The sequence below is a fragment of the Streptomyces ficellus genome, assembly GCF_009739905.1.
Classification (GTDB): domain Bacteria; phylum Actinomycetota; class Actinomycetes; order Streptomycetales; family Streptomycetaceae; genus Streptomyces; species Streptomyces ficellus_A.
This window is the reverse complement of sequence record NZ_CP034279.1, coordinates 166856-222645: the sequence shown is the minus strand read 5'-3', so window position 1 is coordinate 222645 and position 55790 is coordinate 166856. Positions and strand designations below refer to the sequence as shown.

General features: G+C 72.1%; 51 protein-coding genes, 1 pseudogene and 1 riboswitch (2 of these 53 running past the window's edge). Of the genes and pseudogenes, 34 read left to right on the top strand and 18 right to left on the bottom strand.

What is annotated here, in order from left to right:
* The 7 genes from EIZ62_RS01065 to EIZ62_RS01035 form a co-directional block, all read left to right on the top strand.
* Window positions 1-176, top strand: partial view of a sensor histidine kinase gene (locus EIZ62_RS01065; RefSeq protein ID WP_156690824.1) — the 3' portion only. 1087 nt of this gene lie to the left of the window's left edge; 176 of the gene's 1263 nt are visible here — the last part of the coding sequence; its start codon lies beyond the left edge, outside the window; it ends in the stop codon at window positions 174-176.
* A 308-nt stretch (window positions 177-484) separates the two neighbouring features.
* A complete protein-coding gene (locus EIZ62_RS01060; RefSeq protein WP_167536310.1) occupies window positions 485-1633 on the top strand; it encodes a glycosyltransferase family 2 protein in 1149 nt (382 codons plus the stop codon).
* A complete protein-coding gene (locus EIZ62_RS01055) occupies window positions 1630-2865 on the top strand; it encodes an aminotransferase class III-fold pyridoxal phosphate-dependent enzyme (RefSeq protein WP_156690822.1) in 1236 nt (411 codons plus the stop codon). Before EIZ62_RS01060 ends, EIZ62_RS01055 begins: the two co-directional genes overlap by 4 nt.
* Before the next feature lie 25 nt (window positions 2866-2890).
* A complete protein-coding gene (locus tag EIZ62_RS01050; protein ID WP_244375337.1) occupies window positions 2891-3925 on the top strand; it encodes a zinc-dependent alcohol dehydrogenase in 1035 nt (344 codons plus the stop codon).
* On the top strand, window positions 3922-5199 hold the full coding sequence (locus tag EIZ62_RS01045; RefSeq protein WP_156690821.1) for an MFS transporter: 1278 nt from the start codon (window positions 3922-3924) through the stop codon (window positions 5197-5199). Before EIZ62_RS01050 ends, EIZ62_RS01045 begins: the two co-directional genes overlap by 4 nt.
* Window positions 5196-5873 carry an HAD family hydrolase gene (locus tag EIZ62_RS01040; RefSeq protein ID WP_156690820.1) on the top strand — a complete coding sequence of 226 codons (678 nt, stop codon included), beginning with the start codon at window positions 5196-5198 and terminating at the stop codon, window positions 5871-5873. The genes EIZ62_RS01045 and EIZ62_RS01040 overlap by 4 nt, the downstream gene beginning before the upstream one ends.
* 5 nt (window positions 5874-5878) lie before the next feature.
* Window positions 5879-6493 (top strand): DUF1349 domain-containing protein, encoded by a 615-nt coding sequence (locus tag EIZ62_RS01035; protein ID WP_244375335.1) that lies wholly within the window; start codon window positions 5879-5881, stop codon window positions 6491-6493.
* A gap of 453 nt (window positions 6494-6946) precedes the next feature.
* Here EIZ62_RS01035 and EIZ62_RS01030 read toward each other — a convergent pair whose 3' ends face one another.
* Both EIZ62_RS01030 and EIZ62_RS01025 read right to left on the bottom strand, forming a co-directional pair.
* On the bottom strand, window positions 6947-8395 hold the full coding sequence (locus EIZ62_RS01030; RefSeq protein ID WP_156690819.1) for an RICIN domain-containing protein: 1449 nt from the start codon (window positions 8393-8395) through the stop codon (window positions 6947-6949).
* Window positions 8396-9147: 752 nt separating this feature from the next.
* Window positions 9148-9846 carry a tectonin domain-containing protein gene (locus EIZ62_RS01025; protein ID WP_156690818.1) on the bottom strand — a complete coding sequence of 233 codons (699 nt, stop codon included), beginning with the start codon at window positions 9844-9846 and terminating at the stop codon, window positions 9148-9150.
* Window positions 9847-10428: 582 nt separating this feature from the next.
* On the opposite strand from EIZ62_RS01025, the gene EIZ62_RS01020 reads away from it, so the two are divergent.
* A complete protein-coding gene (locus EIZ62_RS01020) occupies window positions 10429-11103 on the top strand; it encodes a polysaccharide deacetylase family protein (protein ID WP_244375333.1) in 675 nt (224 codons plus the stop codon).
* Between the two features lie 266 nt (window positions 11104-11369).
* Here EIZ62_RS01020 and EIZ62_RS32890 read toward each other — a convergent pair whose 3' ends face one another.
* The gene (locus EIZ62_RS32890; protein ID WP_167536309.1) at window positions 11370-12140 is read right to left on the bottom strand and encodes an ATP-binding protein; all 771 of its coding nucleotides are present in this window, start codon (window positions 12138-12140) and stop codon (window positions 11370-11372) included.
* A gap of 693 nt (window positions 12141-12833) precedes the next feature.
* Between EIZ62_RS32890 and EIZ62_RS01010 the strand changes: the two genes are divergently transcribed.
* From EIZ62_RS01010 to EIZ62_RS32675, 4 genes are all read left to right on the top strand, one after another.
* The gene (locus EIZ62_RS01010; protein WP_156690815.1) at window positions 12834-13055 is read left to right on the top strand and encodes a LuxR C-terminal-related transcriptional regulator; all 222 of its coding nucleotides are present in this window, start codon (window positions 12834-12836) and stop codon (window positions 13053-13055) included.
* Window positions 13056-13279: 224 nt separating this feature from the next.
* Entirely contained in the window at window positions 13280-14041 is a 762-nt protein-coding gene (locus EIZ62_RS01005; RefSeq protein WP_156690814.1) for a hypothetical protein, read from the top strand.
* A gap of 171 nt (window positions 14042-14212) precedes the next feature.
* A complete protein-coding gene (locus EIZ62_RS01000) occupies window positions 14213-16231 on the top strand; it encodes a glycoside hydrolase family 84 protein (protein WP_244375331.1) in 2019 nt (672 codons plus the stop codon).
* A 263-nt stretch (window positions 16232-16494) separates the two neighbouring features.
* Window positions 16495-19437 carry an ATP-binding protein gene (locus EIZ62_RS32675; RefSeq protein WP_167536308.1) on the top strand — a complete coding sequence of 981 codons (2943 nt, stop codon included), beginning with the start codon at window positions 16495-16497 and terminating at the stop codon, window positions 19435-19437.
* A gap of 510 nt (window positions 19438-19947) precedes the next feature.
* Here EIZ62_RS32675 and EIZ62_RS00990 read toward each other — a convergent pair.
* Together EIZ62_RS00990 and EIZ62_RS31830 are read right to left on the bottom strand one after the other, a co-directional pair.
* Complete coding sequence (locus tag EIZ62_RS00990; RefSeq protein WP_167536307.1) at window positions 19948-20754, bottom strand: HEAT repeat domain-containing protein; 807 nt, start codon at window positions 20752-20754, stop codon at window positions 19948-19950.
* Window positions 20755-20783: 29 nt separating this feature from the next.
* Window positions 20784-21665 (bottom strand): hypothetical protein, encoded by an 882-nt coding sequence (locus EIZ62_RS31830; protein WP_167536306.1) that lies wholly within the window; start codon window positions 21663-21665, stop codon window positions 20784-20786.
* A 280-nt stretch (window positions 21666-21945) separates the two neighbouring features.
* Here EIZ62_RS31830 and EIZ62_RS00985 point away from each other — a divergent pair, with 280 nt between their 5' ends.
* Both EIZ62_RS00985 and EIZ62_RS00980 read left to right on the top strand, forming a co-directional pair.
* Window positions 21946-22197, top strand: a complete 252-nt coding sequence (locus tag EIZ62_RS00985; RefSeq protein ID WP_425281784.1) for a DUF6228 family protein — start codon at window positions 21946-21948, stop codon at window positions 22195-22197.
* Window positions 22198-22235: 38 nt separating this feature from the next.
* Window positions 22236-22610: a site-specific integrase gene (locus tag EIZ62_RS00980; protein WP_244375329.1), complete on the top strand. Its 375-nt coding sequence runs from the start codon at window positions 22236-22238 to the stop codon at window positions 22608-22610.
* 162 nt (window positions 22611-22772) lie between these two features.
* Here EIZ62_RS00980 and exaC read toward each other — a convergent pair whose 3' ends face one another.
* Both exaC and EIZ62_RS00970 read right to left on the bottom strand, forming a co-directional pair.
* On the bottom strand, window positions 22773-24296 hold the full coding sequence (exaC, locus tag EIZ62_RS00975; RefSeq protein WP_156690811.1) for an acetaldehyde dehydrogenase ExaC: 1524 nt from the start codon (window positions 24294-24296) through the stop codon (window positions 22773-22775).
* Between the two features lie 190 nt (window positions 24297-24486).
* Window positions 24487-25848, bottom strand: coding sequence for a GAF domain-containing protein (locus EIZ62_RS00970; protein WP_156690810.1), 1362 nt, complete (start codon window positions 25846-25848; stop codon window positions 24487-24489).
* Between the two features lie 131 nt (window positions 25849-25979).
* Window positions 25980-26068, top strand: a riboswitch (ZMP/ZTP riboswitch).
* A 22-nt stretch (window positions 26069-26090) separates the two neighbouring features.
* On the opposite strand from EIZ62_RS00970, the gene EIZ62_RS00965 reads away from it, so the two are divergent.
* Entirely contained in the window at window positions 26091-26948 is an 858-nt protein-coding gene (locus tag EIZ62_RS00965) for a bifunctional 5,10-methylenetetrahydrofolate dehydrogenase/5,10-methenyltetrahydrofolate cyclohydrolase (RefSeq protein ID WP_156690809.1), read from the top strand.
* Between the two features lie 361 nt (window positions 26949-27309).
* Here EIZ62_RS00965 and EIZ62_RS00960 read toward each other — a convergent pair whose 3' ends face one another.
* Window positions 27310-28596, bottom strand: coding sequence for an SWIM zinc finger family protein (locus tag EIZ62_RS00960; protein WP_156690808.1), 1287 nt, complete (start codon window positions 28594-28596; stop codon window positions 27310-27312).
* Window positions 28593-31604 (bottom strand): DEAD/DEAH box helicase, encoded by a 3012-nt coding sequence (locus EIZ62_RS00955; RefSeq protein ID WP_425281783.1) that lies wholly within the window; start codon window positions 31602-31604, stop codon window positions 28593-28595. The genes EIZ62_RS00960 and EIZ62_RS00955 overlap by 4 nt, the downstream gene beginning before the upstream one ends.
* A 259-nt stretch (window positions 31605-31863) precedes the next feature.
* On the opposite strand from EIZ62_RS00955, the gene EIZ62_RS00950 reads away from it, so the two are divergent.
* The 3 genes from EIZ62_RS00950 (at window position 31864) to EIZ62_RS00940 (ending at window position 33586) form a co-directional block, all read left to right on the top strand.
* Complete coding sequence (locus EIZ62_RS00950; protein ID WP_156690806.1) at window positions 31864-32988, top strand: fatty acid desaturase family protein; 1125 nt, start codon at window positions 31864-31866, stop codon at window positions 32986-32988.
* An 87-nt stretch (window positions 32989-33075) separates the two neighbouring features.
* Complete coding sequence (locus EIZ62_RS00945; RefSeq protein ID WP_156690805.1) at window positions 33076-33258, top strand: hypothetical protein; 183 nt, start codon at window positions 33076-33078, stop codon at window positions 33256-33258.
* Between the two features lie 133 nt (window positions 33259-33391).
* Window positions 33392-33586 carry a hypothetical protein gene (locus EIZ62_RS00940; RefSeq protein WP_156690804.1) on the top strand — a complete coding sequence of 65 codons (195 nt, stop codon included), beginning with the start codon at window positions 33392-33394 and terminating at the stop codon, window positions 33584-33586.
* A gap of 108 nt (window positions 33587-33694) precedes the next feature.
* On the opposite strand, the gene EIZ62_RS00935 is transcribed toward EIZ62_RS00940, so the two are convergent.
* Complete coding sequence (locus tag EIZ62_RS00935; RefSeq protein WP_156690803.1) at window positions 33695-34708, bottom strand: hypothetical protein; 1014 nt, start codon at window positions 34706-34708, stop codon at window positions 33695-33697.
* Between the two features lie 157 nt (window positions 34709-34865).
* The gene (locus tag EIZ62_RS31825; RefSeq protein WP_425281868.1) at window positions 34866-35156 is read right to left on the bottom strand and encodes a hypothetical protein; all 291 of its coding nucleotides are present in this window, start codon (window positions 35154-35156) and stop codon (window positions 34866-34868) included.
* Window positions 35157-35324: 168 nt separating this feature from the next.
* Between EIZ62_RS31825 and EIZ62_RS00925 the strand changes: the two genes are divergently transcribed.
* Window positions 35325-36134, top strand: coding sequence for an alpha/beta fold hydrolase (locus EIZ62_RS00925; protein ID WP_156690802.1), 810 nt, complete (start codon window positions 35325-35327; stop codon window positions 36132-36134).
* A 152-nt stretch (window positions 36135-36286) separates the two neighbouring features.
* Here the strand turns inward: EIZ62_RS00925 and EIZ62_RS00920 are convergent, their stop codons facing one another.
* Window positions 36287-36886: a class I SAM-dependent methyltransferase gene (locus EIZ62_RS00920; RefSeq protein ID WP_156690801.1), complete on the bottom strand. Its 600-nt coding sequence runs from the start codon at window positions 36884-36886 to the stop codon at window positions 36287-36289.
* 150 nt (window positions 36887-37036) lie between these two features.
* Here EIZ62_RS00920 and EIZ62_RS00915 point away from each other — a divergent pair, with 150 nt between their 5' ends.
* From EIZ62_RS00915 to EIZ62_RS00900, 4 genes are all read left to right on the top strand, one after another.
* Window positions 37037-37813, top strand: coding sequence for an MHYT domain-containing protein (locus EIZ62_RS00915; RefSeq protein ID WP_156690800.1), 777 nt, complete (start codon window positions 37037-37039; stop codon window positions 37811-37813).
* Window positions 37814-37875: 62 nt separating this feature from the next.
* Entirely contained in the window at window positions 37876-40527 is a 2652-nt protein-coding gene (locus EIZ62_RS00910; RefSeq protein ID WP_156690799.1) for a sensor histidine kinase, read from the top strand.
* Window positions 40524-40961 carry a roadblock/LC7 domain-containing protein gene (locus EIZ62_RS00905; protein WP_156690798.1) on the top strand — a complete coding sequence of 146 codons (438 nt, stop codon included), beginning with the start codon at window positions 40524-40526 and terminating at the stop codon, window positions 40959-40961. Before EIZ62_RS00910 ends, EIZ62_RS00905 begins: the two co-directional genes overlap by 4 nt.
* A gap of 14 nt (window positions 40962-40975) precedes the next feature.
* The gene (locus tag EIZ62_RS00900; RefSeq protein WP_156690797.1) at window positions 40976-41386 is read left to right on the top strand and encodes a DUF742 domain-containing protein; all 411 of its coding nucleotides are present in this window, start codon (window positions 40976-40978) and stop codon (window positions 41384-41386) included.
* A gap of 99 nt (window positions 41387-41485) precedes the next feature.
* Here the strand turns inward: EIZ62_RS00900 and EIZ62_RS00895 are convergent, their stop codons facing one another.
* The gene (locus EIZ62_RS00895; protein WP_156690796.1) at window positions 41486-42145 is read right to left on the bottom strand and encodes a dienelactone hydrolase family protein; all 660 of its coding nucleotides are present in this window, start codon (window positions 42143-42145) and stop codon (window positions 41486-41488) included.
* A 263-nt stretch (window positions 42146-42408) separates the two neighbouring features.
* On the opposite strand from EIZ62_RS00895, the gene EIZ62_RS00890 reads away from it, so the two are divergent.
* The 3 genes from EIZ62_RS00890 to EIZ62_RS00880 all read left to right on the top strand — a co-directional run bounded on the left by EIZ62_RS00890 (window position 42409) and on the right by EIZ62_RS00880 (window position 44824).
* Complete coding sequence (locus EIZ62_RS00890) at window positions 42409-42999, top strand: GTP-binding protein (RefSeq protein ID WP_156690795.1); 591 nt, start codon at window positions 42409-42411, stop codon at window positions 42997-42999.
* A gap of 332 nt (window positions 43000-43331) precedes the next feature.
* A complete protein-coding gene (locus EIZ62_RS00885) occupies window positions 43332-43745 on the top strand; it encodes a roadblock/LC7 domain-containing protein (RefSeq protein WP_156690794.1) in 414 nt (137 codons plus the stop codon).
* Window positions 43746-43876: 131 nt separating this feature from the next.
* The gene (locus EIZ62_RS00880) at window positions 43877-44824 is read left to right on the top strand and encodes a DUF6397 family protein (RefSeq protein WP_244375327.1); all 948 of its coding nucleotides are present in this window, start codon (window positions 43877-43879) and stop codon (window positions 44822-44824) included.
* Between the two features lie 70 nt (window positions 44825-44894).
* Here the strand turns inward: EIZ62_RS00880 and EIZ62_RS00875 are convergent, their stop codons facing one another.
* Window positions 44895-45965 carry a phosphatidylinositol-specific phospholipase C domain-containing protein gene (locus EIZ62_RS00875; RefSeq protein ID WP_156696128.1) on the bottom strand — a complete coding sequence of 357 codons (1071 nt, stop codon included), beginning with the start codon at window positions 45963-45965 and terminating at the stop codon, window positions 44895-44897.
* A gap of 284 nt (window positions 45966-46249) precedes the next feature.
* Here EIZ62_RS00875 and EIZ62_RS00870 point away from each other — a divergent pair, with 284 nt between their 5' ends.
* Window positions 46250-47815 (top strand): ATP-dependent DNA ligase, encoded by a 1566-nt coding sequence (locus EIZ62_RS00870; RefSeq protein ID WP_156690793.1) that lies wholly within the window; start codon window positions 46250-46252, stop codon window positions 47813-47815.
* On the opposite strand, the pseudogene EIZ62_RS00865 reads toward EIZ62_RS00870, so the two are convergent.
* Window positions 47791-48270 (bottom strand): annotated as a pseudogene (locus tag EIZ62_RS00865) (DUF6328 family protein); the annotation flags it as partial. The gene EIZ62_RS00870 and the pseudogene EIZ62_RS00865 overlap by 25 nt on opposite strands.
* Before the next feature lie 493 nt (window positions 48271-48763).
* Between EIZ62_RS00865 and EIZ62_RS00860 the strand changes: the two are divergent.
* The 3 genes from EIZ62_RS00860 (at window position 48764) to EIZ62_RS00850 (ending at window position 50760) form a co-directional block, all read left to right on the top strand.
* Entirely contained in the window at window positions 48764-49168 is a 405-nt protein-coding gene (locus tag EIZ62_RS00860; RefSeq protein WP_156690792.1) for a hypothetical protein, read from the top strand.
* Window positions 49169-49256: 88 nt separating this feature from the next.
* A complete protein-coding gene (locus tag EIZ62_RS00855) occupies window positions 49257-49940 on the top strand; it encodes a DUF6766 family protein (RefSeq protein ID WP_156690791.1) in 684 nt (227 codons plus the stop codon).
* Window positions 49941-50103: 163 nt separating this feature from the next.
* The gene (locus EIZ62_RS00850) at window positions 50104-50760 is read left to right on the top strand and encodes an HAD family hydrolase (protein ID WP_156690790.1); all 657 of its coding nucleotides are present in this window, start codon (window positions 50104-50106) and stop codon (window positions 50758-50760) included.
* A gap of 43 nt (window positions 50761-50803) precedes the next feature.
* On the opposite strand, the gene EIZ62_RS00845 is transcribed toward EIZ62_RS00850, so the two are convergent.
* The gene (locus EIZ62_RS00845) at window positions 50804-51130 is read right to left on the bottom strand and encodes a plasmid stabilization protein (protein WP_156690789.1); all 327 of its coding nucleotides are present in this window, start codon (window positions 51128-51130) and stop codon (window positions 50804-50806) included.
* A 163-nt stretch (window positions 51131-51293) separates the two neighbouring features.
* On the opposite strand from EIZ62_RS00845, the gene EIZ62_RS00840 reads away from it, so the two are divergent.
* The gene (locus EIZ62_RS00840) at window positions 51294-51689 is read left to right on the top strand and encodes a hypothetical protein (RefSeq protein ID WP_156690788.1); all 396 of its coding nucleotides are present in this window, start codon (window positions 51294-51296) and stop codon (window positions 51687-51689) included.
* An 86-nt stretch (window positions 51690-51775) separates the two neighbouring features.
* On the opposite strand, the gene EIZ62_RS00835 is transcribed toward EIZ62_RS00840, so the two are convergent.
* Complete coding sequence (locus EIZ62_RS00835; protein WP_156690787.1) at window positions 51776-52375, bottom strand: cysteine hydrolase family protein; 600 nt, start codon at window positions 52373-52375, stop codon at window positions 51776-51778.
* 8 nt (window positions 52376-52383) lie between these two features.
* Entirely contained in the window at window positions 52384-53355 is a 972-nt protein-coding gene (locus tag EIZ62_RS00830; RefSeq protein ID WP_156690786.1) for an LLM class F420-dependent oxidoreductase, read from the bottom strand.
* A gap of 168 nt (window positions 53356-53523) precedes the next feature.
* Here EIZ62_RS00830 and EIZ62_RS00825 point away from each other — a divergent pair, with 168 nt between their 5' ends.
* The 3 genes from EIZ62_RS00825 to EIZ62_RS00815 all read left to right on the top strand — a co-directional run.
* On the top strand, window positions 53524-54306 hold the full coding sequence (locus EIZ62_RS00825) for a polysaccharide deacetylase family protein (RefSeq protein ID WP_425281782.1): 783 nt from the start codon (window positions 53524-53526) through the stop codon (window positions 54304-54306).
* A gap of 301 nt (window positions 54307-54607) precedes the next feature.
* Complete coding sequence (locus EIZ62_RS00820) at window positions 54608-55285, top strand: thiaminase II/PqqC family protein (protein WP_156690785.1); 678 nt, start codon at window positions 54608-54610, stop codon at window positions 55283-55285.
* Window positions 55286-55370: 85 nt separating this feature from the next.
* Window positions 55371-55790, top strand: the 5' portion of a protein-coding gene (locus tag EIZ62_RS00815; protein ID WP_156690784.1) for an SRPBCC family protein. The gene runs 18 nt beyond the window's last position; the window shows 420 of its 438 coding nt (coding positions 1-420); its start codon is at window positions 55371-55373; the stop codon falls past the right edge of the window.

The following is a 55790-nucleotide window of genomic DNA, read 5'->3' as shown; positions in this document are numbered from 1 at the left end:
GCAGGGGGACGGGTCTGGGCCTGACCATCGTGGCCGGGCAGGCGAAGGTGCTGGGCGCCCGGGTGCTGTACGAGAACGCGGACGGCGGCGGTGCGAGCGTCACGATCGACCTCGGAGCCGCGCACCGTACGCCGCACACCACGGACCGAGACCCTTTCCCGCCAAATCCGGCTTGATGAGAGCGGTCCGTCCACGCCGCGTACGCCCCGCGTGCATCCTCGTTCGCCCTGGTGGAAGCCCTGCGTGCGGGCCCGCGCACGGCCTTGGCGGCCAGGCTGCGACCGCTTGACAACACACCCTGCCCCCACGCAGTCTCTTGGTCATCGGGTGATCGATTTTGTGTGATCGCGTTCGGTCGTGGTCGCTTTCTCGGTGCCCTTCCCCGTCATGCCGCTGACGCCCTGACGGTAGACCGCATCACCCGCTCCGAGCCTCGCCCGGATCCGTGCCCGGAGCGGTTCCATACGCAACATGGGGGGTCCTCTTGCGTAGCAGCATCATCGTGCCCATCTACCAGTCACCCACGGTCCTCTCGCTCTTCCTCAGGTCGCTGAGATCGACCATCGAACCGGACGCGGAACTCATCCTGGTCAACGACGGCTCCGGTCCCGAAGCCGGGGAGATGATCGAGGAGTTCGCCCGCACGCTGAAGGCCGAGCGAGCCGACACCCTCACGGTGGGAACCGTCCACAACACCACACCCCGCGGGTGCGGACAGGCCCTCAACCAGGGGCTGCTCCAGGCCCGGGGCGACCATGTGTTCTTCGTCGACTCCGACCTGGTCCTGTCGCCCGGCTGGCAGTCCGGAATGCTGCGCACGCTGCACGACCACCCGCGGGCCGGGATGACCGCCGGCGTCCTGCTGTACCCCCAGACCGGGGGAGTGCAGCACTGCGGCATCTCGTTCAGCGAGACGTCGGGCCGGCACCTGTACCTCAACGCCCGCCCCGCCGACCTGCCCGGCGCGCCGTACCGCGTCCAACTGGCCGCCTTCGCGCTCTTCGCCATGACCCGCCGCGTACGGGACGACGTCGGGCTGCTCGACGAGCGGTACTTCAACGGGTACGAGGACTTCGACTACCAGATGCGGGCCAGGTCCCTCGGACACCACACCGTGATCGACCCGAGGGTCACCTCGTACCACTGGGAACAGCGCAACGGCGTGCACCGGGCGAGCAACCGCAAGAGCAACCTCGCGCGGTTCTGGAAGACATGGGGCGGGCACCTGGAGAACGACGTCGTCCCCCGCATCGTCGACACCCTGACCGGCGAGGCCGGCCTCGACCGCTACGTACCGGTGGACCTCGCCGAGACCCGAACGGACGCCACCGACGTCTGGAAAGCCCTCTCCGACGCCTCGTTACTCGACCGGCACGATGTGCTCGACCACTCCACCAAGGTGGGCGGTGAGGGACCCATCCTGCTCGCCCAAGTGCTGCCCGACGCGCTCCTCACCGAAGCGCGGCCCCTGCTCCTCCTCGTCGAGAACTTCGTCCGCCTGCTGGACAACCGGATGTGGCTCACCGAGCGCCTCCGGGTCCGCACGGACGACATCGTCATCGACCTGCACGGCAACAGGACGGGCCTCGCGGACCTCCATGCCGGCTGCTGGCCGGGGGTCAAGGTCCGATGACGAGCGAACGAGCGGACACCACCGGCCGGACGCCCAGCCTCACGTGGTTCGACCGGACCCGCGCCGTGATCCCGGCCGGTTGCAGCACCCTCGCCAAGACACCCCACCGGCTGCTGCCGGGGCGGGGCGCGATCGTGGCCGTACGCGCCAAGGACGCCGGGTTCACCGACCTCGACGGACGGACCTGGCTGGACTGCGAGATGGCCATGGGCACCGCGACCTGGGGCCACGCCCGGCCCGAGGTCGCGGAGGCGGTGGGCGCGGTGCTGGAGAGGGGCACCGCGTTCTCCGTCGCCGACCCCCTCGAAGGGGAACTGGCCGACCGTCTCCTGGCCCGGTTCGGCGTGTACCAGGCGGTGAAGTTCGCCAAGAGCGGCGCCGACGTGGTGAGCGGTGCCGTGCGGATCGCCCGCGCCGCCACCGGCCGCGACCTCGTGGTGGCCACCGAATACCACGGGTGGCACGACTGGGCCGCACCGTCGTACTACTCCGCAGGCCCCGCCGCGCTCGGCGTCCCCCAGGCCGTGGCGGAGCTGACCCTGACCATCCCGCCCGACGACCCCGGGCGCCTCGTCGCACTGCTGCGCGAGCACCCCGGGAACATCGCGGCGGTCGTGCTCTGCCCCAACCGCTGGACGTCCGGCCACCTCCGCGCCGTCCTGGACGAGGCGCGCACCGCCGGCACGGTCGTGATCTTCGACGAGGTCACCTCCGGCATCCGCATGGGCCGACGCGCCACCTGCGGCGAACTCGGCATCTGGCCGGACCTGCTGTGCGTCTCCAAGGGCATGGCGAACGGACTCCCGCTCGCGGCCCTCCTGGGGGACCGCCGGCTGGTGATGCGGGCCGGGGACGTCCGCATGAGCAACGCGCACTCCAGCGAGTCCCTGGCCCTCGCCGCCGCCCTGGCCTGCGAGGACCTGATGGACGCGGCTCCCGTCTGGCCGTCGTGGCGCGCACGCACCACCGCCATGATGGACACCCTGCGCGCCCGGGTCTCCGCACTCGGGCTGCACGACCGCATCGAGGTGCGGGGCGACCACTCCAGCTTCTCCCTCGGGACGGCCGGAGCCGGCGACTTCTGGACGGACCCGTTCCGTGCGCACCTGCTCAGCGTGCTCGCCGACCGGCGGATCTTCACCAAGGGCTACTTCGTCTTCTCCGACCGGCACACCCCCGCGCAGCTCGACGAGGTCGAGCGCGCCATCGACGCCGCCCTGACCAGCTACTGAAACCCAACTGAACGGAGGACGGGAGATGCGAGCTCTCGTGTACGCGGGACCGGGCCGGATGGAACTCACCGACGTCGAGGAGCCCGCCCTGCGCAGGCCCGACGACGTGAAGGTCCGGATCGCCATGACCGGCATCTGCGGCACCGACCACAAGATCCTCGCCGGCAAGCTGGACGTGGCGGGGAAGGGCACCGTGCTCGGCCACGAGGGCGTCGGCACCGTGGTGGAGACCGGTGACGCCGTGACCCGCGTCAAGCCCGGCGACCGCGTCGTCATCAACCCCACTCAATCCTGCGGCACCTGCCGCAACTGCCGTCTCGGCGCCTACTGCTACTGCCTCCACTTCGACGACCACCAGGTCGGGTTCACCCTCGCGGGCACCTTCGCCGAGTACTACGTCGGCACCGCCCAGTACCTCTACCCGATCCCCGACGGGATGAGCTGGCAGGTCGCCAGCCTCATCGAGCCGCTGGGCTGCTCACTCAACAGCGTCCTGAAGTCCGGCCTCCAGCCCCACGAGACCGTCCTCGTCATCGGCTCCGGTGCCATCGGCCTGCTGTGCCAGAGCATCGCCCGGCGACTGGGCCGGCTCACCGTGGCCACGGAACCCAACGCCTTCCGCCGCGCGTTCGCCGCCGGCATCGCCCACCACGCTCTGCACCCCGACGAGCTGACACCGGAGACGATCGCGCGGCTCACCGACGGCAAGGGGTTCGACGTGGTCATCGACGCGGTCGGCAACCAGCTCACGACAGCGATGGACGCGGTCGCCAAGGGCGGCCGGGTGGTGCCGATGGGCTACGACGACACCTACCGGGCCGAGATCGCCCCCACCAGGCTCATCGACGCCGGGCTGAGCATCGTCGCGGCCGTCCCGCTGCACGACGCCATCGGCCCGGCCCTCGACTTCTCGGCCCGGCTGCCCGAACTCGCACGGATGGTCACCACGGAGGTCGACATGGCGGACTTCCGTGACGCCTTCGAATCCACCATGGGCATCGACCCGCGCACCGGAAGGAAGGTGGAGATCACATCGGTCAAGGCGGTGATCCGCTCATGAGACGGCGCCGCGGCTTCGTGGCGCACCTGCACCGCAACGCCCGGTACTGCATCTACACGGAACCGTTCTGGGCGGTATTCGGCACCGCCGCCCTGTACTACGCGACCCTGTACATGGAGAGCGCCGGCCTCGGCACGGTGGCCATCGGAGTGATCCTCTCCGCCAACCTCTACGCCGCGTTCCTCTTCCAGCTCGTGGCCGGTGCCGTCACCGACAGGATGGGCAGGCGCCGGGCCACGTTCTGGTTCGACGTGACGTCCTGGGTCATCCCGATGTTCGTGTGGGCCTTCAGCGACAACTTCGGGCTCTTCCTCCTCGGGTACCTGCTCAACGCCTCATCCAAGATCGTCAACGTGTCGTTCTGGCTGCTGGCGACGGAGGACAGCCCGGAGGAACACCGCCCCCGCATCTTCGGCGCCATCAAAGTCGTGATCATGTTCGCCGGGCTCCTCGTCCCCGTCGTCGGGCTCTGCATGGACGCGTACGGCACCGTGCCGACCCTGCGCGTCCTGTTCTTCGTCGGCGGGCTCGCCATGCTGCTGCACAACTGGCTGCGCCACCGGTACACGGTCGAAACACGTGCGGGCGCCGACGCCATGGAGCGGCACGCGCGCACACCCCTGCTGCGCAGCGTGACCGACAGCGGCAGACTCCTGTGGGCGGCCGGACGGCACGCCGCGCTGCGGCGCCTGGTCCTGATGTACACGCTCAGCTTCGTCGCCTTCCAGCTCAACGTGTTCCTGGCCGTGTACCTCACGCGGCACCTGGACTACGGCGCCCTGGTGGTGGGCGGCGTCCCCGCCGTCGGCGCCGTCACCGCGCTGCTGTCGTACGCGATCGTCATGCCCAGGGCGTCGGGCCGTGTACGGGCGGAGACGATGGCGCGGTGGTCACTCGTCGCCAGTTGCGCGGGGTGGCTCCTGTTCCTCGCCCTGGGCCCGGGCAACCTCCCCCTGCTGTTCCTGTGCACGGTGCTCACCTCGGGGGGCCCGTTCCTGGTCGAGTCCTACCGTGACGCGATCGTGGTGGGCTGCGTGCACACGTCGGAGCGGGCCATGTTCTTCGCCGCCGTACAGACCTTCACCGCCGTGGTGTCCATTCCGACCGGCTACCTTTCCGCGGTGCTCTTCGACACCAGGCCGCTGCTGCTGTTCGCGGCGATCGCCGCGCTCTACGGTGTGGCCGCGCTGTGCACCTTCGGCAGGACCGACTTCCGGTCCGGCGTGCGGCTCATCCCCCGCAACGGCGAGCCGGGCGCGGTGACGGTCTCATGAGCCGGCCGAGCCGGGCCCTCGTGCTCGACTTCGACGGACTCGTCGCTGACACCGAGGTGTTGTGGCTGGCCGTACTGCGGGAGCTCTACCGTTCGTTGTCCCAGGAACTGCCGCACGACCGGTACGTCGCCTCCATCGGCGGTACGCTCGACGACTTCGACCCGTTCGAGGACCTGGCCGCCCGGTGCCGTACCGCCGGCGCGGCCGAGCTGGAGGAACGCGCGGAAAGCATGTTCCGGACGTACATGGCGTACGAGGCGCCGCTGCCGGGCGTCCGGCGGCTGGTGGCGCAGGCGGAGAAGCGCGGCCTGCCCCTCGGCATCGCGTCCAGTTCCCGTTCCACCTCCGTACGGCCCCACCTCGAAGCGTTTGGCTTGCTCGGCTCCTTCCCGGTGGTCGTCACCGCGGACGACGTACCCCGGGTGAAACCCGCACCGGACCTCTACCTCCTGGCCGCCCGCCGACTGGGCGTCGACCCGGCGGGCATCGTGGCCTTCGAGGACTCGAACCGGGGGGTACGCGCGGCGAAGGCGGCCGGCGCCTTGTGCGTGGCCGTGCCGCACGTCCTGTCACGGTCGCACGACTTCAGCGCCGCCGATCTGCGGCTCGCGTCCCTGACGCTGTGCGACCTGGACGACGTGCTGTCGCTCGGGGCGGCCGGAAAGGCGGGGTGATGACGATGGAACCTGTACACATGCCCGCCCTGCCGTTCGAGCTGACGGCCCGTGGCCCCGCCGGGGCCCGCTGGAGTGCCACCGGGACAGCACTCGAGATGGTCTCGGCGCCGCGCAGTGACCTGTTCGTCGACTGCGCCGCCGAGCCCGGCGAGGCCACCCCGGACCTGACCCGGCTGACCGGCGAGGTCACCGGCCCGTTCCGGCTGAGCGCCCGGGTCACCGCGGACCTCCGGGGCCGCTTCGACGCGGGCGCCCTGGTCGTGTGGGCCGGCCCGACGACATGGCTGAAGCTCTGCCTCGAACTCTCCCCGGAGGGCAGGGCGAGTGTCGTCTCCGTGGTGACCCGGGGCGTGTCGGACGACGCGAACGCCTGGGACGTCCTGGGAGACACGGTGCACCTGCGCATCTCCCGGATGCGCCACGCCTTCGCACTCCACAGCTCGGCCGACGGGCGGACATGGCGGCTCGTCCGGCTGTGCAGCATCGGAGTGCCGTTCGACCACCCGGTCGAGGCCGGCTTCCTCGCCCAGTCCCCGCACGGCGCGGGCTGCCGGGCGGTCTTCACCGACATCACCTTCACGGACCACGAGCTCTCCGATGCCAGGGACGGCAGTTGAACGCGGTGGGACCCGGGCGCCCAGAAGCTCACTTCGCCGGGTGACGCCGTCCACGACCGCGGAGCCGAAGGTGCTGATACGGCGGCTTTCCACCGCCGGGAGCAGGTGGTGCTCCAGCGGCGAGTCCAGGTGGCCCCTGCCTCGCGTCGTCCTGGACGGCTGACTCTGACTCCGCCACCTGCTTCCCCGCCGCATCCCGGTACCGCACCGTGTACAGGTGCGGGCACTTCGACCATCGGGTGCTCGGGTGCTCGGGTGCTCGCAGTCCTTGAAGAACGTGCCCATACCGTGGGCCAGGGTCGTGCTTGCCATGTGTCGGAGATCCTCCGGGACCGATGCTGACGGTCTGCTGCCGCCGGCAGTCCACGGCGTGCCTGACCTGCCGCTGGCGGTGCACGCATCGGGGAGGCCGGAGCCCCGCACCCGGGTCGGCGGGTGCGGGGCTCGGGCGTGTCAGACCGTCGCCCGGTCCCACTTCTGGTTGTCGCCGTTGTTGCAGGTCCACTGCTGGAGGTTGGCGCCGTTCCAGGTACCTCCGTCGGTGACGTCGAGGCACTTGTTGCTGTGCCGCGCGACGAGATGGACGTAGTCGGTCGTCTCGGACGTACGAACCTTCCACTGCTGGGACTCTGCGCCATTGCAGGCGTTCTGCACCGCGGGCGCGCCGTCGGCGCCGGAGGCGTCGCTCACGTCGAGGCACTTGCCACTGTGGCGGGCCATGATCTGGACGTAACCGCCGTCCAGTTCCTTGATCCAGAAGTGCTGGTTGACCTCACCGCCGCAGTTCCACTGGCTGACCCGGGTCGCGTCCTCCGTGTCGAAACCGGTGACGTCGGCGCACTTGCCGCTGTTGCGGGCGGCCAGCGCCTCCCACGTCGCGTCCAGACCGGTCACGGTGCCGGCGGCGGTGTCCACGGAGAGCTCGGGGGAGTAGTCCATGGTCATGGTGGTGCTGGTGGGGAACTTCAGCGGCAGCCAGACGTACGCCGACTCGTTGACCTTGCCGTCCCACGCGCCCGCCCAGCGGTCGCCCATGTACAGATAGCTGGTGCCCTCGGTGCCCTGGACGGGCAGCACGAAAGTGGTCTGGCTGCGGTAGGTCTTGGCATCGCCGACGTTCTTGAGACCGCTCCACTCGCCGGTGATGCTCGTGGCGGTGGCGTACATCTGCTGGTTGGGCTGCCAGCCGGAGGCGCCGGAGGTGAGCAGGAAGTACACGCCGTCGCGCTTGAACATGGCGGGAGCCTCGCGGGACTGGCCGGCCCAGAGCTTCTGGACCTGGGCGTCGATCTCGGTGTAGTCGTCCGTGAGGCGGTAGACGTGCAGGTCCGCGTTCTCATTGGCGGCGGAGATCATGTAGGCGGTGCCGTCGGTGTCGACGAACGCGGTGATGTCTCGGGACATGTGGCCCTGGGGACGGAAGCTGCCCTTCCAGGTGTAGTCGCCGTCCACGGTGTCCGACACGGCGACGGCGGCGCGGGCCTCGCTGTAGTCGGTCGGGCTGCCCTCCTTGTGCATCCACATCACGAACTTGCCGGTCGACTTGTTGTAGATGACCTTCGGTCGCTCGATGTTGGCGCCCGCCAGCTCCGGGTCGCTCTCGGTGGTGAGCACGTGCTTGCGGAACTCCCACGTCTTCAGGTCCGTGGAACGGTACGCGGATACGTATCGGAAGCTGTTGTCGGAGTTCCGGTTCTCGCCGAACCAGTAGTAGTGGTTCTCCACCTTGATCACGCCACCGCCGTGGGCGTTCACGGGCCTGCCGTTCGGATCGGTGAACTGCGTCCCGTTGGCTATGCCGGCCGGCTCGGCGTGGGCGGTGCCCGCGGCGGTCAGCAGGGAGAGGACGAGGGCGGCAATGACGGAGAGGACGGCGGCTGTTCCGGATGGTTTGAGTCGCATGGCGCGATACCTCACGTGTGGTGCGTCGGCCGGAGCGCCCCGCTGGGCGGAGCGGTGGCCGGCCGACTCGGGTGGGGGGAGTCGTGGGGCGTGCACGGGATCGATCGGTCGGATCCATCCCGGCAACGCGATGTTTACGTAAACATCACGCTTCCCGGAAAGCCTCGATCAACACCGGCAAACTGTCAATAAGTTGAACCGGATCCATGCGGCCGCTCGTCCGTGACGGCGACGATGACGGTGGGTGACCGCAATGGGTCACGTCGGTGAGCCACCTGACGGGCGGCCGCCCGGGCAGGGCAGGGCGCGGTCACTCGAGGTAGCCGAGGAGCGGGTGACCGTGCCTCAGTCGGAGCTGCTCGTCGCGCTGTCCATCCAGGGGTTCCGTCAACCGGTGACCCTGGCCGGGAGGTTCGGGGCCAATCGCTCGAGCGCCACGCGCATGGGCCGACCGGCTGATCGCGGCAGGACTCCTCACCCGCCGCGTCGGCCCCGACAACCGGCGCGAGAGCATGCTGTGACTCACCCGAACCGGCCTGAGTGGGCTATCCGGTCGCGCTGACCGCCGGCGGCGAGCCCCGTCGGCGCCCGGCTTCGCATCCGATGCCCCTCGTACGCAACGACCTGAACCGCGGCGACCTGGAACTCACCGGTGGCTGACCCGGCCCCAGGGGCGCGGGTTCCACCGCTCGCGACAGACGCCCCGCTCCGTCCCATGCGGACGGAGCGAGGCGCCTGGCCGCAGGGTGTGCCTATCCGGGCTGGTCACCGCCGTAGCGGTAGATGTTGCCGGCCGCGTTGACGCCCCAGACGGTGCCGTCGGCCGCTGCTCCGATGTCGGTGAGGGCGCCGGGGATGTTGATCCATGGGTTGGCGTCGTTGCCGGTGTAGCGGTAGATGCTGCCGCCGGAGTTGACGCCCCAGACGTTGGTCCTGGAGCCGGCCGAGATGCGGGCCAGTCCGCCGGAGATCTGCTTCCAGTGGGTCGAGCTCTCGTCGCCGGTGTAGCGGTAGATGTTGCCGGCGGCGTTGACGCCCCATACGGTGCCGTCGGCCGCTGCTCCGATGTCGGTGAGGGCGCCGGGGATGTTGATCCATGGGTTGGCGTCGTTGCCGGTGTAGCGGTAGATGCTGCCGCCGGAGTTGACGCCCCAGACGTTGGTCCTGGAGCCGGCCGAGATGCGGGCCAGTCCGCCGGAGATCTGCTTCCAGTGGGTCGAGCTCTCGTCGCCGGTGTAGCGGTAGATGTTGCCGGCGGCGTTGACGCCCCATACGGTGCCGTCCGCCGCCGCTCCGATGTCCTTGAGGGCGCCGGGGATGTTGATCCACGGGTCCGCGTCGTCGCCGCTGTAGCGGTAGATGTTCCCGGCGGAGTTCACACCCCACACGTTGGTCCTCGACCCTGCGGAGATCGCGGAGAGAGCGCCGTTGATCTGAGTCCAGTCAGCCATGTGCCGAGCCCACTTTCGTCGATTGCCGTAACCAGGTCTTGGACGCCCGAGGTGTCGGACAAACAGGTGATGACACCTGCCGATCATCAGAAACTGCGTGAAATCGATGTTTCGGCCGGAAGGGCGAGGCGCCGCATGAGGGTGGGTGGGCCGGCGCCCTGACGCTGTGACGTGAAGCTGTGTAACTCACAAGGGTGGCCCCGTGGCCGCTCCTCGCCACCTGGGCGCCGTGGGTGTGAGGCGCACGCCGTCCTGCGCGCATCACAGGATGAACACGAAGGGCCATCGCCGCGTTTCCTGTGTGACCTCCACCCCGTCTTCGCCGTCTGAGCCGTCGGCAGACATCCGGCGCGAGCTCGTGGAGGAACGATGATGAGATGGTCAACCTTGGGTGTGTTGTGCGTACTTGTCGTGAGTGGGTGCGCTGCCCCGGCCTCCTCTCCGGCTCCCGCCGGGCACGAGTCCGCCCCCGCGTCGCGGCCCCTGCCCGCTCCCTCCGGGCAACCCGCGGCAGGTGCGCGGCCCGAGGCGCCCGTCGGCTTCGGGAACGCCGCAGCCTTCCGTAAGTGGGGCCTCGAACCGATGGCACCCGCCCCGGCGGCACCTCGGGACCCACTGAAGATCTCCTCGGTCCGGGATCCCTGGATCAAGGAGATACCGACCGACGAGAGGATTGTTTTCCTCACCTTTGACGACGGCAACGAAAAGGATCCGCGCTTCATCGAGATGATGAGGGATCTGCGGATTCCCTTCACCATGTTCCTGACCGACGACGCGGTCAAGAAGGACTACGGCTACTTCCGGGAGCTCCGGGACCTCGGCAACTCCGTCGAGAACCACACCCTCACCCACACCGATCTCAAGTCGCTGGACCAGGCCGGCCAACAGAGGGAGATGTGCGGCGCGCAGGAGAAGTTCGCCAAGGAGTTCGGCAGGGCGCCGCGCCTCTTCCGTCCGCCGTTCGGAAGCTGGAACGACGACACGCTCGCCGCCATGAAGGCCTGCGGCCTGCAGGCCATGGTGCTGTGGCGGGCGGACATGGGGATCGAGGACTTGGAGTACCAGCGGGCCGACCGCAGGCTGCGCCCCGGACAGATCATCCTGGCCCACTTCCGCGGGCCGAAGGACCTGAAGGGGCGCTCCCTGACCGACATGACCGCCGATCTGCTCCGGCGCATCCAGGAGCAGGGGTTCACGGTGGCGCGCCTGGAGGACTATCTCGCGTTCGACTCCACGCCGCCGGCCGACGGCTCGTAACAAGGCGTCCTCCGTACCGCAATGTGACGCGGGCCGGTGTCGGCGACCTGTTCCCGGTACGCACGCCGCTGGAGACTCAGGCCGTCCAGGCCTCGCCGATCGCGCCGCGGTTCCACCGACCCACGCCGAACGCGCCATCGCGGACCTGAAACAGCTGCGGCCCGGATCTCCGCACGATGCCTTCGTCGAAGCGGACCTCCGCTGCGACGGATCCCTCGTCAGCGCCGTCCGCGGCGGCCCCGCCGACAGCCGCCCCTACCGCGGCATCAGAGGCGCAGTGCACCTGCGCATGGTCCAGACCGGGACACACTCGGACCGCGCATCGTCGCCGAGCGCGGCGCGGTACTCGCGGCGCTGTGCGCCGAAGACCCGGGGAGGGCGGTCCGCGCATGCGGGTCCATCTCGACGGAGCGCGGGATTCGCTTCAGCGGCTCTTCGGGAGCGACGACGGCTGAGCCGCCGGCGGGACGGCCGGTCGTACCGGTCGTCGGGTCGCGCGGCGCTGCGTGTCGTCGAGTCGACCGCGCTGAGCCGGCCGGCGGCTGCCCGTGCCCCGTGGACGCCGGCCACGGCCGGTCATGCGCGCAGCTCGGCCCAGACCAGCTGGCCGGTGGGGCTGTCGGCCTGGCACCCCAGGCGCTGCTCAGAGCGGCGACCAGTTGCAGTCCACGGCCCGCGCAGCTCTCTCTCGCGTCGCGGGCCGGGGCCGCGGAGGTACCGGAACGGGGGGCGAAGCCCGGACCGGAGTCCTCGACCTCGAGGCGCACCACCCTCCGGCCGGGCTCCGGTTCCCGAAAGGCCAGGGTGATCCTGGCAGCCGTGCCCGCGTGCTCCACCGCGTTGGTGGCCAGCTCGGTCGCGATCAGGGCGAGGTCGTCTTGGAGCCGGGGCAGGTGCCATCCGTCCAGCAGGGCCGCGATCCACATCCGCAGGGAGTGCGGAGCCCTGAGGTCGGCAGCCAGCTCGCAGCAGTGCGCGTCGGGTGCCGGCCGACGGGAACAGGTACGGGGCGTGACGAGGGAATCGGGGCGAGGCATCGGAACTCCTCGGATCGTGGGAACGGGCGTACTGCCGGCCGGCGGTCGTGCGGGGCCGGGCGATCGGTGGATGCGTGACACCGGAAGTGGGTCCGGAGCCATGCCGGCCGGAGTGGCGGCCTGGTGGCCGCCGGTGCCGGAATCCTCACGGACACCGGCCGCCGATGCGCCCGGGCCGCCAGCCGTGAGCCGTGAGCCGCGACGATCGCACGGGCGCTGTGGCACCACCACCACACCGCGCCGATCAGTAGGTATTCAATCCGGGCCACTACCCAATTCCGTCCCGGCCCTCCCGCACCGGCAGCTCGGTCGCGGCCCGCCGCCGGGGTGCGGCGAGAACGGGACCACGCGCCGGGGTCCCGCCGCGTCCGGGGAGCGCCGCGGCGCGGAGGAGTGGACATGGGCGGCGCTGGGCCGCGAGCGGTCCCCGTCGGCTGTGCCTTCGCGGGGCGTGCCGGGCAGATGGGCGCGCTCCGCGGCGGTGTCCGGCGCCCGGCCCGCCGTCGTCCGGGTCGAGGGCACGCCGCCACCAACGAGAGTCGGCCGCCCCCACCCGCCCTCGCCGCGGAACGCGCCGCCCGCACCCGTACCGACCCCGACGACACGGCGGGCCCGGCTGGCCGCACCCGTCGCCACGTACGACCGCCTGGGCGCCACCTCCAACACCGCCCGTGCGGCAGCCTGCTGTGACGAATGGGCCGGGAGCGCCCCCACCCGCATGCTCGCGCCGGCTACGGCGACCGGCTCTCGCCCCGTGAGCAGCAGGTCCGCGACCTGCTCGCCCCCGGAGCCAGGAACAAAAACATCGCCGCCGCCCCGTTCCTCTCCCCACGCACCGTCGAGAACCACGCCGCCCGTGTCCTGGCCAAGCTGCACACCACCCGTGGCGGCGACCTCGCCGGTGGGTCCGGTTGAAGCCACCTGTCCCTTCCCGGTCGGCGACCGCGGGTCGCCGGGGGCGGACCGGTGCCCCGTCGGCCGGGTGACGACGCCGCGTTCGGCCGAAGACCGTCTGGCCCGGGAACGCGCGCACCGATGGAATGGCGTCGATGGAATGCCCCGATGCCGCCGATCGTGCGGTGTGCCCCCTTCCCCTCGGCGATCCAGCGATGCCGTGGCCGACGACCAGGAGCTCCCGCTTGCACGCCACATCCCGCTTACGCACCGTCCTCGTCGCCGCGACCGCCGCGCTGACGGCCGCGGCGATCGCCGCCGGCCCGGTGTCCGCCGCACCGGCCCCGGCCCCCGGCGGCGCCTCCGCTCCCGCCTCCGCTCCCGCCTCCGCTCCCGCTTCCGTCTCCGACTCCGCGGTTTCTGCCGGACCGGTGGCCGTCTACCTGACAGGAATCGGCGCGGGGCCGAAGAACATCGCGGCGGCCGCCGCCATGGACCATCTCGACCGGCAGGTCACCGAGTTCGGTTTCACCGGCTCCCAGTGCCGGGTGACGGAGGGTCCGGTCTACCAGCAAGTGACCGAGATCTACTGGCAGGCCATGGTCAAGGCCACCTGCACCGGTGATCCCACGGTCGGTGCGACCCGCACGCTCAACCGCCTGATAGGTCCGAACGGCGAGCACATCAGCACCGTCTGGAACGTGCCGCCCGGCTACCGGGTCGAGGGCAGTCTGGGACAGCTCTACATGAGCCCCCGCGAGGGCACCGTGCCGCTGTACCACTGCGTCGTACGCAAGGACAACTTCCTCTCCGGCGATGTCAATTGCGAAGGCCAGACCTATGTGTCCCGGCTCGGCTGGTTCCACCCGCAGCAGCCGTCGGACGTCGGGAGCCTTCCGCTGATGCGCTGCATGGTCGGCAAGCACCGCGAGTTCTTCGAGTCCAACACCACCAACTGCGAGGGCCAGGCCTCGGGCGGCCAACTGGGCTGGATCTTCACCGGCTGAGGCGGCACCCTCACACCCCCCGGAGCGGGCGCGTGGGGCCCTGGAGCACAGGCGCTCAGGCGCAAAGGCGCAAAGGCGTAAAGGCGCACAGGCGCTCAGGCGCCCACAAGCACAGGAGCATGTGCGCGGCGTGCGCCCGGTCGTCGCGGTCCTGACCACCTTGGAGGTCATGTGAACACCCGCAAAGCCCCAGTCGCAGCGCGCTTCGCCCTGGCGACCGCACTGGCCCTCGGGCTCCTGTGCACCGCTCCGCAAGACGGGGCGGCGGCGGTCCCGCTGCCTCAGGTCTCACCCACGCCGCAGTCGATGGTCCGCTCCGGGCCGGACGCGGCCGTCACCGGCCGCGTCCTCGTCGTCGCCGACCGGCGCACGGACCCATTCGCACGCGAGCGCCTCGTCGCCGCCCTCGCGGCCCACGGTGCCGACCGCGTCGACCTCGTCGCCCCCGGCACCGCCCCGGCCACGGCCCGCGGTCCGCTCACCGTGCGCCTCGGCCCGGCCGACCGCCCCGACATAGCCGAGGCTCTGGACGGCACCGAGGCGCCGACCAGGGCGGAAGGCTATGCCATACGCGTCGAGGGCGGTGGCCGGCGCCGGCAGGTCACGCTCGGGGGACACGACCCGGCCGGCCAGTTCTACGCCGTACAGACCCTGCGCCGGCTGTTCCTCCCCAGCGGGTTCGCCGACGGCACCGCGCCACGCTGGAAGGTGGCCGGAGCCGCGGTCAGCGACTTCCCCGCCATGCCGCTGCGGGGCACCGTCGAAGGGTTCTACGGCACGCCCTGGAGCCATGCCGAGCGTCTCGATCAGATGGACTTCTACGGCGACGTCAAGGCCAACACCTATGTGTACGCGCCCAAGGACGACCCCTACCACCGGGGGAGGTGGCGCGAGCCCTACCCCGGCGACAAGCTGGCCGAACTCGGCGAACTGGTACGGCGTGCCACCGCGAACCACGTGCGCTTCACCTTCGCCGTCTCACCCGGCGAGTCGATCTGCTACGCGGACGGCAGGGACCGCACGGCCCTCAGGACCAAGCTGAAAGCCCTGTACGACCTGGGCACACGCGCCTTCTCCATCCCACTGGACGACATCGACCACACCCGCTGGAACTGCGACCTCGACAGGTCGGTGTACGGTCCGCCCGGCCGGGCGGCGGCCGCCGCCGCACAGGCCGACCTCCTCAACGACGTACAGCGCACGTTCGTCGCCGCCCACGCGGGCACCGAGCCGCTGCAGATGGTTCCCACGGAGTACGGAGACCTGGCCGACACCGCCTACAAGCGAACCCTGCGCGCCGCGCTGGATCCGGCGGTCGTCGTGATGTGGACGGGCACGGACGTCGTCCCACCCAGGATCACCGTCGCGGAGGCGGACCGGGCTTCCGCGCTCTTCGGACGCAAGGTGCTCGTCTGGGACAACTATCCGGTCAACGACTTCGGCAACACCACCGGCAGACTGCTTTTCGCGCCCTACGACAAGCGGCAGCCGGGCCTGGCCCGTCATCTGTCCGGCATCGTCGCCAACCCGATGAACCAACCCCACGCTTCCAAGGTCGCCGTCTTCGGCGTGGCCGACTTCACCTGGAACGACACGGCCTACGACGCCGCGGCGAACCAACGGCGCGCCATGGCGTACCTCGCGGACGGCGACCGCCCCTCGACCGAAGCCCTGCTCGTCTTCGGCGACCTGGAACACCTGGCGCCCACGTTCGGAGCGACGCCCTGGCAGCCCCAGGCACCCGAGCTGGGCCGCCGGGTGGCCCGCTTCTGGTCGCAGTGGGAGGCGGGCGAGCGCGCGGCCGCGGTCCGGGACCTGCGCGCGTACGCGGTCGCGATTCGACAGGCTCCGGCCACCGTGCGGGCCGGCCGGGTGCAGGCCGGCTTCGCCGTGGACGCCGCCCCCTGGCTCGACGCCACCCACCTGTGGGGCGAGGCCATGGCGCGGATGCTCGACGCGCTCGACGCCTGCCTGACGGGGGACACCGCGGAGGCCGGGAGGCTGCGCGCCGAGTCGCTCGCCTTCCAGCAGTGGGCCCGTGCCATACGGGTCGCACCGGCGCGCAACACCTGGGGCGGCGCGCAGCCGAGGGTGGGTGACGGGGTGCTGGACGTCTTCCTCGCCCGGGCGGAAGCGGAACGACGCGCGGCCGCCGAGCCCGCACGGCGCACAGGCCGAGGGGGCGGGTGATCGGTGGCCGGCGGGTGTCGGCGTGTGTCGGCGGGGTGAGGCGTTCGCCCTCCGTTTCCTGCGGACACCGCCCTCGGCCCACCTGCCGACGGTCACGTATCGCCTCCTCGTACCGCCTCCTGGTACCGCCTCCGCGGCCGGTGGGCCCGGGCGCTGCCTGGGGCGGTCCGGGCAGCCCGCTCCGGGCGGGATTACGGTGTATGCATGGGGCGGCAGTGGCCTGCCCCGTACGCCAGGCGGGCCGCACCCGATCGGAGCCGGGCATGGACGACGTCGACCAGACAAGCCGTTCCCCAGGAGTGCGGGGATGCGCGTTCGCGGGACGCGTCGACGAGTTGCGCACACTGCTCGCCGCGGCCGGGGCGCGTCCCGCCGTGGTGATGGTGGAGGGCGAGGCCGGAATCGGCAAGTCAAGGCTGGTCGCCGAGGCGTCGGCCGTGCTGGAAGGACAGGGCCTGCGCGTCCTCGTAGGCGGTTGCCATCCGCTGCGGGAGCCCCTGGCGTACGGGCCGGTGATCGACGCGCTGCGCCGGGTCGGCCCGTGGTTGCCGCCCGCGGACCGGCTCGGCGCCTCCGCGGGTGCCCTGGCGTCGCTGCTGCCCGACCTGGCCGGAGCTCTGCCCCCGGCGCCTCCGCCGGTGTCGGCGGGGGCCGGGCCGGGTGCGGGGCGGTTCCGGGTGGTGTCGGGGGTACGTACGCTGCTGGAGGCCGTGGCTCCGGTGACGCTCGTCGTGGAGGACGTGCACTGGGCGGACGACGCGACGCGTGAGTTGCTGCTTCTGCTGGCGCGGGACATGCCGGCGGACACGGCACTGGTGCTCACCTACCGCCCGGAGGATCTGCCGGGCGGCGGCCCGGTGCTGGGGGCGGCCTACCGGCGCCCACCGGGTACAGCCGGGGCCGTGATCGCGCTCGGCCCGCTGGGTGCGGCCGAGCTGACATCCATGGCACGGGACATCCTGGGCGGCACGCCGGCGCCCGGTCTGATACGGACCCTCCTGGAGCGCAGCGAGGGCCTGCCCCTGGTGATCGAAGAGGACCTGATCACCTTGGCGGGGCCCGACGGGCCGGAAACGGCGGCCGCCCCCGGCGCGGGGAGCACGGACACCCCACCGTGGGCGCCGGGGCACAGCGCCACGACCGCGCTCGGAGTGCCGCGCAGCCTCGGCGAAGTGCTGGCGGAGCGGACCGGCCGGCTGGGAACGGACGCTGCAGCGCTGGTCGAGTCCGCGTCGGTCCTGGCAGTGCCGGCCGGGGAAGCGCTGCTGGCCCGGATCGCCGGTCTGGACGAGGACCGCGGCGGCGCGGCCCTGCTGGAGGCGCTGCGAGGGGCGGTGCTACGCCAGGCCGGCCCGGACGCCTACGGATTCGCGCACGTCCTCGCGCAGGAAGCGGTGTACGCCGCCCTTCCCGGGCCCGTTCGCACCCGGGCCCACCGGCGGATCCTGGCGGTGCTCCAGACCCAGGATCCGCCACCGCTGGTCCAGATCGCCCACCACACTCGCGCGCTGGGCGACAGGGCGGCCTGGCTGCCCCGCGCGCAGGCCGCCGCCGACCACGCCATCGCCGTCGGCGACCACGGCACCGCCGCCACCCTGCTGAACGAGATCCTCGACCAGCCCCACCTCACCACGGAGCAGCTCAGCCACGCGGCCCTGGCCCGGGCGTACATGGCCACGATGCTCGCGGAACACACCGCGACGACCGCCGTGCTGCGCCGGCTGCTGCGACTGCCCGGCCTTCCCGCCTCGGTCCGCGCCGGGATCAGGACCGGCCTCGGGGCACTTCTGATCTATCTCGCGGGAGACCTGTCGGGCGAGGAGGAACTGCTCACCGCGCTGTCAGAGGTGGGGGACAGCAACCAACTGCTCGCCGCCAGACTGCTGGCCAATCTCGGCCTCTCCGAGACGGACCGGTTCACGCTTGCCCAACACCGCGGCATGGTCGAGCGCGGCCTCGCCCTGCTGGCCGCCACCAAGGAACCCCAGCCCGCCGGCTCGGAGGCGGCGCCCCTGCTCCAGGCGGCCCAGCTCTTCCACCTCAGTGTCACGGCCACCCCCGGTCTTCCGGACCTGCTGGCGGCGCTGCCCCGCGAGGACGACGACCCGCAGACGCTCAAGGCCACCGCCATCGCCTTGTGCGGCGCCGCCGCCTGGTCGGTGTCCACCGGACACGACGGGCGGGCCGCCGAGGCGGCGGCGGAGGCCGCCATCCTGATACCGGACGCACACATGCCCCAGTTGACCCCGTTCGTCGAGGCCTGCCGGATCCTGCTCGACTGGCACGCCGGACAGTGGCGGGACGCCGAGCGCGGAATGGACGCCTTCCACGAGCGGTACCCCGTCATGTCCCTGGGATCCAGCGGGTTGCTCCTGCCGACCGTCCGGGGGATCACGGCCGCTGCCCGGGGACACGCCGCCCAGGCCGCCGAGGCCTTCGACGAGGTCCTGACCCGCGGAGGACTCAACCTGAACTCGCTCGGCGCCGCAGCCGGCACCGCCCGCCTCCACCTCTCCCGAGGCGACCCCGAAGCCGCATGGCGCTCCCTCACCGACCCGCTCGACCACCTCGGCTTCCTCGACCGCAAGGAGGCCTGGTGCTACGCCTGGGGCCTCGTGCCCGTCGCCGTCGAAACCCTCCTCGCCCTGAACCGGCCCGCGAAGGCCCGGGCCCTCACCGACCGGCACGCGGAAGCCGTCAACGGCCGTGACGCGCCCGGGGCCGCCGCCGAACAGTGCCTCTGCAGGGGCCTGGTGCTGCGAGCGGACGAACCCGACGAGGCGAGGGCGGCCTTCGGTCGGGCGAGCGAGCACTGGCGCCACGCAGGCCGCCCGTACCACGCAGCCCTCGCCGCAGAGCACGCCGCCCGCTGCCGTACCGACGATCCCACCGACACCGTCGAGCGGCTGGACATGCCGCTCGCCACCTTCGAGCGCCTGGGCGCCACCTCTGACGCCGCCCGCTGCCACCACCTGCTCCGAGCCCTCGGGCACGAGCCGGCGAACCCCCTCGGCCGTGCGGGCTACGGCGACCGGCTCAGCCCCCGGGAGGAACAGATCCGCGACCTCCTCGCCTCCGGCGCCACCAACAAGGCGATCGCCGCAGCCCTGTTCCTCTCCCCCCGCACCGTCGAGAACCACGTCGCCCGCGTCCTGGCCAAACTGCACACCACGCGCGCCGAACTTCGCCGCAGCACGGGGCCGTGACTCCTTCTGTTGTGGCCCGAATATCGAGGATGGCCGTCTTCTCGACGTCACCCAGGACGAACTGCTGGTCGCAGCCGTGGAATTCGTCGGTGTCACCGCGGAGCCTCGGGAGGTGCAGGCAGACCGAAGGTCGGGTCTGTGAGGGCGGCGGTGATGTTGCGCCTGCTGCACCCCGGGCAGCGGCCGGTGAACGGCCGGGCATGGGCGGCGTTCGCCCTCTACCTGGCCTGGGCGACCGAAGCCCGGGGTCCGGCCCGCCGTGCCTCCGCACGGGAGTCACGGGATTCCGGGGGATCTCCGGCCGACCGAGTACGGCCGCTCGCCGCCGAACGCGTTCGGGGCGCATTCGGCGGCGAGCGGCCGGGGGCGGGGACAGCACGTCGCGGACCGGTGCGGCGAAGGCCGGCGCGGTGCATGCCGACAAGGGTCGTGCCCACAGATCCGCCGCGTGAGCGTCAGGGCGGGGTCAGTCTGGTGATGCTTCCCTACCCCCGGCGGAGCAGCGGCTTGTCACAGGGTTGTGTTGTCACCCGGCCAGATCCTGGGCAGTGGATCGACGTCCCGTTCGAGTGTCTGCCGGAGCATCTTGGCCGTAGAGGCGTCGGTAGTTGCCGCGGCACGGTGTACCAGGTCCGAGCGGTCCAGGAGTTTCAGTGCCTGCGCAGCGGATTTTCGGATGCGCAGTTTCCTGTCGCTCAGAGCCTTGACCAGCCCGGACTCGGCCGGGTGCCCGTCGAGTACGCGGGCCGCTCCCGCATGGCGCAGCCTGCGCACCGACATGACCGCGTTGAATCGCACATCGGGTGACGGGTCGTCAAGGGCGTGGGCCAACGGTTCGAGCGCGGCCAGATCGGCGGTGTCGCCCAGGGCCATCGCTGCGCAGCTGCGAATGATGCCGCTGTTCTCCTGAAGGCGTGCGGTATAGCGAGGGACCGGAGGCGGATCCAGACGGCGCAGTCGCGTGAATCCCCAGGAGGCGCCCGGAAACGTGTCATGGTGGGCCACCGCAGCCCAGCTGCTCATGATCTTCCGGGCGAGGCGGCTCGAAGGAGGCCGGGGTTCCAGCAGGCTGAGGAAAGGTTCCACATCCCGGTCCGGGTTCAGTTCCGCCGCGACCCTGACCGCCAGCCCGTGGTGCTCCATCGCATAGAGGTCGTCCTCGAGCTCAGCGAGATTGGACATGCGCTGAACGAACCGCATGATGACGGCATCCGCCTCCGGGCCGCCGTCCGCGTGGAGACGCAGCAACGCCCCCGGAAACGCCTTGCTCTGGTCGCCGATAAGATCGGCCGCAGCCGCGTCGACGCTGTGTGCCATCACTTCTCCACTTCCCGCTCCACCGTCACTCAGCCCCTCTTGATGACGTAGACCACACAGCCGGCGGCGGCAGCGGCCGCCTTCTGCTGAGGAGTCATGAGGAAGGGATTCTTGATTCCCTGCCAGGCTCCCGCAGCGCACTTGAGGCCGTACTTCTTGGCGCCTGCCAAGGTCGCCTTGCCGGCCTTCTTGGCCCCGCTCTTGACCTTGTCCCACCATTTGGGGTCCGCCACCACGGGGTATGTGGTGGATTCACTGACCTCGATGGTCTGGACGAGTTCACTGCCTTCGAGCCGGTAGGAGGTCGGAACCGTCTTGCCGTTGGCGTCCTTGGCCCACGGGGCGTCGAACGCGCCAATGAGCTCCCCTGTTTCGTCGAAGACGACCAAGCCACCGTCGTCGCCAACGATGGGTACGGCTCCGCTGGGAAGCTCGAGAGGGAAGCGGTACTCGGTCGGTGCGGCGGCCTCCTTCATCGTGATCAGGGCACTTGCGCTACCGTCCGTGGTGACCTGTGCCGCGACGTCCACGGCTCCGTTCGTCAGCTGCGGGTAGACCACGGTCCCTTCGGCGGACGTGTGGGCCTTCGCGGCATCCGATCCGGGCAGTCCGATCTTGATCTGTGTACCGGTCGGATCCGTCACCGTGAGCCTCCCCCTGCCGGTGGCGGGCAGATCCACCCGCGTGCCTGAGGCCTCGACTGTCAGGCTTCCGCCACCGGCGGGCCTGGGGGTAGCGATCTGTGCGACACCTGTGACCTTGTGCACGATTGCGGCCGTACGGGCGGCGTCCCGGGCAGGGTCGTCGACGGCGTAGGCGGGAGCCGTGGCCGCGAAGATCGCACCAACGGTGAGTAGGGCGACGGACGAGACCGCTGAGGTACGGACAGAGCGATGCGCTGATATGTGCACGGGGATTTCCTTGAACTCATCGGGGGCCCTACGCGGCGGCATGACTGGGCCCTCAACCCTGCTGTTCGTAGGCGAGGTTGAGGCGGACGTAGTGGCCGGTTGCTCCCGGGATTTGATCACGCGCAGCCGGCCACAGGGTGTGATGGAAGCTACAATTCCGCACAAATTCTCACATAAACAAACTAGTTCACACAGGAGTCGCGGCGGTCGAGTGGTCTTCGGGCCTAAACGGCGGGCGGTTCCCCTTGCCTGCCACGCCGAGCCGGTGCCGCCGCCTCCCGTGCCCCTTCCCTCACTGGCAGAGGACTTCCGCGGCTGGAAAGGAGCGCGCAGCCGGCGGTCCCTGGAACGCGACCTGACGATCTCGGCGGAGCACCGCCCGGGCGGCTACGTCCACCTGACGTGGGGCATCCACGACCGGTCTCCCTCCGAGGAGTGGCACTTCGAGACCACCACCGTGCATGCGGCCGGCGAGGAGATGCGAAACCTCGCCGTAGAGTCCCAGATGTTTCTCGCGAGCACGGTCGGATAGCTGAGCCAGCACGTGAGATCCCACCGCAGTTCGTGCGCATGCTCGTAGCGCACATCGACCGGTTCGGTGTAGCGCCGGACGACCGGCTGTTCCAGAACGAGGCCGGTAACTACGTGGACCCTGCCGCGTACGGCACAACATGGGCGCGGGCACGGAAGTGCGTGCTGACCCCCACGGAACTCGCCTCCCTGGCCAGGGGGCTCTACGATCTCCGGCACGCTGGGATCTCGTTCTGGCTGCACTCCGGTGTGGATCCGGCCGAATGCGCTCGCCGCGCGGGTCGGAGCATCGAGGTCCTCTTCCGTCACTACGCCAAGTTTCTGGACGGCGTCAGGGGGCAGGCCAACCGCCTCATTGAGCAGTCCATGCAGGAGTGGCACCGTGTCAGCCAAGGTGCCGCACCTACTGGGTGAGCCGAAGTTTTGGTCCGTGACTGGTCCGGAAGCACTGGTCAGGAGCGGGATAGCAGTGGGATGAAATAGGAGTCACGACGTAAACCGGTCCCCGCTCTGAGTGGGGCCAGCGCAAGGCGCCTGACGGGTAAAAGCCCAGGTCAGGCGCCTCTTTTCCTGGGCCTAGAAGAAGCCGAGCTTCTTCGGCGAGTATGAGACGAGGAGGTTCTTCGTCTGCTGGTAGTGCTCCAGCATCATCTTGTGGCCCTCGCGCCCGATGCCCGACTGCTTGTAGCCGCCGAACGCCGCGTGGGCCGGGTAGGCGTGGTAGCAGTTCGTCCAGACGCGGCCCGCCTGGATGGCGCGCCCGGCGCGGTAGGCGGTGGTGGTGTCGCGGGTCCACACACCGGCGCCGAGCCCGTACGGCGTGTCGTTGGCCGTCGTGACGGCCTCGTCGAGATCGGTGAATGACGTGACGGCGACGACCGGGCCGAAGATCTCCTCCTGGAAGACGCGCATGCGGTTGTCGCCCTCGAAGACGGTCGGCCGGACGTAGTAGCCGCCCGCCAGTTCGCCGTCGTACTCGACGCGTTCGCCTCCGGTGAGAACCTTGGCGCCCTCCTGCCGGCCGATGTCGAGGTACGACAGGACCTTCCGGAGCTGCTCGTCGGAGGCCTGCGCGCCGATCATCGTGGTCGTGTCCAGGGGGTGACCGGGCACGATGCGCTCGGTGCGGTCGACGGCGGCCTCCAGGAACTCGCTGTAGTGGCCGCGCTGGACCAGCGCGCGCGACGGACACGTGCACACCTCGCCCTGGTTGAGGGCGAACATGGTGAAGCCCTCCAACGCCTTGTCGCGGAAGTCGTCGTCCGCCGCCCACACGTCGTCGAAGAAGATGTTCGGCGACTTCCCGCCCAGTTCCAGGGTGACCGGTGTGATGTTCTCGGAGGCGTACTGCATGATCAGCCGCCCCGTGGCCGTCTCACCGGTGAACGCGACCTTGGCGACGCGCGGGCTGGCCGCGAGCGGCCGGCCGGCCTCCGCGCCGAAGCCGTTGACGATGTTCACCACGCCCGGCGGAAAGAGGTCGCCGACCAGGCCCATCAGGACGTGGACGGACGCCGGTGTCTGCTCGGCCGGCTTCAGGACGACCGCGTTGCCCGCCGCGAGCGCCGGCGCCAGCTTCCACACCGCCATCAGGAGCGGGAAGTTCCACGGAATGATCTGCGCCACCACCCCGAGCGGCTCGTGGAAGTGGTACGCGACGGTGTCCTCGTCGAGCTCGCTCAGCGACCCCTCCTGGGCCCGCAGCGCGCCCGCGAAGTACCGGAAGTGGTCGACCGCGAGCGGCAGGTCGGCGGCGAGCGTCTCGCGGACCGGCTTCCCGTTGTCCCAGCTCTCAGCGACGGCCAGCCGCTCCAGGTTCGCCTCCATCCGGTCGGCGATCCGCAGCAGGACGCCCGCCCGCTCGGCCGGGGCGGTCCGCCCCCAGGCGGGAGCCGCCGCGTGGGCCGCGTCCAGGGCGCGTTCGACGTCCTCGGCCGTGCCGCGGGCGACCTCGGTGAAGGGGCGGCCGTTGACCGGACTCGGGTTCTCAAAGTACTGGCCGCGTACGGGCGGTACGTACGCGCCGCCGATCCAGTGGTCGTAGCGGGACTCGTACGAAACGATGGCGCCCTCGGTGCCGGGCGCTGCGTATCGGGTCATCTGGGGCCTCTCTCGCGGGTCGACTCACCGGGCGCGGACGGCCGTCGGAACGGGGCAGCCGTCGGAACGGGGCAGCCGTCGGACACGGACCGCCGTCGGACACGGGTTGTCCCCGGCCGTACCGGTCTCCGTCGCGTGCCGGTCGCCGTCCGGCGCCCGGAACCGCCGCCGCGCGGTGTCCGGAGTGAGGCTAGGGACGCGGACGTTGCAACCCCGTTGCGGGTGCGGATGCGGGTGTCGTGAGGGCAGACAGCTCGGCGTCCAGCGCCCGCAGACGCGCGCGTACGGGGGCGAGACGGCCCGCCGGCACCGTCGCCGCCAGCGCCCGCCACGCCTCCAGGTCGTCCTCGCCCCACGGGCTGTGCACCCAGTCGGTGAGCAACGCCGGGTCACCGCGCGCGATGAGCGCGGCGCGCAGCTCGTCGGCCAGCCGCCGCCGCAGCCGCGCAACCTCCGGCGCGCGGGAGCCCGGCAGCAGCGGCCCCGCGTACCCGCCCAGCGCCGCGGCGACCGCCCCGGAGGCGAGCCTGCGTCCCACGACCTCGAAGTCCGCGTCGAGCGGCGCCGCCAGCCGGTACGGCCGCGACAGGAGCACACCCGGGGCCAGGACGGAACGCAGACGGGACAGTTCGGCGCGCAGCGTCACCGGAGTGATCGATTCGTCCTCGTACAGGGCCGCCAGCAGCTCCTCACCACTCAGGCCCCGCGGACGGTGCGCGAGCACCACCAGGATCTCGCTGTGCCGCCGGCTCAGCAGTGCCCGCCGCCCGTCCGTCACCAGCACCGCCTCGTCCCTGCCCAGTGCCGACAGCCGCAGCGGAGGATCGGCGGCGGCAGGTGCCCGCGCGGCGGCCGTCAGCGCCAGCTGCGACTCCGCGGCCCGCGCCACCGCCTGCACGAACGCCAGGCTGTGCGGGTGCGCCAGCCGGTCGCCGCCCGTGATGTCCACCGCCCCCAGCAACCGCCCCGAGCGCGGATCGTGCACCGGCGCCGCCGCGCACGTCCAGCCCTGCACCGGCCGCCGGAAGTGCTCGGCGGCGAAGACCTGGACCGGCCGGTCGACGGCGATCGCCGTCCCGGGCGCGTTCGTCCCGGCCACCGACTCCGCCCAGCGTGCGCCCGCCACGAAGTTCATCCGGTCCGCGCGACGCAACGTCCCCGGGTGCCCTTCCACCCACAACAGCCTCCCGTACGCGTCGCACACGGCGACCAAGTGCTCCCCGTCGGTCGCGTAGGCGCCCATCAGCTCACGGACCACCGGCATCACGACCGCCAGCGGATGCGCCTCCCGGTACGCCGCCAGCTCCTCCTCGTCCAGCTCCACGCCGGCAGCCCCGTCCGGGCACACCCGCGCGCGTGCCGAACGCCGCCACGACTCGGCGACGACCGACCGCACCGCCGACGACCGCACCGCCGACGGCCCCACCGGCTCCCGCCCCGGGCCGGGGGCGGGAGGGCCTCCCGCCGTGAACGCGTCGTGAGCCCGACGCAACGCCCTCGCCCGTTCCACAGGATCCGCCCCCCGCTCCAGGGCCACCCAGGGGTCGTTCACGCCACCCTCCCCAACCGAGGTCGTCCGCGCCGGTGCCATCGTCGCCGCACCGCCCGGCCCCCACAAGCGTGCCGACGGGACCGCCCGTGCGAACCGGCCATGGGCACCGGCCGCAACCTCCCGTACAGTGGGTGGCGGGCCGTGACTGGCGCTTGGGTGGAGTACCACCGGGGAGCGGCTCGGCGAATCGACGCCACTGCCGCGCGCCTGGGCGATCCACTGACGACCGCTCAGGAGACGCCATGTCCCGCACCCCTGCCACCGCCCGCCTTATGGACGGCAGCGGACTCGCCCGCCGCCTCGTCGACGAGACCGCGGCACGCGCCGCCGACCTCACCCGCCGCACCGGCACGCAGCCGTGCCTCGCCACCGTCCTTGTCGGCGAGGACCCGGCCTCCGTGACGTACGTGAAGATGAAGCGGGCACGATGCGAGAAGGCCGGTATCCGCTCCCGTCACCTGGAACTGCCCGCCACGACGACCACCGCCGAACTGGTCGCCGTCCTCGCCGACCTGTCCGGCGACCCCGACGTCCACGGCATCCTGCTCCAGCACCCGGTCGGCCCGGGCATCGACGAGCGGGCCGCGTTCGAGGCGATCGCCCCCGAGAAGGACGTCGACGGTGTCACCTTCAGCTCCTTCGCGACGATGGGCTTCGGGCTGCCCGGGTTCGTGTCCTGCACGCCCGGCGGGATCATGCGGCTGCTCGACGCGTACGACGTCGATCCGGCCGGCAAGCGAGCCGTCGTCGTCGGGCGCAGCGCCATCCTCGGCAAGCCCGCCGGGCTGATGCTGCTGGCGCGGAACGCGACCGTCACGTACTGCCACTCGTACACCGCCGACCTCTCCGCGGCGGTGCGGGAGGCCGACATCCTGGTCGCCGCCGTCGGTCGGCCCCGCTTCATCAAGGGCGAGGACATCAAGCCCGGTGCCGTCGTCATCGACGCGGGCTACAACCCCGGCAACGTCGGCGACGTCGACTTCGACACCGCCGCCACCCGCGCCAGCCTGATAACCCCGGTGCCCGGCGGCGTCGGTCCCATGACGATCGCGGTGCTGCTCTCCCAGACGGTGGACGCGGCGGAGCGACAGCTCGCGTAATCCGCCACTTGCCGCGCACCCTTCCACCCGGCGGACGGTTCCGTCTCAACACCGGCGCGTCCTGACGCGACAGGCCGGGGGAGAGGAGGAGAGCAGGGCGCCCGGACCGGACTGGGCCGGTGTTGGGTACGGAAGCCGCGGACATCACGTCCCCGGGCCCCGGGGCTCCGGGCGTCGGTGCCCCGGATACCGTCCTCCCGGGACCCGCCCCCGGGGACCCGCCCCTCCCTGGGTACCGGCCGACCCTCCCTGGGTACCGGCCGACCGGGGGCCCGTCCCTCACGGGGCGCCCGCCCTCCCTGGGCACTGGCCAGCCAGCCCGGGCCCCAGGGGCGACCCCCGACCCGGGCGCCCGCTGCCGTCAGGCGTCGTCCGCCGGTGCTGCGGCGAGGGCGGCGGCCGGGTCGTGGTCGGGCGGGCCGGCGGGGACCCAGCGGCCGGAGGTCTTGCGGTACGGCCACCAGCGGCCCTCGCGGTCCAGCCGGATCTGCACGTCCTTCCCCGTCAGCGTCCAGCGGCCCGGCCGGTCCGCCCGTAGTGGCGGACGTTCGCCGTCCTCCCAGGCGGCGGCGAGCCGCGCCTCGGCCCGCGCCAGCAGCTCCGGATCGGGGGCACCGTCCTCCTCCAGTACGGCCAGGGCCTCCGCCCCGCCCAGGCGCCACGCGCGCGTGGCCACGTCCAGATCGGCTCGCCGGCGGCCGGTACCGGCGGCGAGCCGGTCCTGCGCGGCCGACGGCCACGGCGCTGAGGCGGCCAGCCGTACCGCGTCCTGACCGGCCGTCAGGGGTGCCTCGACCGGCCGGTCGCCGTGGCCGGGGGCGAGCGCGTCCGCCAGCATCCGGTACGCCCGGGCCGCCGCGTCGGCCGCGAGGACCTCCAGTGCGGCGGGGTCCACGCCCTCGGCCGGGCGGGTCTCGGTGTCCAGGGAGGGCGGCACCCCGGGCGCGTCCGGCAGCGGGGGCGGCGCCGGGAGCGGCGGGAGGATGTCCCGCGCGGCGAACGCCTCGTCCGCCCGCACCCCCTGGGGGCCGCCGCCATCCGCCTCATCGTCGGCCCGGTCCGAGGGGACCGCCCGTCCCGCGCTGCGTACCTGCAACTCGTCCAGCAGTCGCCGTTCCCCACGGCCCCGCATCAGGAACAGGACGAAGGGATCTTGGTCCAGCAGCCGCGCCACCTGGTAGCAGAGCGCGGCCGTGTGCGGACAGTGGTCCCACGCGTCACACGCGCACTCGGGCTCCAGGTCACCGATGCCCGGCAGCAGCTCGACGCCCGCGGCCGCGGCGTCCTCCACCAGGTGCGGCGGCATGTCACGGTCCAAGAGGGCGGCGATATGACCCGCCCGGTCCACGGCCATGTCCAGGAACCTGTCCCACTCCTCCTCGGTCAGCTCCTGCAACAGCACATCGCTGCGCTGCGCCGTACCGTCCCGGTCCTTGACGACGGCCGTGATCCGGCCGGGACGCACCGACACCGCGCCCACCGCGCCGTCCCTGGCCTGCCTGCGGCCCTTCTTCAACTGCTGGAGGTCCAGCGCCGTGTCCTCCAGCGCCTTCAGCCACGCCCGGCCCCACCAGGTCTCGGCGAAACCCCGCCCCGGCGCGGGCGGCAGCGCCGCGAACGTACGCTCCATGTCCTTGTCCCCACTCATCGCGTCGTGCCCCCTCGCACTTCTCGCACTCTTTGCGACGCCTCGCGTGCCTCCCGCGTGTGCGTCTCCTGCGTGTGCGTCTCCTGACCTCCGCGCAGCTCGACGAGCTCCGCCAGTTCCGCGTCGGTCAGTTCCGTCAGTTCGGTGAGGGCGCCGTCCCCGCCGGAGCCGAGCACGGAGTCGGCCAGCTCCTTCTTGCGCGCCAGCATGCCCGCGATCCGGTCCTCGATCGTCCCCTCCGCGATCAGGCGGTGCACCTGCACGGGCTGCGTCTGCCCGATGCGGTACGCGCGGTCCGTCGCCTGCGCCTCGACGGCCGGGTTCCACCAGCGGTCGTAGTGCACGACGTGCTCCGCGCGGGTCAGGTTGAGTCCGGTGCCGGCGGCCTTCAGCGACAGCAGGAAGACGGGCACGTCACCGGCCTGGAAACGGTTCACCATCGTCTCCCTCTCGGCCACCGGTGTGCCGCCGTGCAGGAATTGCGTACGCACCCCGCGCGCGTGCAGGTGCCGTTCCAGCAACCGTGCCATCTGGACGTACTGGGTGAACACCAGCACGCTCGCCCCCTCGGCGAGGATCGTGTCGAGCAGTTCGTCCAGCAGCTCCAGCTTGCCGGAACGGTCCGCGATCCTCGGCTCCTCCTCCTTGAGGTACTGCGCCGGGTGGTTGCAGATCTGCTTGAGCGCCGTCAGCAGCTTGACGACGAGGCCCCGGCGTTCCATGCCGTCCGCCACCGAGATGGCCGCGAGGGTCTCGCGCACGACCGCCTCGTACAGGCCCGCCTGTTCGGCGGTCAGCGACACCGAGCGGTCGGTCTCCGTCTTGGGCGGCAGTTCGGGGGCGATGCCGGGGTCGGACTTGCGCCGGCGCAGCAGGAACGGCCGTACCAGGGCCGCGAGCCGCCGGGCGGCGGCCGGATCGGCGCCTTGCTCGACGGCCCGCGCGTACCGGCCGCGGAAGGTCCCCAGCCGGCCGAGCAGCCCAGGTGTCGTCCAGTCCAGGATCGCCCAGAGTTCGGAGAGGTTGTTCTCCACCGGAGTACCGGTCAGCGCCACCCGCGCCCTGGCGCCGATCGTGCGCAGCTGCCGCGCGGTCGCCGAGTACGGGTTCTTGACGTGCTGCGCCTCGTCGGCGACCACCAAGCCCCAGTCCACGCGCGCGAGGCGGGCCGCGTCCAGGCGCATGGTGCCGTACGTCGTCAGGACGAACTCGCCGTCGACCAGGCCCTCCAGGTCGCGCCCGGACCCGTGGAAGCGGCGCACGGGCGTCCCCGGGGCGAACTTCTCCACCTCCCGCTGCCAGTTGCCCATCAGGGACGTGGGACAGACGACCAGCGTGGGGCCCGCCGCGGACGGGTCGGTCTGCCGGTGCAGGTGCAGCGAGATGAGTGTGATCGTCTTGCCGAGGCCCATGTCGTCGGCGAGGCACGCCCCGAGACCGAGCGAGGTCATCCGGTGCAGCCAGTTGAGGCCGCGCAGCTGGTAGTCGCGCAGGGTCGCGTCGAGGGCAGCCGGCTGGCCGATCGCAGTGGGGCCCGTACCCGCCTGGCCGCCCTCCGGATCGGCGAGCCGGTCGCGGAGCGCCCGGAGCCAACCGGACGGCTGGACGTCGACCGGACGGCCGTCCACCTCCGTGGTGCCGGTGAGCACGGCGCTGAGCGCGTCGATCGGAGTGACCTTGCGGTCCTGCCGCTCCCGGGCGCGCCGGGCTTCCTCGGGGTCGACCAGCACCCACTGGTCGCGCAGCCGGACCAGGGGCCGCCCGGCCTCGGCGAGCCGGTCCAGCTCGACACGGGTCAGCTCCTGATCGCCCACCGCGAAACGCCAGTTGAAGGCGAGCAGCGCGTCGGCCGACAGGAACGACGGAAGGCCCGACCCGCCCTTGTCCCCCTGCCGGTCCCCTCGCTCCCCGTCCCTGTCCCCGTCCCAGCCTGGGCTCCCGTCAAGGTCACCGGCGGACGAGGGACCGATGACGGCGCGCGCGGTCAGCGACCGGGCCAACTGCCGTGGCCAGTGCACCTGTACGCCGCTGGCCGCCAGCGTGCGTGCCGCCCCGCCCAGCAGTTCGGTGACCTCCTCGTCGGCCAGGTCGATGACGTCCGGTACGGAGGCGGACAGCAACGGGGCGAGGGGCGGCCACGCGCGCGCAGCACGGCGCAGGGCGAGAAGCGCGTCCATCCGGGCACGCGGCCCGAACCCGTCACCGGCCGAGCCCGACCACACGTCGGAGGCGTCCGCCACGAGCGCGGGATCACTGACGCTGTGCATCTGGAGCACGGCGCGGAAAGCCGCGCCCCCGTCGGTGTCCAGCCCCGGCACCTCGACGCGCAGCGAGAGTCTTACACCCGCGTCGTACCCCGCCGCGACGTCCGCCGCCCAGGCCCGCTGCTCCGGAACGTGCTGGGACTCGGGCACGGCGTAGGCCCGGCCGCCCACCGCGAGCGGCGCCGCGGGCGTGCGGGGCAGCGCGTCGGCCACCGCGTCCAGGAAGGACCGCAACAGCAGCTCCGGCTCGGCCAGCAGGGGCATGCCGTCGGCCGCCCGGCCCACGGCCACCGCGTGGGCGCTCGGCGGCATCGACGCGGCGAGCGTACGCACCCGGTCCAGGTCCTCGGCGCTCAGCGGTCCGACCCGCCACGCGTCGCGGTCCGTGCCGCTGAGGCCGGGCAACAACAGGCCACGGGCGGCGAGTTGCAGGGCGAGGAGAGCGGCGGCGCCCCAGAACGCGGCGGACGGGGTGGCGCCCGCCGAACGTCCTGCCCGGGTGAGCAGGGGCAGGGCGTCCCCGACGGGGAGCGTCAGGGCGCGTACGGTCGTCGGCCTCGCGTCCGGCGCGATGACGGACAGCTCCTCGTCCGCACCGGAGAGCGCCGGTTCGGCATCGCCGGGGAGCCAGAAGGCCACGCGTCCGGTGCGGGGCGGGTCGGCGGGCAGAAAGACGGTGGAACAGCGGGCGAGTCGGGTCACATCGGGAGTCACATGGGGCGTTGCTTGCGGAAGCTTCTGCACAGCGCTGGCGCATTCCTCAAATTTGACTAGCGGGGAGTCGAAGCGCCGAGGGTACTCGATCGGTCCCCGACAACACGGGCTTCCCGGCAGTGACATAGCCCACTTACGCACCAGGCTGAGGGCAGCACCACCCCCGTACCCTGGAAAGCCCCACCCCACATCGGGGTGGTGGTGCCATGGCTCTGGGCTACTGCTCATCCGTACGTTCAACAGGTCGGCGCACGTCTGCGCACGAGACCTCACCAAACCCGGAGCAGTCATGCCACAGGCCACCTCTGCCCTGACGATCCCCGCACCCGCACCTTCCCCCGTCTCCGCACATACTCCTGCCCGCGGCCCCGCCCCGGCAGAAGGGAAGCGCGGCTCACGCAGTGAGTTCGCCCCCCTCCTCCGTTCGGTCAAGGACCAGGGGCTGCTGGCCCGGCGAACCGGTTGGTACGCCTTCGGTATCGCCGCGAACCTGCTGGCCCTGACGGCGGTCGCCGTCGGCCTGGTGATGTTCGGGCACTCGTGGTGGTCCCTGCTGCTCGCCGTGCCGCTGGCGGTGTTCTCCGCGCGGGCGGCCTTCTTCGGTCACGACGCCGGACACTCGCAGATCAGCGCCCACAGAGGCAGGAACCGCCTGATCCAGCTGGTGCACGCCAATCTGCTGCTCGGCATGAGCCAGGAGTGGTGGAACGACAAGCACAACCGGCATCACGCGAACCCGAACCACGAGGAGAAGGACCCGGACGTCGCCCCGGACGTCCTCGTGTTCAACCAGCACCAGGCGGTGGGGCGCACCGGCTTCCGCGGCTGGCTGGCCCGCCACCAGGCCTGGCTGTTCTTCCCGCTCACCACGCTGGAAGGCCTCGCCCTCAAGCTGTACGGCTTCCAGGCACTGTTCTCCAAGGACGGTCCGCGCCAGACCCCGCGCGAGCGACTCATCGAGGGCGGTCTGCTGTTCGCCCACGTCGCCGGATACGCAGCGCTCCTGCTCGCCGCCATGCCGGTGGGGCAGGCCGTCGTCTTCGCACTGGTCCACCAGATGCTGCTCGGTCTGCACCTGGGCATGGCCTTCGCGCCCAATCACAAGGGCATGGAGGTCCCCGACCCGGACGGTGAGGCCTGGGGCCACCTGCGCCGTCAGGTGCTCACCTCCCGCAACATCCGCGGCGCGGCCCTCACCGACTGGCTCCTGGGCGGTCTGAACTACCAGGTCGAGCACCACCTCTTCCCCAGCATGCCGCGCCCCCACCTGCGGCTCGCGCAGCCCTTGGTGCGTGCGCACTGCCGCGCGCTGGGTATCCCCTACACCGAGACGGGACTGGTCGACTCCTACCGCCAGGCGCTGGGTCACCTGCACAGGGTCGGTGACCCTCTTCGTACGCCTTCGGCGGCGTAGGGGCGCGAAGGCGGAACCGGCGCGATCGCGTACGCGTTCACAGGACAGGCAGCGGCGGGCGTCGCGGCCGTGGAGGAGGCGACGGACATGTCGACAAGGACGAAGATCGTTATCGGGGGAGTGGCCGTGGGCCTTCTCCTGTGGCCGCTCATCGGTTTCTGGATGTCCCTGCTGGTCATCGTCGGCGTTCCCGCCGTCGCCTACCTGGCACTGGACCCGGGCCAGCGGCGCCGGCTGCGCCGCGTCAGCCGCAAGGAACTCGGCCGCTGACACCGCAGCGCCCGACGTCAGCACGGACGGGACGCGAGGGCGGTGGGGCCCGGTCGCCACGCCTTGCACCCGGTCGGGTCTGAGCAGCGCATTCCGGGGTACCCGCCCGGCCGGAAACGGCGGAGGGAGAACCATGGACGACAAGCGGCTCGAAGGCGCGGGCGAAAGCGGCCCGGGGGTGCCGAGGGACATGCCCGACAAGCAGGCGGGCGACGGGCCCGACCACTGGGACCCTGACCTGTCCGAGGCCACGGACGGCGAGGAGCAGGACCAGACACGGGCGGAGGACGCGCCGGACGACGGCGTCACCGGGGAGCCCAGCGGCTGACGAACCGCAGGGCGCGTCAGTGTCAGCCCGGGCGTCCGTCAGCCGGGCGTCCGTCAGCCGGGCGTCCAGCATGCCGCGTGTGGTCAGTCCGGGGAGCCCGGGGCGCCCTCAGGCCGGGCGGGCCGCCATGGAGTCGAGGGCGGCGAGCAGAGTCGGCAGGTTCGGACCGCGCCCGATCGGCAGCACCTCACGGGGCATCTCATCCAGGAGGACGAAGGCGACGTCGTCGGTCCTGGCGACGACCGACCAGCCGGGACCGTCCGCGCGGAGCGTTCGCGCCCCGCCGGGAGCGAACCCCGAGCGGACCCGCCCCGCGGGCGGCGGCTCCTCCAGGTACCCGCGCAGTTCTGCCAGGATCCTGCGCAGCCGGCCGTGGCTGTCATCGACCGGCTCAGCATCTTCCCGGCCGTCGGCCTGCCGCACCTCGGTCGTCACACCGGCGGCGGACAACGGGTGGACCGCCTCCTCACCGGGCAGCGCTCCCGGCGACGCGGATTCGGCGCGAGCGGCCTTCGTGCCGACGTCCGCAGTGCCGTTCGCTGAGGCAACAACCCCCGCCCCGGGAGCAGTGCCGTTCGCGGCGGCAACCCCGGTGTCGGGGTCCGCAGGCTTCCCCAAGGCGTCGTCGCCGAGCTGCTCACGCCACGCCGTCCACTGGAGGGCCACCGCGTCGGCGCCCATCCGGCGCTGCGCGGGACCCCACTCGTCCGGGTCCGGCGGCCTCAGCGGTGGGCGCTCACCGGGCGGAGTCGGGGGATCGTGCGGTGCGGGCACATGCGGCGCCGCCACCGCCAGGGCGATGGGCCAGCCGGGCAGGGCGACGACCATGCTCCGCTCGTCGGGGGACAGGTCGTACTCCATGCCGCAGTCCCAAGAGGCGACGGCCACGGCGACCAGGGACACGTCGTCGATGACGACCGTCCACCGGGCACCCGTGCCGTCCTGGCCGAGGACCAGCCCGTAGCCCTCGGCGTACGGTTCCAGCCCCAGCGCCGCGCATGCCTCGGGGTAGTCGTCACCGAGCAGGCTCGGGAACTGCGCGGGCGTCAGCAGTACCGCGGTCAGCACGTACAGCGCGTCGTCGTCCACATCGCCGGCGTCCACCGGTTCCGTCCCGGCCATGGCCGCCTCCCTCCAAGGGTCGTCGGCGCACCTTAACCAGCGAGTAACCCGGACGTCGAGGGTCCGGCGCTCCTCACCAGGACGGCCGCATCACACCCCGGTCGCCGTCGGTGGGCACCTCGCGCGACAGCTCACGCGATGGGCTCACGCGACGGGCTTACGCGACGGGCAGGCCCAGCAGACGGCGGGCCACCGTCTGCGGGGGCTCGCCACGCTCGCGGGCGAGGGCGATGACGGCGCGGCACGCCAGTTCGCTCACCCCGAACGAGAGGGCCTCCGGCGACACCCACCCCTCCGCCTCGTCGACCAGTTCCTGATCGTCCTCGGCGCGGGCGGCCACGTACACCGCGGCGGCCTCGAAGATGTTGTGCGGCCGGGCGCCCGGCCGTGCTGCCTCGTCCCCGCGGCGAGGACCCGACGGCGATGCCGCGGACGACGTCTTGGACAACGGCCCGGGCAACGACCTGATGGCCGTGCTGACCGAGCTGGAGAACGTGCGGAGTCTGTTGAACACCGGGCCCACCTTCCCGCTGCGCGGCGGAGATCACCGCCGGTCTTCCGGCTCTGCACCTCCAACGTAGAGTCGGACCCGCCACAGCAGAAGGGGAGGACGAGGGTGCGGCAGGTACGTTTCGACGCGCAGGGCAGCATGATCCGCTGGACGGAGACGGCGGGGGAGGGGCCGCCGCGGGTGTACGTGCACGGCCTCGGCGCGATGAGCACCGTCTACCACGCCCACGTGGCCGCCCACCCGGAGCTGGCCGGCCGCCGGTCACTCTTCGTCGACCTGCCCGGGCACGGCATCAGCGATCGGCCGGCTGACTTCGCGTACACCCTGGAGGACCACGCGGACGCGCTCGCCGCCGTACTGGACTCCGCGGGCGCCCACGGCGCCGAGGTCGTGGGACACAGCATGGGTGGCTCGGTGGCGATCGTGCTGGCCCACCGCCGGCCCGATCTGGTGGGCCGGCTGGTGGTCACGGAAGGCAACCTGGACCCCGATCCGCCCGCGACCGCCGGAAGCAGCGGGATCGCGAGCTGCTCGGAGGAGGAGTTCGTGCACGGCGGCGGCCACGCGCGGGTGCTGGAGCGCGTCGGGCCGACGTGGGCGGCGACCATGCGGCTCGCCGACCCGGCCGCCCTGCACCGCAGTGCGACCGGCCTCATCCGCGGTACGCGCCCCACGATGCGCCGGATGCTCATGGACGCGCGCGTGGAGCGCGTCTACCTCCAGGGCGAGCACAGTGGTGAACTCCCGGGCAGGGACGAGCTGGTGGCGGCGGGCGTGCGCGTCGTGACCGTTCCCGGCGCCGGGCACAACGTCATGTTCGACAACACCGACGCGTTCGTCCGGGCCGTCGCCCTCACTGCCGCCGCCACGGCCCCCGCCGCCCCTGCCCCCACCGGGTCGTCGAACCGGCCCTGAGGCCGGCGCCCGGCCCCAACCCCCGGCCCTGGCCCCAGCCCTCCGCCAAGCCCCCAGCCCTCCGCCAAGCCCCCGGCCCCCGGCCAGTCCGGCCCCCCGCCCCGGCCCGCCGCCTGCGCGTCGATCCCGCCGCGCCGGGCCCGGCCGGGCGGTCAGGGCTGCCGTACGGCGAGGGCGAGGAAACGATCGTCCTCGTCGAGGTACGTGACCAGGCGCCAGCCGGACCCCGCCAGGAGCGGGCGCAGGTTGGGCTCGGCGCGCAGGTCGTCGTCGGTGAGCTGGCGCCCGTGGCGGGCGGCCAGCGCCGCGCGGCCGACCGGGTGGAAGAGCGCCAGCCGCCCGCCCGGTCGTACGACCCGGGCCAGCTCCCGCAGGTCCTCGGCGGGGCGGGACAGGTGCGAGACGAGCCCCGCCCCGAAGACCGCGTCCAGGACACCGTCACGGATCGGCAGCCGCCCCACGTCGGCGAGCAGGAGCGCCCCGTCGACGTCCCGTCCGGCCCGTACGGCGGCCGCCAGCATCGCGGGCGTCAGGTCCACGCCGATGATCGTGCCCCCGGGGCCGACGGCGTCCCTCAGGTGGGGCAGGGCGCGGCCGGTCCCGCAGCCGGCGTCGAGCACGGCGTCGCCGGGACGCAGGCCCAGTTCGCCGGCGGCCGCCGCGTACCTGGGACCGTCATCGGGGAAGCGCGCGTCCCAGTCGGCCGCGCGGGCGGTGAAGAACTGCTGCACGTGTGCGTGGTCGTCGGCCATGCGGACATGATCCCTCACGGGGGCATCGGCCGTAGGGTGCACTCGTTCGAGCGTGCGACGATCGTTCAGCAGCCTGTCTCTGTCATTCTCCGTCCGCTTTCGAAACGCGCCCCTCGCGTGCGCCCCCCACAGGTCTAGCGTCCCTGGGCCATGGGACACCTGGACCACGCCGCCTTCGGCTGGCTGACCCCCGTGCTGTCGTACGCGATGGCCTGCATCGGCGCCGCCCTCGGCCTGCGCTGCACCGTCCGAGCGCTCGAAGCGACCGGATCCTCCCGCCGCAACTGGCTGCTCACCGCCGCGTCCGCCATCGGCACCGGCATCTGGACGATGCACTTCGTCGCGATGCTCGGCTTCGGCGTGACCGGCACCGACATCCGCTACGACGTCCCGCTGACCGTCCTCAGCCTGCTCGTCGCGATGCTCGTCGTCGGCGGCGGGGTGTTCGCCGTCGGCTACGCCCGCGACCGCGTCCGCGGGCTGCTGACCGGCGGCCTCACCACCGGCCTGGGCGTAGCCAGCATGCACTACCTGGGTATGGCCGCCCTGCGCCTCAATGGAACGGTGCGCTACGAACCGGTCCTCGTCGCGCTGTCCGTCCTCATCGCCGTCGTGGCGGCCACCGCCGCGCTGTGGGCGGCCCTCAACATCACCTCACCCCTCGCCGTCACCGTTTCGTCCCTCGTCATGGGCGCGGCCGTCAGCAGCATGCACTACACCGGCATGCTCGCCGTCCGGGTCGACGTCACCCCGTCCGCGGGCGAACTGCCCGGTGCCACGGCGATGCAGTTCATCTTCCCCCTCGCCGTCGGCCTCGGTTCGTACCTCTTCCTCACCGCCGCCTTCGTCGCACTCTCCCCGACGGCCCACGAGCGCGCGGCCTACGCGTCGGCCGAACGTCCCACCGAGCCCGCGGCCGCCTCCTAGGGCGTGAATCGCCCCAGGAGGCGGCCCACCTCCAGCCAGTCCCCAGCCCGAACGAGGACGCCATGCCAACCCCCCGTACACCCCACGGCCCCGGGGCCCGGCCGGGCAGGCGGGCGCACGCCGGCCCCCCGGCCGCGGCACCGGCGGCACGCACACCCCGCCGCGAACCGCGCGGAGACCGCCGCGAAGCACGCGAACCGCGTCGTGAACCACGTCACCAACCGGGCGGCGAACCGCGCCGGGAGCGGCGGCGCCTGCGGCCCAGGACCGTACGCGCGAGGATCATCGCGCTGCTCATGGTGCCCGTGGTGTCCCTGCTCGCCCTGTGGGGCTTCGCCACCGTCACCACCGCCCAGGACGTCGCCCGGCTGCGCGAACTCCACCGCGTGGACGAGCGGATACGCGAACCGGTGGCCGCCGCCGTCACCTCACTGCAGGCCGAACGCCGCGCCGCCGTACGCCAGGTCGCCGCACCCGGCGACGGCACCGCCGGGACCGCCGCCGACCTCCAGCAGCAGGCCCGGCAGACTGACGCCGCCGTCGCGCGGCTCCTCCTGGACGACGGCCACACCGTCGCGGACGGCGGCGATCTTCCGCCCGAAACCGCCACGCGCATACGCCGTTTCACCGATGCCGCCCAGCGGCTCAAGGCCCTCCGCACGGCCACCCTCGACCGCAAGGCGACCTGGGACACCGTCTACGCCCGGTACACCGCCACCATCACGGCCGGTTTTGACGTGAGCGGCGCCCTGACCGGCATCCAGGACGTGCACGACGGTTCCCACGCGCGCGTGCTCCTCGAAATGTCCCGCGCCGGCGAGATGCTCGCCCGTGAGGACGCCCTGCTGACCTCCGCACACCTCACGGGAACCTTCCCCGCCCAGCGGCTGCGCCTGTTCACGGGCGCCGTCGACACACGCCGCACCCTGCTCCGCGCCGCCACCACCGATCTGCCCGGCCCCGGAAACGAGGTGTGGCGCCGGGTCTCCGCGCAGAACCCGTACCTGCGGATCACCGCCGCCGAGGACAGGATCACCGCCACCCCGGCGGGGCGCCCGGCCGCCACGGCCGTGCCGGCGACGAGCTGGGAGCCCGACCACGCCGCCGTACGCGACGCCCTGGCCGCGCTGGAGGCCGACCTCCGGCGTGACGCCGCCGACCGTGCCGATCCCTTCGCGGGCGGCGCTCTGACGCCCGCCGGGGCGGCCGTCCTCCTCGGCCTCGTCGCCGTCGCCGCCTCCCTCGTCATCTCCGTGCGCATCGGACGTGCCCTGGTCGTCGAACTCGTCACCCTCCGCAACACCGCTCTGGAGATCGCCCGCCGCAAACTCCCGCACGCCATGCGGCGGCTGCGCGCGGGCGAGGAACTCGACATCCACGCCGAGGCCCCGCCGCAACGGCCCGCACGGGACGAGATCGACCACGTCGCGGAAGCGCTCGGCACCGTCCACCGGGCAGCGCTCAGCGCCGCCGTCGAACGCGCCGAACTCAGCCGCGGCATCTCCGGCGTCTTCGTCAACCTCGCCCGGCGCAGCCAGGTCCTGGTCCACCGGCAGCTGAATCTCCTGGACAGCATGGAACGCCGCGTCGACGACCCGGCCGAACTGGGCGACCTCTTCCGGCTCGACCACCTCACGACCCGGATGCGCCGACACGCCGAGAGCCTCATCATCCTCTCGGGCGCCGCGCCCGGGCGGGGCTGGCGGACACCTGTACCGCTGACCAACGTCGTCAGGGCGGCCGTTTCCGAAATCGAGGACTACGCGCGCGTGGAGGTGCGCCAACTGCCCGAGACGGCGGTCATCGGCTCGGCCGTCGCCGACCTCACCCATCTCCTCGCCGAACTCGTCGAGAACGCCGCCCAGTTCTCCCCGCCGCACACCAAGGTCCGGGTCACCGGAGAACCGGTCGGCAACGGATACGCCCTGGAGATCGAGGACCGCGGCCTGGGCATGGGCAAAGAGGCCCTCGAGCAGGCCAACCACCGCATCGAGCACTCCGAGGCCCTCGACCTCTTCGACAGCGACCGCCTGGGGCTGTTCGTCGTCAGCCGGCTCTCCGCACGCCACGACATCAAGGTCCACCTGCGCACCTCCCCGTTCGGCGGCACGACCGCCGTCGTCCTCCTGCCCACCGCGCTGCTCCAGAGCGCCCTCCCGGCCGGCCGCGCCGAAGCCCCGGCCGTACCCGCGCCCGCTCCCGCACCGGCACATACCGCCACGTCCTCACCCGCCCCTCACCAAGCCCCGCGCGTACCCGGCTACGCACCGGACGCCGCCACGAACGAGGCGCCGCGCGTCCCCGCGTACACACCCGCCCGCACGGTGCCGCCCACCCACCCCGAAGAGCCCCCACCGGCCGCCGTCACCGCCCTGCGCCCGCCGCCCGGCCCCCCGGCCGCCCACCACGCCCAGGGCGACGACCAGGGCGGCCTGCCCCGCCGCGTGCGTCAGGCGAGCCTCGTGCCCCAACTGCGGGAGGCCCCCGCGGCCCGCGAGCCCGGGGACTCCTACCCGTTCCAGGGCACTGTCGCCGGCCAGGACGACGACGAACCGGCCGGACGCACGCCCGAACAGGTGCGGGCCCGGATGACGGCCTATCGCGACGGCTGGAGCCGTGGCGCCGCCGGGCACGGTCCTGCACCCACCCCCACCCCCACCCCCGCCCCACGCACCCGTACCCGTACCCGTACCAGCGAAGGAGACGAAGGATGATCGAGCACGAGAGGATCGCCCCCCACCATCCGTCGGGCGATCTGGACTGGCTCCTGGACGATCTCGCCTCGCGCGTGCACGATGTTCGGCACGCCGTCGTCCTCTCGAACGACGGACTCTCCGTCGGCGCCTCCAGCGCGCTCACCCGGGAGGACGCCGAACACCTCGCCGCCGTCGCGTCCGGGTTCCACAGCCTCGCCAAGGGCGCGGGCCGGCACTTCCGAGCGGGGGGTGTCCGCCAGACGATGGTCGAGATGGACGACGCGTTCCTGTTCGTGGCCGCCGCCGGGGACGGATCCTGCCTGGCCGTGCTGAGCGCGGCGACCGCCGACATCGGCCTGATCGCCTACGAGATGGCCCGCCTCGTCAAGCGGGTTGGCGAACACCTGCGCACCCCGCCCCGCGTCACCACCGCCCCGCCCGCCGCCGGCTGACCCGGAGCCGCACCATGACCGAGGACAGTGGCACCGGCCCGTACACCGGCACGCACTGGTACGACGCCGACGCCGGGCCCCTCGTCCGTCCCTACGCGATGACCGGAGGCCGCACCAAGCCCGGTACGAGCAACGTACGGTTCGACCTCATCGCTCTGGTCGTCGTCGACGACAGTCCGCCGGGCGCCGCCGACGAGTCCCTCCTGGGCCCCGAGCACCGCTCGCTGCTCTCCCTGTGCCGTTCCGAGACCCAGTCCGTGGCCGAACTCGCCGCCGACGCCGACCTGCCCGTCGGAGTCGTCCGCGTACTGCTCGGCGACCTCCTGGAAGCGGGGTTCGTCCGGGTCAGCCGTCCCGTACCGCCCGCGCAACTGCCCGATGAACGCATCCTGAGGGAGGTGATCGACGGCCTGAGAGCCCTGTAGGGGCAGGGCCGGCACTCCGACGGCACACGCCCCCGCCCCGCACGCTCAAGACCCGGGCCTCATACGGAGGAACTCGTCCCGGGGCTCATGCACAGGAACTCATGCAGAGGAACGCATACGGAGGAACCAGTCGCGGGCGGCCTCGGCCGCCTGCTCCAGCGTGCCCGGTTCCTCGAAGAGGTGTGTTGCTCCCGGAACCACCCGCAGGGCGCACGGGGCGGTCAGATGCCGTGCCGCCTCCTCGTTCAGCCGCAGCACCTCGTGGTCATGACCGCCGACCACCAGCAGGACCGGCGCGCGTACGCCGGCGAGTGCGGCGGCGCCCGCGAGATCCGGCCGCCCGCCCCGCGAAACCACCGCACGCACCTGCTCAGGCCTCTCGGCGGCGGCCACCAGCGCCGCCGCGGCACCGGTGCTGGCACCGAAGAGCCCCACCGGGTGGCCGCCCGTGTCCGGCCGGTCCCGCAACCAGTCCACCGCCGCGGTCATGCGCCGCCCCAGCAACGGGATGTCGAAACGGAGCTCCGCGGTGACGGTGTCCACGCGCTCCTCGTCCGCGGTCAGGAGGTCCATGAGCAGCGTGCCGAGCCCCCCTTCCCGCAGGACCCGCGCCACCGCCCGGTTGCGGGGACTGTGGCGGGAGCTGCCGCTGCCGTGGGCGAAGGCCACCACACCCAGGGCGTCGCGGGGAAGGGACAGGTCTCCGGTCAGTGTGACCCCACCGGCGGCGATGGAGACCGTCTCCGGGGCGACTGCCATGGTTCCCACCTCCGGCGCTCGGCGACACACCGGGTACCCCTGCCCGTGATGCGAATGCCCGACGGAGCCAGCCATGTCGAATCGCGCACCCATGTGGACACCCGGGCGACCGGAACAGTCACATCGCTCAAAAAGCGGTCGCTTCACCCGGGCCGGTCGCGCCGGTTGCCATACTGCTGGCCTCACCCAGAACGTCTGTACTGGTCGTTGTACCGGTGCCGGCTTCTCACCGACCCCGAGCCCACTCCTGAGAGGAGTGATCGATGGCTGCCGAGCGGTCCGACACCACCGCCCTCGCCCTGAAGATCCTGGTCGCCGGTGGCTTCGGGGTCGGAAAGACGACCCTGGTGGGCGCGGTCAGCGAAATCCGGCCCCTGCGCACCGAGGAACAACTGAGCCAGGCAGGACAGCTGGTCGACGACACCGGGGGAGTGGACCGGAAGACCACGACCACCGTCGCCATGGACTTCGGCCGGATCACCATCCGCTCCGGACTGTCGCTCTACCTCTTCGGCACACCGGGACAGGACCGCTTCTGGTTCCTGTGGGACGAGCTGTCCCAGGGGGCACTGGGCGCCGTCGTCCTCGCCGACACACGGCGCCTGGAGGCGTGCTTCCCCGCCGTCGACTACTTCGAGCACCGTCACATCCCGTTCGTCGTCGCCGTCAACTGCTTCCCCGGAGCGCGCGCCTACGGGGCGCACGACGTGTCGCGCGCCCTCGACCTCGACCGGGGCACGCCGGTCGTCCTGTGCGACGCCCGGGACCGGGACTCCGGCAAGGAGGTCCTGATCCGGCTCGTCGAGTACGCGGGGCGCGTGCACACCGCCCGGCTCCTCGACTCGGTCTCCTAGGGCGTGTTTCGAAAGTCCCGTCTGGCCGGGAACGCCTGGCACGCCCGCTCGCGGCGTTGTCGGCCGTCGGCGCAGCCCGCTGCGCTCTCCGACCTCCGCCTTGCGATCGCACGCACCAGACGCCCCCGGCCCCGCCCTCCGGGCGGACGACGCTACTTTCGAAACACGCCCTAGGCGGGTGTGCCCCCGGAGTCCGGGACCGGGGGATGCCCGCCGACGCGACCCCCTGACCCCGTGCGCCCCACGAGGGGTTCTTGCCCTGCCCACGTCAGTGCGCAAGGCTTACGGGGCAGTGGGGAAGCGGGGAACGCGCGGAACGGGGAGGACCGGACATGGCTCTGGACAAAGGACTCGACTGGCTCCTGGACGACCTGACGAAACGCGTTGATCACATACAGCACGCGCTGGTCCTGTCCAACGACGGCCTCGTCACCGCCGCGAGTACCGGGCTGGTCAGGGAGGACGCCGAGCACCTCGCCGCGGTGTCCTCGGGGCTGCACAGCCTCGCTCGCGGCTCCGGCCGGCACTTCGGGGTGGGCAGAGCGCGGCAGACGATGGTGGAGTTCGACGACGCGATGCTCTTCGTCACGGCGGCGGGCGAGGGCAGCTGCCTGTGCGTCCTCACCGCCGCCGAGGCCGATGTCGGCCAGGTCGCGTACGAGATGACCCTCCTCGTCAACCGGGTGGGCGAGCACCTCGCCGTGGCCGCCCGGCAGCCCGGCGGCGGCGCGCCGACCGGCCGCTGACGGTAACCGGCCCGCGGCGACGCCCCGCCCGGGCGGACGTTGCCGGAAGTTATCCACAGGGCGGACGCGAGACGGCCCGATCGCGCTACCTTCGTGACGCAACGTAATCGATTCGTACGGGGGAAGTCGTCATGAAGGTCACGGAAGCAGCGACCGCACCCAGTGTCGCCCACGGGCGCGCGGCCCAACTGCTGGAGTTGAAGAGGAACGAGCTGGACCTCGCCGTCCAACTGGGACACGTCCGCACCGTGCCGGGTGCCGACGGGGGACGGCGCCGGGTGGCCATGGAGGAGATCGAGCGGCTGCGGGCCTCACCGGACTTCCCGGCCGGTCTGCGCGAGCGTGTCCGCACCGTCGGCACCGCGGGCGCCGCCGAACTGCTCTCGATCACCGGCGACCGCTTCACCAAGCTCGCCCGCACCGGGCACTTCAGTCCCGTGGCGTTCTATCTCAACCGCTACCGGGCGGTCGTGTGGCTCTACGTCGCGGGCGAGGTCCTCGAAGTCGCCGAGCGGCACCCCCAGTTGCTCACCGGCAGGCTGCCCGTCGCGGTGCGCACCAAGCTGGGCACGGGGCAGGACGTCCGCTCGCGCAACTGGCGCGCACGGCGTCTCGGCGTGCTGCTGCGCCAGGCCGAGGACGCCTGGGCGGCCGCGGCGGCCATCGCGACCCTGCTGCCCGCCGACCAGGTGGCGGAGGTGGTCGGCGACCCCTACGAGCGGGCGCATCTGGCCCGGCTCCGCCCTCGACCCGTGCCCGCACGGCCCGAGTCGCTCGCGGCCCGGGACATCGTCGACCGCCTCCTGTCGGCGGACGACCCGGACGAGATCCTCTGGTACCGGATGAGCCTGGCCCTCGCCATCGACGAGGCCAGGGAACTCCGGCCCGCCCCCCGGCCCGACGACACGCACCACACCGCTCACACCACCCACACCGGTACTGACCGCACCCGCCACACCAGTGATACCGGTGCCCCCGGCGACCAGCCGTCCCGCGGCCCGCGACGCGGCCCCGGCCGGACGCCCCGCCTGCTCACCCGGCTCCGGCTGGGCAGGCGAAGGGCGGTGCGCGCCGGCTAGGACCGCGGTGCCGCGTCACGGCCGCGTGACCGCCCGCTAGGGTTCGCGTCCGGTTGTGGATGCCAGACGCCTACTGGGCGCCGCCACGGGGCAGCACGGTCGCCAGCACGGCGGGCAGGGGGTACCAGTCCGCCGAGACGATGCTGGCGTGCCGCCCGGCGAGCAAGGCGACGCGTTCCCGTGCCTGCGCCTCGGTGGGGTGGGTCCCGTCGATCGCGGGTGCCACACCGGCCGCGCCCGTCATCACCACCAGGTAGTTGCGGGTGTCGTACCAGGTGGTGTCGATGGAGCCACTCGCATAGGCGGACGCGTCTCCGTCGAAGACGACGAACCAGGGGCGGATCCCGGCGTCCGCGTACCGGCTGCGGGGGTCGCCCGCGGCGGCACCAAGAACCGCGGGGAACGCCGCCGCCTCACGCAGCCGGCCGGCCGCCGCCAGGTTCCGCAGGTGCGTGGCGTACTCGCGGTCCGTCCAAAGGGTGTCGAACGGGTTGTCCTGCTCGACGGTTCCGGGGATGAGCTCGATCACGATCTTCCCCGCCATCGCCGAGCGCGCGGGCCAGCCGTTCGCCCGCACGGCGGTGTCGAGGTCCTGGTGCCCTGCGGTCAGGTCGGCCGGCCGGAACAGGGCGTCGCCCAGCCGCGCCGTCAGCAGCGCGTCCAACGCCGCCGGGCCGCGCCCGTTCTTGGCCTGGAAACCGTCCTTCAACTCCAGCTTCAGCAGGATGGGCCGGTGGCCCGGATGGGCGTCGTGCCACGCCCGTACGTCCGACAGACACCCGCCGAGATCCTGGTTCCTGGACTTGCCGCGCAACTCGCCCGCGTGGGCGGCGTTCACGCAATTGTTGTCGTTGCCGAGGGGGTTGCTGTGCGAAACGCGCCACGATCTGCCGAACACGTTCGTCCACACGTCTATCTCCAGCATCCCCGCACCCGAGTCCAGCGCGTCGGCGAAGTAGGGGTAGGTCCCCTTCTCGTACGCGTTGTGGACGCCGACCCCGGTGGAGTCCGAGTAGGCCAGCCCTCCCGGGTCGCCCGACCGGGATTCGGCGGAGCGCGCCTCTCCCGGGGCGACCCCGAGCGAGAGCGCGCCCGCCAACACGGCGGACGCGGCGGCCATCACGGTACGCGACACCTTCATCTCCAGCCCCTGCTTCTTGTTGACGCATCGCAAGTCGAGCGAAGCGTAGGCGAGTTGGGAGAAGGAGGGGAGGCCTGATGACGGCGCAGGAGGAAACGCAGGAAGGCGTGGGAAGGAAACGGAGAGAAAGCGGAACCAGCGCGGTGCGGTTCCGCACCCCAGCCGGCGCTCCGCCCGGCATACCCGTGGGCCGGGCGTCCCGCCGATGGGGAGGTGCCGAGGCGGGGGAGGGCCGGAGGGTGCGCCCGCGTGCGGTGGACGCGCGGGGCGTGCACCATGGCCGCATGCTGCTGGCCCGACTCGCGGAGGTCTCCCACCAGGTCGCCGCCACCTCCGCACGCTCCCGCAAGATCGCCGCATTGGCGGAGCTGTTCGCCGCGACCTCACCCCAGGAGGCGTCCCTGGTCATCGCGTACCTCGCGGGACGGCTTCCGCAGGGGCGGATCGGCATCGGCTGGAGCACCCTCAAGGCGCCCGTCCCGCCCGCGGCGGACGCCACCCTGACCGTCGCCGACACGGACGCCGCCCTGACCGCGCTGGCCCGGGTCGCCGGCCCGGGGTCCCAGGCGGAACGGCAGCGGCTGGTGCGGGAGCTGATGGGCGCCGCGACCAGGGCCGAGCAGCAGTTCCTGCTGCGGCTGCTGACCGGGGAGGTCCGGCAGGGAGCCCTGGACGCGATCGCCCTGGAGGGCGTGGCCAAGGCGGCGGCGGCGCCCGCCGCGGACGTACGACGAGCCGTGATGATGGAGGGGTCGTTGCCCCGGGTGGCCCAGGCTCTGCTGGCCGAGGGGCCGGCCGCGCTGGAACGGTTCCAGTTGCGGGTCGGCAGCCCCGTCCATCCGATGCTGGCCCATTCCGCCAAGAGCGTGCCCGAGGCCGTCGCCGCGCTGGGCCGCTGTGTGGTCGAGGAGAAGCTCGACGGGATCCGCGTCCAGGTGCACCGCTCCGGCGACGACGTCCGTCTCTACACCCGGTCGCTCGACGACATCACCGACCGGCTCCCCGAGATCGCGGAGGCCGCCCGGGAGCTTCCGGGGGACCAGTTCGTCCTGGACGGCGAGGTCATCGCGCTCGACGCGGCCGGCCGGCCCGTGGCGTTCCAGGACATCGCGTCCAGGGTCGGTTCCCGCGTCGACGTGGCCACCGCCGCTGCCGCCCTGCCCGTGTCACCGGTCTTCTTCGACGTGCTGGCCGCGGACGGAGCCGTACTCGTCGACCTGCCCGGCCATGAGCGGCACCAGGCGCTCGCGCGGCTCGTGCCCGCGCCCATGCGGGTGCGGCGCACGATCGTCGAGGACCCGGACGACCCGGCCCAGGTGAGCGCGGCCGAGGCCTTCTTCGCCGACACCATCGGGCGCGGCCACGAAGGCGTCATGGTGAAGGCCCTCGACGCGCCCTACAGCGCCGGCCGCCGGGGCCGCTCGTGGCTGAAGGTCAAGCCCGTGCACACCCTCGACCTCGTCATCCTCGCCGCCGAGTGGGGCCACGGCCGCCGCACCGGTCTGCTGTCCAACCTGCACCTGGGGGCCCGCGCGTCGGACGGTACGTTCGTGATGCTCGGCAAGACGTTCAAGGGCCTGACCGACGTCATGCTCCGCCGGCAGACCGAGCTGCTCCAGGAGCTGGCGGTGGAGGACGACGGCTTCACCGTCCGGGTACGCCCCGAACTCGTCGTCGAGATCGCGTACGACGGTCTGCAGCGCTCGACGCGCTACCCGGCCGGAGTTGCCCTCCGGTTCGCCAGGGTCATCCGCCACCGCCCGGACAAGCCGGCCACGGAGGCCGACACCATCGAGCACGTCCTGGTGAGAGGCGGTGGTGACGCTCAGTCGTCGTCCAGCGTGGTGTAGCGGATCCTGGCCCACAGCGGCAGGAGGAACCAGCACACCACGTACCAGGCCACGATCCCGGCGACCAGCCACGGCACGAACCCGTTGTGCGTCGCCACCCGCAGCACCAGGAAGAGCGCCGAGATCAGCGTCGCCAGCAGAAGCACGAGACCCGTGAACGTCAGCCGCGACGCCCAGACGACGGCCTGCGGTTTGATGCGCCGGCCCGACACGATGCGGTGGAACGCCACCGGGCCTATCAGCGCCCCGGTCGCCGACGCCCCCAGAGCCACGGTGACGATGTAGATGGTCTTGTCGGTGCTCGACAGATCGGCGAACACCGGAGTGAAGACCACCGTCAGCAGGAAGCCGAACAGGATCTGCACGCCCGTCTGGGCGACGCGTATCTCCTGGATCAGCTCCGCCCAGCGTCGGTCGGCGCGCTCGTCGGGCGTCTCGTCGCGCCCCCGCTTCCGGTCGCCGGCCTCCTCCCGCTCCCGTTCGTCCGCCTGCCCCGGAGGCCGCGGGTCCGCCGTGCCCCGTCTCTTCGGGTCCGCGGCGCCCTGATCCCGCTCGGCGTCCTCGTCCCGTCGGCCCCACTCCTGCTCAGGAATCCGGTCGCGCCCGCTCGCTCCTCCCGCCACCCCGCTGCCACCGACTCTGGACGTTCCCTGTTCCTGGTGCTCAGGCATGGTGATCCTCCCGCAGTCCCGTACCCCACTTGTCTTCTAACCCGGGACCGCGGGATCAAGCGCCGGGACGCCGCCCGTACGGCAGCAGAAGGAACTCCCCGGGTGTCGGACGCGCGGAGGGTGACCGGAAGCGTACGCACCGCGCATGCTCGGACGAAGGTCCCGGAGTCCCGGAGTCCCGGCGCCCCAGCGACCCAGAGGCCCGGAGTCCCGGACCGTGCCCATGTCCATGCCTGTGCCCATGCCCGTGCTTCCCAGCCGGAAGGAGCCGCGTCCCGTGCGAGCCGCCCCTCTCGTCGCGCTCCTGGCGCCGGTCGCGCTGTCGCTCACCGGCTGCTCGGTACCGCCGGAGGAGATCCGGGCCGTCTCCGCCGCGGCGACTGCCTTCGCGGCGGAGACGGTCGCCGCGGACACCGCCGGCGCCTGCCGGTACCTCGCCCCCGGCACCCGCGAGGAACTCGCCCAGGACCCCGGCCCCACCTGCGCCACCGGCCTCGCCGACGCCGACCTGCCGAACCCGGGCTCCGTTCGGACGACGGACGTCTACGGCCGCCAGGCGCGGGTGGAGCTCGACCAGGACACGTACTTCCTGACCTCCTTCCCGGACGGCTGGAAGGTCAACGCCGCCGGCTGCACCCCACGCCCCCGGCAGCCCTACCGCTGTCTCGTGAAGGGGGGATGAACCCGCCCATGCGCACGATGTTCACGCTCTACCTCCTCACCGTGCTCTGCGGCCTCGTCTACTTCACCGTGGTGGGGATGATGCACCGGTGAGGCGTGTGACCGGCTTCCTCCGGGACAACGGCATCTCCCTCGTCTTCGGGGCCGCCTTCCTCGCCGCCCTCTTCGGCCAGGCGCTGGCCGGGCAGGCCGCCTACAACAACGACCTGCGCTCCGTCGGTGCCCGGGCCCTGAGCTTCGGCGACTACCTGACGACGTCCCACTTCGCCGTCGACGTCACGGAGAACTGGCAGTCGGAGTACCTCCAGTTCTTCCTGTTCCTCTTCGCCACGGTCTGGCTGGTCCAGCGCGGCTCGCCCGAGTCGAAGGAGCTCCACAAGGCGGGGACCGAATCGGACGAGGACCAGCGCGTGGGGGAGCACGCCGAACTGGAGTCACCCCGCTGGGCCTCCGTCGGCGGCGTCCGGCAGGCCCTGTACTCCAGGTCCCTGGGCGTCGTGATGTTCCTCCTCTTCGCCGGCTCCTGGTACGCCCAGTCGGTCGCGGGCGCGGCGGTCTACGGGGAGGAACGGCTGCGTGAGCTCCAGGACCCCGTCCCCTGGTCGGACTACCTCCTGACCGCCGACTTCTGGAGCCGCACGCTGCAGAACTGGCAGTCCGAGCTGCTCGCCGTCGGTTCCATGGCCATCTTCGCCGTCTTCCTGCGCCAGCGCGGCTCACCGGAGTCGAAGCCCGTGGGCGCCGCGCACTCCTCCACGGGAATCGAGGGGTAAACCTGAAGTTCAGGGTGAGACTCAATCGCAGAAGCGGAGCCTCAGAGGCAGAAGCGGAGCCAGTCTCAGTCGCGGAAGCTGGGCCTCAAGGGCAGAAGCTGGGGCCTCGTCGCAGAGGCTGAGCCCCAACCGCACATGGTGAGACCGACAGACAGGAGAGGGCATGACACGCGCGGCGGTCTTCGACGTCGACGGCACCCTGGCCGACACCAACCACCTCCATGTGACCACCTGGTGGGAGGCGTTCCGGCAGGCTGGGCACGACGTGCCCATGCACGCCATTCACCGGGCCGTCGGTCTGAGCTCGCACGACCTGATCGCGCACCTGCTCGGCGAGGACCGCGACACGGAACAGGACGACGCGATCAGCGCCGCCCACAAGACCCTCTACGGGACCTACTTCGACCGGCTGCCCGCCTTCCGGGACGCCGGCCGCCTGCTGAAGACCCTCGCGGGCAACGGCTGGACGGTCGTCCTGGCGACCTCCGCCGGCGGCGCCGAGCTGTCCGCGCTGCGCCGCGCCATCGACGCGGACGACGCCATCACGGCCACCGCAAGCGCGGACGACGTCGAGGAGGGCAAGCCCGCGCCCGAACCGGTCCGGCAGGCGCTGGAGCTGGCCGGGGCGACGGCGGACGGTTCCGTGTTCGTCGGGGACACGGTCTGGGACATGAAGGCGGGCACCCGGGCGGGCGTCACCTGTGTGGGCCTGCTGTGCGGGGGCATTCCGCGCGCGGCCCTGACGGAGGCGGGGGCCGCCGTGTCCTACGACGACCCCGCCGACCTGCTGGCGCACCTGGACGGCAGCCCGCTGGGCTGAGCGGGCGGGGTCGGCTGACGGTGCGCCGGGACGGTCACTACGGTCACTTCTTGAGCTCGCGCTGGAGTTCCGCCTTGTTCATCGACGACCGGCCCTGGACGCCCTTGCGCTTGGCCTCTTCGTAGAGCTGGTCGTACGTGGGGCCCTTGGAACGGTTGGTGCCGGACCGCTGCCCGCCGCGCTTCGAGGACGACATGTCCTGCGTGGAAGTCCTGCTGGCGGTCTTCGACTCGCCCGAGCGTGCCCGCTCCTTGTTGACCGTCCGGGCGGCGATCTCCTCCGCCCGCTTCTCGCTCGCGCCGCGCTTCTTCGAACTGTCCTTGATGTGCTCGTACTGCCGTTCACGCTTCGGGCTGGATCCTGCCGGCATGCGCTCCTCCTGAATGTCCGCCTTGCGGGCCCCCGTGCTTCTCCTCACCCTCGTACCAGGCACCCACCTCCGCAAACGCGCCGCCGAAGAACTGATTGAGGGGCCGGAGGTGAGGTATCCGTGCCTGTACCGGCAGTCGACCGGACCCAAGGAGTGGAGCGACGTGGAGAGCAACGGAACCAGGAACCACCCCGCGGACTGCGACGTCACCGTGCAGCTCAGCGACTGCGGCCGGGAGGACGCCCGGGCCGTCTTCGAGACGCTCGACCGCGTCTTCGCGCGCTGCGACGTCCCCGCGCCCGGGCCGGAACAGGCCCACGACCACGAGCCCACCGTGTGGATGGCGACGTTCGACAGTTCGGCCCGCAGGAGCGGTGAGCCCGGGCCGCCGAACCTCAGCACCTCGGTGACCACGCTGCTGACGGGCGACCACCAGGCCGTCGCGACGGTGGAGAGGGCCCTCGGCGGGCTGTTCGAGGTGCGGTCCGCCGGCTCGGTGTCCGGTGAGCACGAGAAGGAGGCGCGTCTGCACCTCACCTCCCGGTACGTCACGCACTGACCGGAGCGCCGGCACACGAGCAACGGCACGGGAGCACCGGCCGGGAGGCCGCCCCGCCGCGCGGCGGGGCGGCCTCCCGGCCGTCGTCAGCCGTGGCCGTGGGAGCCGAAGTCGATCTCCCCGGCCTCCACCGTCCGGGCGCCCATGTTCCGCCGCATCATCTCCAGGGCGGCCCGCGCCAGCGGCTCGTGGATGTGGGCCACCGCGTCCGTCGGCACCGTCACGTCGATGTGCCGGATGTGGGCGTCGAGCGCCGAGTACAGCACGCACTGCTCCGTCACCTGGCCGCACAGCACGAGGTGCCCGACGCCGAGCTGCGCCAGCAGATAGGCCAGCGGCGTCTCGTAGAAGATCGAGTGCCGCGCCTTCACCACGAACAGGGACGCGTCGTCCGGGCGGAGCGGTTCCACCAGGTCGGCGTGGGGGCCGCCCAGCGCCGTCTGCAGGATCTCGCCGTGGTGGGACCGCCACTCGCCGAAGTTGTCGTTGACGTAGATGACGGGTACGTCCTGCTCCCTGGCCCGGTGGAGCAGATCCACCAGGACCGGCAGCGCCTGCCGCGCGGAGGGCAGGAGCGCCTCGGCGTCCTTGTGCTCGTACGTGTTGATCATGTCGATGACGACGAGCGCCGTACCGCCGGGGCCACCGCCGCGCCCCGGCCTGCCCGGTCCGTGTGACGTACCCATGGGGCGTCTCAGCCCAGGGCCTCGCGCAGCGCGGGCAGCAGCGTCTTGGCCGACCAGTCCAGGAAGGCGGGCTGCGAGTCGCCACCGATCTGTACGAGGGCGATCTCGGTGAACCCGGCGTCGGCGTACGGCTTGACCGCGGCCACGAAGTCGTCGGGGTCGTCACCGCACGCGATGGCGTCCGCGACGTCCTCCGGCCTCACGAACTGGGTGGCGGCGGCGAAGGAGTCGGGGTGGGGCAGCTCCGCGTTGACCTTCCAGCCGTTGCCGAACCACCGGAACTGGTCGTGCGCGCGGCGTACGGCCGCCTCCTTGTCCGGGTCGTAGCACACCGGCAGCTGGCCCACACGCGGCTTGCCCTTGCCGCCGTGCCGGTCGAAGGCGTCGAGCAGGTCGGCCTTCGGTTCCGTGGCGATGACGAGGTCGGCGAAGCGCCCGGCCAGCTCGCAGGACTGTTCGCCCGAGACGGCGATGCCGATGGGCGGCGGCTCGTCGGGCAGGTCCCACAGGCGGGCGGACTCCACGTCGAAGTGGGTGCCGCGGTGGTTGACGTGGCCGTCCTCGAAGAGGGCCCGGATGATGTGGAGGGCCTCCTCCAGCATCTCGTGCCGTACGTCGACCGAGGGCCAGCCGCCGCCGACCACATGCTCGTTGAGGTTCTCGCCCGACCCCAGCCCGAGCCGGAACCTCCCCTCGGACAGCAGTTGCAGTGTGGCGGCCTTCTGGGCGACGACGGCCGGGTGGTACCGGAAGGTCGGGCAGGTCACGTACGTCATCAGGGGGATGCGCGAGGTCGCCTGGGCGGCCGCTCCGAGGACAGTCCAGGCGTGGGGCGAATGGCCCTGTGAGCGCAGCCAGGGGAAGTAGTGGTCGGACGTCACCGAGAAGTCGAAACCGGCTTCCTCGGCCTGGACGACGTGGTCCACCAGGGCCCGCGGCCCCGCCTGCTCGGTCATCATCGTGTATCCGATTTGCACCATAAGCTCGCGAATTCCCCGATGATCGCAGCGGAAACCTTGCCTGTCCGTGCATGGGGGCGGCACCCCTCCGACCCGCTATGCATCGTGTGTATACACCGAGTGTAGAGTTCGGGCGTCCGACCGGCCGGCCCCGACCGGCCGCCCCCCGTCGCGAAAACGAGATGCCCCATGCCCCTCGGCACGATGCCCCTCGGCACCACGTCCCGGACGCGCCGCAAGGCCTCCGCCTCCGTCTCCGCCCTGCTCCTGGCCTCGCTCGTCCTCGGCCTCGGCGGGTGCTCCGCCGGACGGGTGGCGCCGGCCGATGCCAGATCCGACGCCAAGGGGGAGGCGGGCCCCGCCGACTGCCGGAAGCTCAGGTGCATAGCGCTGACCTTCGACGCCGGCCCGGGCAAGGACACGCCCCGGCTGCTCGACGTCCTCAAGGAGGAGAAGGTCCCGGCCACCTTCTTCCTGCTCGGCAGGAAGCACGTCGACCGCTACCCCGACGTCGTACGCCGCATCGCCGCCGAGGGCCACGAGGTGGCCAACCACACCTGGACGCACCGCGTCCTGACCGGCCTGGAACCCGGCGAGATACGCGAGGAGCTGTCCCGTACGCAGGACGAGATAGCCCGGCTCACCGGCCGCAAGCCCACCCTGATGCGCCCGCCCCAGGGCCGGACCGACGACACGGTCGCCGAGATCAGCCGCGAGCTGGGACTCGCCCAGGTGCTCTGGAGCGTCACCGCCAAGGACTACTCCACCACCGACTCCGCGCTCATCCGGCAGAGGACGCTCGACGGCGCCGAGCGCGACGGCATCATCCTGCTGCACGACATCTACGACGGAACCGTCCCCGCCGTGCCCGGCATCATCGACGAGCTGAAGAAGCGGGGGTACACCTTCGTCACCGTCCCGCAGCTGCTCGCCCCCGCCAAGGCCGAACCCGGCACGGTGTACCGGCCCTGACGGCAGTCGCGGGTGAGGTGAGCCACAGGCGGGCCGCACCGGGAACACCCCGGTTTGGTTGACCGTTCATCCGTATGTGGTTGCGCAGGGGCCCGCGTCCCCGGCATCACGCCGAGGCGACCGCCCTCCGCGACCACGGCGTGCGGCCCCGGCTGGCTTCCCCCCGTCCAGCCGGGGCTCCGTCGTCCCCGTCCCGGCCCCGCTCGTCCCCGTCCCGCCTCCGCCCGGCCCCGCCGCACCGCCCGTGCGACGCTGGTCCCACACGACGCAGAGCCGGACGCAGAGCCCAAGGAGCGCCGCGATGACGCAGCAGGCCCGGGAACTTCTCGCAGCCACCGCGCAGGCCCTCGCCCCCCAGCAGGGGACCAACCGGCTCGTGGCCGCCATCGCCGCCGGCACGGCGAGCCGCATCGTCCTCGGCACCCTGGCCCTGGAGCAGCGCCACATCGTCGCCGCCGACCGCCGCTCCTTCCAGCACCTGGCCGTCCGCGCCACCGACCGCCCCGAGGGCGCCGAACTGTTCGCCACCATGGCCGAGGGCGAGGCCCTGGCCCTGGACCGCCTCGGGGCGACGCTGCGCGGCTGCGGACTGGACGAGGTGACGACCGAGGCGTACGAACCCATGCCCGGTTGCCAGGCGTTCCCGGCGTACGTCTCCTGGCTCGCTCTCAACGGCGACCCGGCTGACGTCGCCGTCGCGCTGTACGCCAACTTCTCCGCGTGGGGCACCTACTGCGCGACCATCGCCGCGGCGTTGCGCGCGCGGTACGGCTTCGCCGACGAGGCGTGCGGCTTCTTCGACTTCTTCGCCCTCCCCGCGCCCGCCCTCAAGGACCAGGCCGTGGCCGCCGTGCAGGAGGGCCTCGACGCCGGACACGTCACCATGGCGCGGGCCCTCCGCTACGGCCGGCTGCTCCAGGCGTACGAAGCGATGTTCTGGGAGACCCTGGCCGCCCAGGACGCCTCCGCCCCGCACTGAGACCGCTTGGGGCGGGGCGTTCACCCCGGCCGCATGCGGGTACCCGCCCGACGTTCGTTCCCCGACAGGCGGACCGGAGGCGTCCATGGCCGTACGGCACCAGTTGATCAGCAGGCCCCCCGAGGCAGTGTGGGCCGTCCTCGCGGACGCGTCCCGGTACGGCGAGTGGGTCGTGGGTACGTCCTCGTCCCGGCACAAGTCCGGCGACTGGCCGAAGACGGGCTCCGTCCTCGAGTACTCCGTGAACCTCGGGCCGCGCACCGTCCACGGCGAGACCGTCGTCCGGCTGTACGAGCCGCCCCGGCGCCTGGAGCTGGAGGCCAAGAGCGGCGCCCTCGGCACCGCGCGGATCGCCATCGAGGTACGCCCCTGGGGCGACGAGACGCTCGTCGTCGTCGACGAACACCCGCTGCGCGGGCCCGGCGGGTTCCTGCACAACACGGCGGTCGACGCCCTCGTCCAGCTGCGCCACCGCTCCATGCTCCGCCGCCTCGCCGATGCGGTC

What these genes read in the sequence shown, in the direction of transcription:
- EIZ62_RS32675 (WP_167536308.1), top strand. Translation starts at nt 16,495, where the DNA reads ATGGACGACGTCGACCAGACAAGCCGTTCCCCAGGAGTGCGGGGATGC.
- EIZ62_RS00880 (WP_244375327.1), top strand. Translation starts at nt 43,877, where the DNA reads ATGAAGGTCACGGAAGCAGCGACCGCACCCAGTGTCGCCCACGGGCGC.
- EIZ62_RS00910 (WP_156690799.1), top strand. Translation starts at nt 37,876, where the DNA reads ATGCCAACCCCCCGTACACCCCACGGCCCCGGGGCCCGGCCGGGCAGG.
- EIZ62_RS00890 (WP_156690795.1), top strand. Translation starts at nt 42,409, where the DNA reads ATGGCTGCCGAGCGGTCCGACACCACCGCCCTCGCCCTGAAGATCCTG.
- EIZ62_RS01045 (WP_156690821.1), top strand. Translation starts at nt 3,922, where the DNA reads ATGAGACGGCGCCGCGGCTTCGTGGCGCACCTGCACCGCAACGCCCGG.
- EIZ62_RS00885 (WP_156690794.1), top strand. Translation starts at nt 43,332, where the DNA reads ATGGCTCTGGACAAAGGACTCGACTGGCTCCTGGACGACCTGACGAAA.
- EIZ62_RS00960 (WP_156690808.1), bottom strand. Translation starts at nt 28,596, where the DNA reads ATGAGTGGGGACAAGGACATGGAGCGTACGTTCGCGGCGCTGCCGCCC.
- EIZ62_RS00830 (WP_156690786.1), bottom strand. Translation starts at nt 53,355, where the DNA reads ATGGTGCAAATCGGATACACGATGATGACCGAGCAGGCGGGGCCGCGG.
- EIZ62_RS00895 (WP_156690796.1), bottom strand. Translation starts at nt 42,145, where the DNA reads ATGGCAGTCGCCCCGGAGACGGTCTCCATCGCCGCCGGTGGGGTCACA.
- EIZ62_RS00820 (WP_156690785.1), top strand. Translation starts at nt 54,608, where the DNA reads ATGACGCAGCAGGCCCGGGAACTTCTCGCAGCCACCGCGCAGGCCCTC.
- EIZ62_RS00905 (WP_156690798.1), top strand. Translation starts at nt 40,524, where the DNA reads ATGATCGAGCACGAGAGGATCGCCCCCCACCATCCGTCGGGCGATCTG.
- EIZ62_RS00875 (WP_156696128.1), bottom strand. Translation starts at nt 45,965, where the DNA reads ATGAAGGTGTCGCGTACCGTGATGGCCGCCGCGTCCGCCGTGTTGGCG.
- EIZ62_RS00940 (WP_156690804.1), top strand. Translation starts at nt 33,392, where the DNA reads ATGGACGACAAGCGGCTCGAAGGCGCGGGCGAAAGCGGCCCGGGGGTG.
- EIZ62_RS00825 (WP_425281782.1), top strand. Translation starts at nt 53,524, where the DNA reads ATGCCCCTCGGCACGATGCCCCTCGGCACCACGTCCCGGACGCGCCGC.
- EIZ62_RS01020 (WP_244375333.1), top strand. Translation starts at nt 10,429, where the DNA reads ATGGCACCCGCCCCGGCGGCACCTCGGGACCCACTGAAGATCTCCTCG.
- EIZ62_RS00870 (WP_156690793.1), top strand. Translation starts at nt 46,250, where the DNA reads ATGCTGCTGGCCCGACTCGCGGAGGTCTCCCACCAGGTCGCCGCCACC.
- EIZ62_RS32890 (WP_167536309.1), bottom strand. Translation starts at nt 12,140, where the DNA reads ATGCCTCGCCCCGATTCCCTCGTCACGCCCCGTACCTGTTCCCGTCGG.
- EIZ62_RS00915 (WP_156690800.1), top strand. Translation starts at nt 37,037, where the DNA reads ATGGGACACCTGGACCACGCCGCCTTCGGCTGGCTGACCCCCGTGCTG.
- EIZ62_RS00980 (WP_244375329.1), top strand. Translation starts at nt 22,236, where the DNA reads ATGCTCGTAGCGCACATCGACCGGTTCGGTGTAGCGCCGGACGACCGG.
- EIZ62_RS01055 (WP_156690822.1), top strand. Translation starts at nt 1,630, where the DNA reads ATGACGAGCGAACGAGCGGACACCACCGGCCGGACGCCCAGCCTCACG.
- EIZ62_RS00950 (WP_156690806.1), top strand. Translation starts at nt 31,864, where the DNA reads ATGCCACAGGCCACCTCTGCCCTGACGATCCCCGCACCCGCACCTTCC.
- EIZ62_RS01050 (WP_244375337.1), top strand. Translation starts at nt 2,891, where the DNA reads ATGCGAGCTCTCGTGTACGCGGGACCGGGCCGGATGGAACTCACCGAC.
- EIZ62_RS00845 (WP_156690789.1), bottom strand. Translation starts at nt 51,130, where the DNA reads ATGCCGGCAGGATCCAGCCCGAAGCGTGAACGGCAGTACGAGCACATC.
- EIZ62_RS00850 (WP_156690790.1), top strand. Translation starts at nt 50,104, where the DNA reads ATGACACGCGCGGCGGTCTTCGACGTCGACGGCACCCTGGCCGACACC.
- EIZ62_RS01035 (WP_244375335.1), top strand. Translation starts at nt 5,879, where the DNA reads ATGGAACCTGTACACATGCCCGCCCTGCCGTTCGAGCTGACGGCCCGT.
- EIZ62_RS00965 (WP_156690809.1), top strand. Translation starts at nt 26,091, where the DNA reads ATGTCCCGCACCCCTGCCACCGCCCGCCTTATGGACGGCAGCGGACTC.
- exaC (WP_156690811.1), bottom strand. Translation starts at nt 24,296, where the DNA reads ATGACCCGATACGCAGCGCCCGGCACCGAGGGCGCCATCGTTTCGTAC.
- EIZ62_RS01010 (WP_156690815.1), top strand. Translation starts at nt 12,834, where the DNA reads ATGGGCCGGGAGCGCCCCCACCCGCATGCTCGCGCCGGCTACGGCGAC.
- EIZ62_RS00835 (WP_156690787.1), bottom strand. Translation starts at nt 52,375, where the DNA reads ATGGGTACGTCACACGGACCGGGCAGGCCGGGGCGCGGCGGTGGCCCC.
- EIZ62_RS01025 (WP_156690818.1), bottom strand. Translation starts at nt 9,846, where the DNA reads ATGGCTGACTGGACTCAGATCAACGGCGCTCTCTCCGCGATCTCCGCA.
- EIZ62_RS00935 (WP_156690803.1), bottom strand. Translation starts at nt 34,708, where the DNA reads ATGGCCGGGACGGAACCGGTGGACGCCGGCGATGTGGACGACGACGCG.
- EIZ62_RS00920 (WP_156690801.1), bottom strand. Translation starts at nt 36,886, where the DNA reads ATGGCCGACGACCACGCACACGTGCAGCAGTTCTTCACCGCCCGCGCG.
- EIZ62_RS01030 (WP_156690819.1), bottom strand. Translation starts at nt 8,395, where the DNA reads ATGCGACTCAAACCATCCGGAACAGCCGCCGTCCTCTCCGTCATTGCC.
- EIZ62_RS00900 (WP_156690797.1), top strand. Translation starts at nt 40,976, where the DNA reads ATGACCGAGGACAGTGGCACCGGCCCGTACACCGGCACGCACTGGTAC.
- EIZ62_RS00945 (WP_156690805.1), top strand. Translation starts at nt 33,076, where the DNA reads ATGTCGACAAGGACGAAGATCGTTATCGGGGGAGTGGCCGTGGGCCTT.
- EIZ62_RS01040 (WP_156690820.1), top strand. Translation starts at nt 5,196, where the DNA reads ATGAGCCGGCCGAGCCGGGCCCTCGTGCTCGACTTCGACGGACTCGTC.
- EIZ62_RS00990 (WP_167536307.1), bottom strand. Translation starts at nt 20,754, where the DNA reads ATGGCACACAGCGTCGACGCGGCTGCGGCCGATCTTATCGGCGACCAG.